The 57,671-nt window shown below is 50.0% G+C and carries 48 protein-coding genes and 1 pseudogene (1 of these 49 running past the window's edge); 35 read left to right on the top strand and 14 right to left on the bottom strand.

The annotated features are described in order from the left end of the window. The 4 genes from ACJHXA_RS18440 to ACJHXA_RS18455 form a co-directional block, all read left to right on the top strand. Positions 1 to 746, top strand: a 746-nt coding sequence (locus ACJHXA_RS18440; RefSeq protein WP_283512340.1) for a phage tail tip protein, incomplete at its 5' end; no start/stop codon positions are given. Between the two features lie 67 nt (positions 747 to 813). Then, positions 814 to 1,413 (top strand): Ail/Lom family outer membrane beta-barrel protein, encoded by a 600-nt coding sequence (locus ACJHXA_RS18445; RefSeq protein WP_001233133.1) that lies wholly within the window; start codon positions 814 to 816, stop codon positions 1,411 to 1,413. Positions 1,414 to 1,477: 64 nt separating this feature from the next. Next, positions 1,478 to 5,008 (top strand): prophage tail fiber N-terminal domain-containing protein, encoded by a 3,531-nt coding sequence (locus ACJHXA_RS18450; RefSeq protein WP_071886609.1) that lies wholly within the window; start codon positions 1,478 to 1,480, stop codon positions 5,006 to 5,008. Further along, positions 5,008 to 5,583 (top strand): tail fiber assembly protein, encoded by a 576-nt coding sequence (locus ACJHXA_RS18455; RefSeq protein ID WP_000885599.1) that lies wholly within the window; start codon positions 5,008 to 5,010, stop codon positions 5,581 to 5,583. The genes ACJHXA_RS18450 and ACJHXA_RS18455 overlap by 1 nt, the downstream gene beginning before the upstream one ends. 97 nt (positions 5,584 to 5,680) lie before the next feature. Here ACJHXA_RS18455 and ACJHXA_RS18460 read toward each other — a convergent pair whose 3' ends face one another. The 6 genes from ACJHXA_RS18460 to nifJ form a co-directional block, all read right to left on the bottom strand. Continuing rightward, positions 5,681 to 6,271: a recombinase family protein gene (locus tag ACJHXA_RS18460; RefSeq protein ID WP_000086519.1), complete on the bottom strand. Its 591-nt coding sequence runs from the start codon at positions 6,269 to 6,271 to the stop codon at positions 5,681 to 5,683. Between the two features lie 316 nt (positions 6,272 to 6,587). Beyond that, positions 6,588 to 6,821: a cold shock protein YdfK gene (gene ydfK, locus ACJHXA_RS18465; protein WP_000836772.1), complete on the bottom strand. Its 234-nt coding sequence runs from the start codon at positions 6,819 to 6,821 to the stop codon at positions 6,588 to 6,590. 68 nt (positions 6,822 to 6,889) lie between these two features. After that, complete coding sequence (locus ACJHXA_RS18470; RefSeq protein ID WP_120795384.1) at positions 6,890 to 7,003, bottom strand: YnaM/YnfT family protein; 114 nt, start codon at positions 7,001 to 7,003, stop codon at positions 6,890 to 6,892. Positions 7,004 to 7,779: 776 nt separating this feature from the next. Continuing rightward, entirely contained in the window at positions 7,780 to 8,214 is a 435-nt protein-coding gene (gene uspF / locus ACJHXA_RS18475) for a universal stress protein UspF (protein ID WP_001082294.1), read from the bottom strand. Positions 8,215 to 8,354: 140 nt separating this feature from the next. Beyond that, positions 8,355 to 9,488 carry a porin OmpN gene (gene ompN / locus ACJHXA_RS18480; protein ID WP_000837924.1) on the bottom strand — a complete coding sequence of 378 codons (1,134 nt, stop codon included), beginning with the start codon at positions 9,486 to 9,488 and terminating at the stop codon, positions 8,355 to 8,357. A 365-nt stretch (positions 9,489 to 9,853) separates the two neighbouring features. Continuing rightward, positions 9,854 to 13,378 carry a pyruvate:ferredoxin (flavodoxin) oxidoreductase gene (gene nifJ / locus ACJHXA_RS18485; RefSeq protein ID WP_000628159.1) on the bottom strand — a complete coding sequence of 1,175 codons (3,525 nt, stop codon included), beginning with the start codon at positions 13,376 to 13,378 and terminating at the stop codon, positions 9,854 to 9,856. A gap of 273 nt (positions 13,379 to 13,651) precedes the next feature. On the opposite strand from nifJ, the gene ACJHXA_RS18490 reads away from it, so the two are divergent. Next, positions 13,652 to 13,918: a DUF333 domain-containing protein gene (locus tag ACJHXA_RS18490; RefSeq protein WP_001295715.1), complete on the top strand. Its 267-nt coding sequence runs from the start codon at positions 13,652 to 13,654 to the stop codon at positions 13,916 to 13,918. Here ACJHXA_RS18490 and hslJ read toward each other — a convergent pair. After that, the gene (gene hslJ, locus ACJHXA_RS18495) at positions 13,915 to 14,337 is read right to left on the bottom strand and encodes a heat shock protein HslJ (RefSeq protein WP_001299385.1); all 423 of its coding nucleotides are present in this window, start codon (positions 14,335 to 14,337) and stop codon (positions 13,915 to 13,917) included. The genes ACJHXA_RS18490 and hslJ overlap by 4 nt on opposite strands. A gap of 110 nt (positions 14,338 to 14,447) precedes the next feature. Continuing rightward, complete coding sequence (ldhA, locus tag ACJHXA_RS18500; RefSeq protein ID WP_115761013.1) at positions 14,448 to 15,437, bottom strand: D-lactate dehydrogenase; 990 nt, start codon at positions 15,435 to 15,437, stop codon at positions 14,448 to 14,450. A 207-nt stretch (positions 15,438 to 15,644) separates the two neighbouring features. Between ldhA and ACJHXA_RS18505 the strand changes: the two genes are divergently transcribed. The 3 genes from ACJHXA_RS18505 to ACJHXA_RS18515 are packed head-to-tail and all read left to right on the top strand — an operon-like array spanning position 15,645 to position 18,800. Next, complete coding sequence (locus ACJHXA_RS18505; protein ID WP_000900909.1) at positions 15,645 to 18,284, top strand: YdbH family protein; 2,640 nt, start codon at positions 15,645 to 15,647, stop codon at positions 18,282 to 18,284. Then, positions 18,281 to 18,466: a YnbE family lipoprotein gene (locus ACJHXA_RS18510; RefSeq protein WP_000698141.1), complete on the top strand. Its 186-nt coding sequence runs from the start codon at positions 18,281 to 18,283 to the stop codon at positions 18,464 to 18,466. The genes ACJHXA_RS18505 and ACJHXA_RS18510 overlap by 4 nt, the downstream gene beginning before the upstream one ends. A 4-nt stretch (positions 18,467 to 18,470) precedes the next feature. Further along, positions 18,471 to 18,800, top strand: coding sequence for a YdbL family protein (locus ACJHXA_RS18515; protein WP_001325798.1), 330 nt, complete (start codon positions 18,471 to 18,473; stop codon positions 18,798 to 18,800). Positions 18,801 to 18,971: 171 nt separating this feature from the next. Here the strand turns inward: ACJHXA_RS18515 and feaR are convergent, their stop codons facing one another. Then, positions 18,972 to 19,877, bottom strand: a complete 906-nt coding sequence (gene feaR, locus ACJHXA_RS18520; protein ID WP_001067519.1) for a transcriptional regulator FeaR — start codon at positions 19,875 to 19,877, stop codon at positions 18,972 to 18,974. A gap of 235 nt (positions 19,878 to 20,112) precedes the next feature. Between feaR and feaB the strand changes: the two genes are divergently transcribed. After that, positions 20,113 to 21,612: a phenylacetaldehyde dehydrogenase gene (feaB, locus tag ACJHXA_RS18525; RefSeq protein ID WP_283512342.1), complete on the top strand. Its 1,500-nt coding sequence runs from the start codon at positions 20,113 to 20,115 to the stop codon at positions 21,610 to 21,612. A 57-nt stretch (positions 21,613 to 21,669) separates the two neighbouring features. Here feaB and tynA read toward each other — a convergent pair whose 3' ends face one another. Both tynA and paaZ read right to left on the bottom strand, forming a co-directional pair. Then, on the bottom strand, positions 21,670 to 23,943 hold the full coding sequence (gene tynA, locus ACJHXA_RS18530; RefSeq protein WP_283512343.1) for a primary-amine oxidase: 2,274 nt from the start codon (positions 23,941 to 23,943) through the stop codon (positions 21,670 to 21,672). A gap of 247 nt (positions 23,944 to 24,190) precedes the next feature. Then, on the bottom strand, positions 24,191 to 26,236 hold the full coding sequence (gene paaZ, locus ACJHXA_RS18535; protein ID WP_001186504.1) for a phenylacetic acid degradation bifunctional protein PaaZ: 2,046 nt from the start codon (positions 26,234 to 26,236) through the stop codon (positions 24,191 to 24,193). A gap of 284 nt (positions 26,237 to 26,520) precedes the next feature. On the opposite strand from paaZ, the gene paaA reads away from it, so the two are divergent. The 19 genes and pseudogenes from paaA to ACJHXA_RS18630 all read left to right on the top strand — a co-directional run bounded on the left by paaA (position 26,521) and on the right by ACJHXA_RS18630 (position 45,866). Beyond that, positions 26,521 to 27,450 carry a 1,2-phenylacetyl-CoA epoxidase subunit PaaA gene (gene paaA / locus ACJHXA_RS18540; protein WP_000191073.1) on the top strand — a complete coding sequence of 310 codons (930 nt, stop codon included), beginning with the start codon at positions 26,521 to 26,523 and terminating at the stop codon, positions 27,448 to 27,450. A gap of 11 nt (positions 27,451 to 27,461) precedes the next feature. Next, a complete protein-coding gene (gene paaB, locus ACJHXA_RS18545) occupies positions 27,462 to 27,749 on the top strand; it encodes a 1,2-phenylacetyl-CoA epoxidase subunit PaaB (RefSeq protein WP_000073393.1) in 288 nt (95 codons plus the stop codon). 8 nt (positions 27,750 to 27,757) lie between these two features. After that, entirely contained in the window at positions 27,758 to 28,504 is a 747-nt protein-coding gene (gene paaC, locus ACJHXA_RS18550; protein WP_001072837.1) for a 1,2-phenylacetyl-CoA epoxidase subunit PaaC, read from the top strand. Between the two features lie 14 nt (positions 28,505 to 28,518). After that, entirely contained in the window at positions 28,519 to 29,016 is a 498-nt protein-coding gene (paaD, locus tag ACJHXA_RS18555; protein ID WP_001189197.1) for a 1,2-phenylacetyl-CoA epoxidase subunit PaaD, read from the top strand. 7 nt (positions 29,017 to 29,023) lie between these two features. Beyond that, entirely contained in the window at positions 29,024 to 30,094 is a 1,071-nt protein-coding gene (paaE, locus tag ACJHXA_RS18560) for a 1,2-phenylacetyl-CoA epoxidase subunit PaaE (protein WP_000206364.1), read from the top strand. Beyond that, a complete protein-coding gene (gene paaF, locus ACJHXA_RS18565; protein ID WP_001292341.1) occupies positions 30,091 to 30,858 on the top strand; it encodes a 2,3-dehydroadipyl-CoA hydratase PaaF in 768 nt (255 codons plus the stop codon). Before paaE ends, paaF begins: the two co-directional genes overlap by 4 nt. After that, positions 30,858 to 31,646: a 2-(1,2-epoxy-1,2-dihydrophenyl)acetyl-CoA isomerase PaaG gene (gene paaG / locus ACJHXA_RS18570; protein ID WP_000969780.1), complete on the top strand. Its 789-nt coding sequence runs from the start codon at positions 30,858 to 30,860 to the stop codon at positions 31,644 to 31,646. Before paaF ends, paaG begins: the two co-directional genes overlap by 1 nt. Before the next feature lies 1 nt (position 31,647). Further along, positions 31,648 to 33,075: a 3-hydroxyacyl-CoA dehydrogenase PaaH gene (gene paaH, locus ACJHXA_RS18575; protein ID WP_000973371.1), complete on the top strand. Its 1,428-nt coding sequence runs from the start codon at positions 31,648 to 31,650 to the stop codon at positions 33,073 to 33,075. Beyond that, on the top strand, positions 33,065 to 33,487 hold the full coding sequence (gene paaI / locus ACJHXA_RS18580; protein ID WP_000018413.1) for a hydroxyphenylacetyl-CoA thioesterase PaaI: 423 nt from the start codon (positions 33,065 to 33,067) through the stop codon (positions 33,485 to 33,487). The genes paaH and paaI overlap by 11 nt, the downstream gene beginning before the upstream one ends. Beyond that, complete coding sequence (gene paaJ / locus ACJHXA_RS18585; protein WP_001206190.1) at positions 33,487 to 34,692, top strand: bifunctional 3-oxoadipyl-CoA/3-oxo-5,6-dehydrosuberyl-CoA thiolase; 1,206 nt, start codon at positions 33,487 to 33,489, stop codon at positions 34,690 to 34,692. Before paaI ends, paaJ begins: the two co-directional genes overlap by 1 nt. 26 nt (positions 34,693 to 34,718) lie before the next feature. Beyond that, complete coding sequence (paaK, locus tag ACJHXA_RS18590; protein WP_000632286.1) at positions 34,719 to 36,032, top strand: phenylacetate--CoA ligase PaaK; 1,314 nt, start codon at positions 34,719 to 34,721, stop codon at positions 36,030 to 36,032. A 100-nt stretch (positions 36,033 to 36,132) separates the two neighbouring features. Beyond that, positions 36,133 to 37,083, top strand: a complete 951-nt coding sequence (paaX, locus tag ACJHXA_RS18595; protein WP_000039886.1) for a phenylacetic acid degradation operon negative regulatory protein PaaX — start codon at positions 36,133 to 36,135, stop codon at positions 37,081 to 37,083. Beyond that, positions 37,065 to 37,655 (top strand): phenylacetic acid degradation protein PaaY, encoded by a 591-nt coding sequence (gene paaY / locus ACJHXA_RS18600; protein WP_001123454.1) that lies wholly within the window; start codon positions 37,065 to 37,067, stop codon positions 37,653 to 37,655. Before paaX ends, paaY begins: the two co-directional genes overlap by 19 nt. A 230-nt stretch (positions 37,656 to 37,885) precedes the next feature. After that, positions 37,886 to 38,746: a pyridoxine 4-dehydrogenase gene (gene pdxI, locus ACJHXA_RS18605; protein WP_000097801.1), complete on the top strand. Its 861-nt coding sequence runs from the start codon at positions 37,886 to 37,888 to the stop codon at positions 38,744 to 38,746. Between the two features lie 63 nt (positions 38,747 to 38,809). Further along, positions 38,810 to 41,115: pseudogene (locus ACJHXA_RS18610) on the top strand (DUF2773 domain-containing bactofilin). A gap of 170 nt (positions 41,116 to 41,285) precedes the next feature. Beyond that, positions 41,286 to 41,891, top strand: coding sequence for a CDP-alcohol phosphatidyltransferase family protein (locus ACJHXA_RS18615; protein ID WP_000177536.1), 606 nt, complete (start codon positions 41,286 to 41,288; stop codon positions 41,889 to 41,891). Then, positions 41,891 to 42,787 carry a phosphatidate cytidylyltransferase gene (locus ACJHXA_RS18620; RefSeq protein ID WP_000890935.1) on the top strand — a complete coding sequence of 299 codons (897 nt, stop codon included), beginning with the start codon at positions 41,891 to 41,893 and terminating at the stop codon, positions 42,785 to 42,787. Before ACJHXA_RS18615 ends, ACJHXA_RS18620 begins: the two co-directional genes overlap by 1 nt. A gap of 15 nt (positions 42,788 to 42,802) precedes the next feature. Continuing rightward, positions 42,803 to 44,560, top strand: coding sequence for a bifunctional alpha/beta hydrolase/class I SAM-dependent methyltransferase (locus ACJHXA_RS18625; RefSeq protein WP_000431860.1), 1,758 nt, complete (start codon positions 42,803 to 42,805; stop codon positions 44,558 to 44,560). Then, complete coding sequence (locus tag ACJHXA_RS18630) at positions 44,550 to 45,866, top strand: phosphatase PAP2/dual specificity phosphatase family protein (protein WP_000627376.1); 1,317 nt, start codon at positions 44,550 to 44,552, stop codon at positions 45,864 to 45,866. Before ACJHXA_RS18625 ends, ACJHXA_RS18630 begins: the two co-directional genes overlap by 11 nt. Before the next feature lie 50 nt (positions 45,867 to 45,916). Here the strand turns inward: ACJHXA_RS18630 and azoR are convergent, their stop codons facing one another. Further along, the gene (azoR, locus tag ACJHXA_RS18635) at positions 45,917 to 46,522 is read right to left on the bottom strand and encodes an FMN-dependent NADH-azoreductase (RefSeq protein ID WP_000048948.1); all 606 of its coding nucleotides are present in this window, start codon (positions 46,520 to 46,522) and stop codon (positions 45,917 to 45,919) included. Positions 46,523 to 46,722: 200 nt separating this feature from the next. On the opposite strand from azoR, the gene hrpA reads away from it, so the two are divergent. The 3 genes from hrpA (at position 46,723) to aldA (ending at position 53,331) form a co-directional block, all read left to right on the top strand. Next, positions 46,723 to 50,625, top strand: coding sequence for an ATP-dependent RNA helicase HrpA (gene hrpA, locus ACJHXA_RS18640; RefSeq protein WP_000139614.1), 3,903 nt, complete (start codon positions 46,723 to 46,725; stop codon positions 50,623 to 50,625). Between the two features lie 269 nt (positions 50,626 to 50,894). Continuing rightward, positions 50,895 to 51,695 carry a DUF218 domain-containing protein YdcF gene (ydcF, locus tag ACJHXA_RS18645; protein WP_001027931.1) on the top strand — a complete coding sequence of 267 codons (801 nt, stop codon included), beginning with the start codon at positions 50,895 to 50,897 and terminating at the stop codon, positions 51,693 to 51,695. 196 nt (positions 51,696 to 51,891) lie between these two features. Further along, positions 51,892 to 53,331, top strand: coding sequence for an aldehyde dehydrogenase (gene aldA / locus ACJHXA_RS18650; RefSeq protein ID WP_000115957.1), 1,440 nt, complete (start codon positions 51,892 to 51,894; stop codon positions 53,329 to 53,331). A gap of 41 nt (positions 53,332 to 53,372) precedes the next feature. On the opposite strand, the gene gap is transcribed toward aldA, so the two are convergent. Further along, positions 53,373 to 54,374: a type I glyceraldehyde-3-phosphate dehydrogenase gene (gene gap / locus ACJHXA_RS18655; protein ID WP_000048667.1), complete on the bottom strand. Its 1,002-nt coding sequence runs from the start codon at positions 54,372 to 54,374 to the stop codon at positions 53,373 to 53,375. Between the two features lie 188 nt (positions 54,375 to 54,562). Here gap and cybB point away from each other — a divergent pair, with 188 nt between their 5' ends. The 3 genes from cybB to yncP all read left to right on the top strand — a co-directional run bounded on the left by cybB (position 54,563) and on the right by yncP (position 55,605). Continuing rightward, positions 54,563 to 55,093, top strand: coding sequence for a cytochrome b561 (cybB, locus tag ACJHXA_RS18660; RefSeq protein ID WP_001307188.1), 531 nt, complete (start codon positions 54,563 to 54,565; stop codon positions 55,091 to 55,093). Positions 55,094 to 55,337: 244 nt separating this feature from the next. Then, the gene (locus ACJHXA_RS18665) at positions 55,338 to 55,511 is read left to right on the top strand and encodes a periplasmic protein (protein WP_000731833.1); all 174 of its coding nucleotides are present in this window, start codon (positions 55,338 to 55,340) and stop codon (positions 55,509 to 55,511) included. 25 nt (positions 55,512 to 55,536) lie between these two features. After that, positions 55,537 to 55,605, top strand: coding sequence for a hypothetical protein (gene yncP / locus ACJHXA_RS18670; protein WP_212591405.1), 69 nt, complete (start codon positions 55,537 to 55,539; stop codon positions 55,603 to 55,605). Here the strand turns inward: yncP and hokB are convergent. Continuing rightward, positions 55,583 to 55,732 carry a type I toxin-antitoxin system toxin HokB gene (gene hokB, locus ACJHXA_RS18675; protein WP_001320773.1) on the bottom strand — a complete coding sequence of 50 codons (150 nt, stop codon included), beginning with the start codon at positions 55,730 to 55,732 and terminating at the stop codon, positions 55,583 to 55,585. The two genes, yncP and hokB, sit on opposite strands and share 23 nt — an antisense overlap. Before the next feature lie 398 nt (positions 55,733 to 56,130). On the opposite strand from hokB, the gene trg reads away from it, so the two are divergent. Continuing rightward, a protein-coding gene (gene trg / locus ACJHXA_RS18680; protein ID WP_001098551.1) for a methyl-accepting chemotaxis protein Trg crosses the window boundary here: on the top strand, positions 56,131 to 57,671 show its 5' portion. The gene runs 100 nt beyond the window's last position; only the first 1,541 of its 1,641 coding nucleotides appear in the window; its start codon is at positions 56,131 to 56,133; its stop codon lies off the right edge, out of view.

Below are 57,671 nucleotides of genomic sequence, written 5' to 3' on the forward strand. Positions count from 1 at the left end.
TTGAGAACACCCCCGACGGCATGCAGAGTCAGGTGCTGCTGGCGGCAGACAGGATTGCGATGATTAATCCTGCAAATGGCAACACAAAACCGATGTTTGTTGGTCAGGGTGATCAGATATTCATGAATGAAGTGTTCCTGAAATATCTGACGGCTCCCACCATTACCAGCGGCGGTAATCCTCCTGCATTTTCCATGACACCGGACGGAAAGCTGACCGCTAAAAATGCAGATATCAGTGGCAGTGTGAATGCGAACGCCGGGACGCTCAACAACGTTACGATAAATGAGAACTGTCAGATTAAAGGGAAACTGTCAGCCAACCAGATTGAAGGCGATATTGTCAAAACAGTGGGTAAGGCTTTCCCGCGGGACTCCCGGGCACCGGAGCGGTGGCCATCAGGGACCATTACCGTCAGGATTTATGACGATCAGCCGTTTGACCGGCAGATTGTTATTCCGGCGGTGGCATTCAGCGGTGCTAAACATGAGAGAGAGCATACTGATATTTACTCCTCATGCCGCCTGATAGTGAAGAAAAATGGTGCTGAAATTTATAACCGTACCGCGCTGGATAATACGCTGATTTACAGTGGTGTTATTGATATGCCAGCTGGTCACGGCCACATGACGCTGGAGTTTTCGGTGTCAGCATGGCTGGTAAATGACTGGTATCCCACAGCAAGTATCAGCGATTTGCTGGTTGTGGTGATGAAGAAAGCCACCGCAGGCATCAGTATCAGCTGAATTTTATAACCCATATACGGGCGCCAGAAATGGCGCCTTTTTTATTGCAGAAAAGCGAGAGGTAATTATGCGTAAAGTTTGTGCAGCCATTTTGTCCGCAGCCATTTGTCTGGCCGTATCCGGTGCGCCTGTATGGGCGTCTGAACATCAGTCCACGCTGAGCGCGGGGTATCTTCATGCCCGGACGAACGTTCCCGGCAGTGATGATCTGAACGGGATTAACGTGAAATACCGTTATGAGTTTACGGACACACTGGGGATGGTGACGTCGTTCAGCTATGCAGGAGACAAGAATCGCCAGCTTACCCGTTACAGCGATACCCGCTGGCATGAAGATTCCGTGCGTAACCGCTGGTTCAGCGTGATGGCGGGGCCGTCTGTACGCGTGAATGAATGGTTCAGCGCGTATGCGATGGCAGGCGTGGCTTACAGCCGTGTGTCGACTTTTTCCGGGGATTATCTCCGCGTAACTGACAACAAGGGAAAAACGCACGACGTGCTGACCGGAAGTGATGACGCTCGCCACAGTAACACCTCTCTGGCGTGGGGAGCTGGCGTGCAGTTTAACCCGACCGAATCCGTGGCCGTTGACGTCGCTTATGAAGGCTCCGGCAGCGGTGACTGGCGTACCAACAGTTTCATCGTTGGTGTCGGTTATAAATTCTGATTAGCCAGGTAACACAGTGTTATGACAGCCCGCCGGTTCAGGCGGGCTTTTTTGTGGGGGGAATATGGCAGTACGGATTTCAGGTGTACTGAAAGATGGCGCAGGTAAGCCGATACAAAACTGCACCATTCAGCTAAAGGCCAGGCGCAACAGCACCACGGTGGTGGTGAACACAGTGGCCTCAGAAAACCCGGATGAAGCCGGGCGTTACACAATGGACGTCGAGTATGGTCAGTACAGCGTCAGTCTGTTGGTGGAGGGATTCCCGCCGTCACACGCCGGGATTATCACCGTATATGAGGACTCAAAGCCGGGCACACTGAATGATTTCCTCGGTGCAATGACGGAGGATGATGTCCGGCCAGAGGCACTGCGCCGTTTTGAACTGATGGTGGAAGAGGTGGCGCGTAACGCGTCCGCAGTGGCACAGAACACGGCAGCCGCGAAGAAGTCAGCCGGCGATGCCGGCACATCTGCCCGTGAGGCGGCAACCCATGCGACTGATGCTGCAGGCTCAGCACGCGCAGCCAGCACGTCAGCCGGACAGGCCGCTTCGTCGGCTCAGTCAGCGTCTTCCAGCGCAGGAACGGCATCAGCAAAGGCCACTGAAGCATCAAAAAGTGCTGCCGCTGCAGAGTCCTCAAAAAGCGCGGCGGCCACCAGTGCCGCTGCGGCAAAAACGTCAGAAACGAATGCGGCAGCGTCACAACAATCAGCAGCCACTTCAGCATCCACCGCGACCACGAAAGCGTCAGAAGCTGCCACCTCAGCCCGGGATGCGGCGGCCTCAAAAGAGGCAGCGAAATCATCAGAAACGAACGCATCATCAAGCGCCAGTAGTGCCGCTTCCTCGGCAACGGCGGCAGGCAATTCCGCGAAGGCGGCAAAGACGTCTGAGACAAACGCCAGGTCTTCTGAAACGGCAGCGGGACAGAGTGCCTCAGCTGCGGCAGGCTCAAAAACAGCGGCTGCGTCGTCTGCCAGTGCCGCGTCAACAAGTGCCGGGCAGGCCTCAGCCAGTGCCACCGCCGCCGGAAAATCGGCAGAAAGTGCTGCATCGTCCGCTTCAACAGCCACAACGAAGGCTGGCGAAGCCGCTGTACAGGCCAGCGCAGCAGCGAGGTCTGCTTCCGCAGCGAAGACATCCGAGACGAACGCGAAAGCGTCGGAAACCAGCGCAGAATCCTCAAAAACGGCTGCCGCATCGTCCGCCAGTTCGGCGGCGTCATCGGCATCATCTGCGTCTGCTTCAAAAGATGAGGCGACCAGACAAGCGTCCGCAGCGAAGGGCAGCGCCACGACGGCATCCACGAAGGCGACAGAGGCAGCTGGCAGTGCGACGGCGGCAGCTCAGAGCAAAAGTACGGCGGAATCCGCGGCAACGCGCGCTGAGACAGCGGCAAAACGGGCAGAGGATATTGCATCCGCCGTGGCGCTTGAGGATGCGAGCACGACGAAAAAGGGGATAGTACAGCTCAGCAGTGCGACCAATAGCACTTCCGAGTCACTGGCGGCAACGCCAAAAGCCGTTAAGGCCGCGTATGACCTGGCTAACGGGAAATACACCGCACAGGATGCAACGACAGCACAGAAAGGGATAATCCAGCTAAGCAGCGCGACCAACAGCACGTCTGAAACGCTGGCGGCAACGCCAAAGGCAGTAAAATCAGCCTATGACAATGCAGAGAAACGTCTGCAGAAAGACCAGAACGGCGCTGATATACCCGATAAGGGACGCTTCCTGAACAACATTAACGCGGTCAGTAAAACAGACTTTGCTGATAAGCGTGGTATGCGTTATGTGCGGGTTAACGCTCCTGCAGGTGCAACATCTGGAAAATATTACCCTGTTGTTGTTATGCGTTCTGCTGGCTCAGTAAGCGAACTGGCATCAAGGGTCATTATCACCACGGCAACGCGAACCGCAGGCGATCCGATGAATAACTGCGAGTTTAACGGATTTGTTATGCCTGGTGGCTGGACTGACAGGGGGCGTTATGCTTATGGAATGTTCTGGCAATATCAAAACAATGAACGAGCCATCCACTCAATAATGATGAGTAATAAGGGCGATGATTTGCGCTCTGTGTTCTATGTTGATGGCGCTGCTTTCCCTGTTTTTGCGTTTATCGAAGATGGCCTGTCAATATCCGCACCTGGTGCTGATCTCGTTGTTAATGATACGACCTATAAGTTTGGGGCAACAAATCCAGCGACTGAATGTATCGCGGCGGACGTTATCCTTGATTTTAAGAGTGGGCGTGGTTTTTATGAGTCTCATTCGTTAATCGTTAACGATAACTTGTCGTGCAAAAAACTTTTTGCCACAGACGAAATTGTAGCGCGTGGTGGTAATCAGATTCGAATGATAGGTGGGGAGTATGGGGCATTATGGCGTAATGATGGCGCTAAAACTTACCTGCTGCTTACCAATCAAGGTGATGTTTATGGTGGATGGAATACATTAAGACCGTTTGCTATTGATAACGCAACCGGCGAACTGGTTATTGGAACCAAGCTGTCTGCAAGTCTGAACGGTAACGCATTGACAGCAACAAAGCTGCAAACGCCAAGACTGGTTTCTGGGGTTGAGTTTGATGGTTCAAAAGATATTACTTTAACCGCCGCGCATGTGGCTGCTTTTGCCAGAAGGGCAACGGATACATATGCCGATGCGGATGGTGGCGTTCCCTGGAATGCCGAATCAGGCGCTTACAATGTCACCCGCTCTGGCGACAGCTATATTCTGGTTAACTTCTATACCGGAGTCGGAAGTTGCCGGACCCTGCAGATGAAGGCGCATTACAGAAATGGTGGTCTGTTCTACCGTTCTTCAAGAGACGGTTATGGTTTTGAGGAAGACTGGGCAGAAGTTTATACCTCGAAAAATCTTCCACCAGAAAGCTACCCAGTCGGCGCACCAATCCCGTGGCCATCAGATACCGTTCCGTCTGGTTATGCCCTGATGCAGGGGCAGACTTTTGACAAATCTGCTTACCCGAAACTTGCAGCCGCTTATCCGTCAGGCGTGATCCCTGATATGCGTGGCTGGACGATTAAGGGCAAGCCCGCCAGTGGTCGTGCCGTATTGTCTCAGGAACAGGACGGCATTAAATCGCACACCCACAGCGCCAGCGTATCCAGTACGGATTTGGGTACGAAAACCACATCATCGTTTGATTACGGCACTAAATCCACGAATAACACTGGTGCGCATACTCATAGTTTAAGTGGCAGCACGAATGCAGCTGGTAATCACAGCCATAGAGATGGCCGTCGATTTAACCCCAGTGTTTTTAAAGATACTTATCAATATGGTTATACAAGCTCAGGTCAAAATACCTGGGGTGTACAAGGCTCAGTAGGTATGTCTACGGGGTGGTTAGCTAATACCAGTACAGATGGTAATCATAGCCACTCACTGTCCGGCACAGCAGCATCTGCAGGTGCACACGCGCATACTGTCGGTATTGGTGCTCATACGCACTCCGTTGCGATTGGTTCACATGGACACACCATCACCGTTAACGCTGCTGGTAATGCGGAAAACACCGTCAAAAACATCGCATTTAACTATATTGTGAGGCTTGCATAATGGCATTCAGAATGAGTGAACAACCACGGACCATAAAAATTTATAATCTGCTGGCCGGAACTAATGAATTTATTGGTGAAGGTGACGCATATATTCCGCCTCATACAGGTCTGCCAGCAAACAGTACCGATATTGCACCGCCAGATATTCCGGCAGGCTTCGTGGCTGTTTTCAACAGTGATGAGGCATCGTGGCATCTCGTTGAAGATCATCGGGGAAAAACCGTCTATGACGTGGCTTCCGGCGACGCGTTATTTATTTCTGAACTCGGTCCGTTACCGGAAAATGTTACCTGGTTATCGCCGGGAGGGGAATATCAGAAGTGGAACGGCACAGCCTGGGTGAAGGATACGGAAGCAGAAAAACTGTTCCGGATCCGGGAGGCGGAAGAAACAAAAAACAACCTGATGCAGGTAGCCAGTGAGCATATTGCGCCGCTTCAGGATGCTGCAGATCTGGAAATTGCAACGGAGGAAGAAATCTCGTTGCTGGAAGCATGGAAAAAGTATCGGGTATTGCTGAACCGTGTTGATACGTCAACTGCACAGGATATTGAATGGCCAGCACTGCCGTAGGGTAAAACATATAAATTCTATAATTAGATGTATCTTTCCATTTACGGCAAGGAAGGGGGCTTGGAAGACGTAAAGCATCTCACACCGAGATTATTTTTTATATGTCAGGTGTCTGAAGTTTTGCTTTGGCTCTTAAAATGGTTTGCCGCGAGGTTTTGAATTCCCGGGCAATGGCACTTATACTTACACCTGACTTAATTCGTTCGAATACCACCTGTTTCTGTTCTTCATTTAACACAGGTGGTCGACCAAAACGTTTCCCTGCGCCGCGGGCTCTTACTATCCCGGAATGAGTGCGTTCAAGTAAAAGGTCTCGTTCAAATTCAGCGACTGCTGAAATTACTTGCATCATCATTTTTCCTGTTGGACTGGTCAGGTCAATGCCAGCCAATGCTAAGCAATGCACTCTGATACCTGTTTCGGTCAGTTGTTCCACTGTTTTCCTGATATCCATTGCATTACAACCAAGGCGATCCAGTTTTGTCACAATCAATTGATCACCACATTTCAGGCGAGCAAGCAACCGGTTAAAACCAGGACGCTCACTGGTTGCTGCTGAGCCGCTAATGTGTTCTTCGATTATTTGCTGAGGTTTGATTTTAAAACCTGCACTTTCGATTTCCCGGCGTTGATTTTCGGTGGTCTGATCCAGCGTTGATATCCGACAGTAAGCAAAAATTCGAGACATAGTGAGACTCTATACGAAATTGGTGTTCATATCATAATGCATCTCAGAAAATAATTATGATTATTTTTGTGCATATTTGTATGTACACGTTCGAAAATAAACGAATGCGTATGCAACCCCGTAATTTTGGTGAGACCCAAAATCGATTTTGTGAAAAATGGCTTTAACTCGGTTTGTTTTTCGAGTTCCGGGCGGACTCAAGGAAGAAGAATAGTGTTGCGTGTTATTTTAACCAGATTTCAAGTTGTTTGGTCGTGGAAAAGTGGAGCAAAATGTTGTTAAAGTGGAAAAATGATAAAAAAGTAAGTTTATTATATTACATTTTACCATTTAAATTTTGGTTGTCTTTAAGAACTGATATCGCTGTTTGTAATAATTCTTTGTTATCCAGCCATGATTTTTTCTTTATGTTTCCTTCAATGTAATCAAGCAATGTTCTGGTATTGATAGGTCTTCCCTGTTTTGCTACTTCCACTACAGCATTCCCTAGGATAATTCTTACTTCAGGAAGCTGCGCAGGGAACCACTTTAGGGTGTCTTTTGATTTCATGAAGATATTCCTTAAAATATTATTGATTTTCATTGCGATATTGTATGTCTGATTCAGGATATGTTGACTTATACATCGGTTTTGTCTGGGTTATTGGATATGCCAATCCCTAATTTTATTAGGGCATGACTAAAAATGCTGAATATGATAAGGAGAGATGTGATTATCAGTATGCTGTTCATATAGCCTCGAATTAGTAATTTGTTATATATGATATAGTTGACAATTTTTATCTTGGGTGTTCTTAAAGTTCGTAGATAAACATTGTCGTTTCAGGTATACAGGAATGCTAACAGGTGGCAGCAAAAATCAGGCGGTTTATGGCGCAAGCTGAAGCGGCAACTGCAAACTATCTTATGCAGAGACTCTACACAGATTGGGTTTAAAAGTATACATAGATAACAGTTTTTATCTGAAGAAGAAAAATATCAAGGTGATATAGCCTATATGCCTATGATGCGGAGGAATGAATGTGATGGGAGTGATGTATCTGAATAGTTGAAAAACCGCAGTCACGTCGTATGCAAGAACGTGCTGCGGTTGGTTTGACTTTGATTGAGACGTTTTGGAATTTTTTTTGTGGCAAAAATGGGGCAAAACGCTGCAAAAGGGGCAAAAAAGGGGCAAAAAAAGAGTGGATTATCGTAGTTTATTGTTCTCGCTGATGATGTTTAACACATTGAAAAATAAGTAAAACACTTATGAGTCAGATAGTTGTGATTTTTGCCCTTACTTGTTCAGGTTGTATTGTTCTTTCTTACTAATTTCTTGATTTTGCGACATTTAAAAGCGACTCAATTCGTTATATGGCATCAGAAGAGTATGCGTCATGCCGGAACGCCCAGCATAAGAAATCTGATATAAAAACTGTGGCGTGTATGGTACGGATTAGAGGGGAAAATGTCAGCACATTTGCGAAATGAATCAAAAAGCCCGCAGCAATGTGCGGGCGTTAGTGTCAGCGCACAACCAGCACGGAGCACTCTGCGTGACGCACTACAGCTGCGGCGTTGGAACCGAGCAGATAAGTGGTGATATCCGGTCGATGGGAAGCAATGATGATCATATGAGCGGGGATCTTCTTCGCCATTTCCAGAATGCGGTCTTTGGGCGAGCCTTCCTCAACATGGACATGCACTCTGTCGGTTGGCAGTTTAAATTTTTTAATGATCTCTTCCAGTTGCGATTTGGCTTCCGCTTTCAGGTCATCCATTGCCGGTAATTCTGCGGAATACGCTAAACCCAGAGAGGCATAGTAGGGCAGTGAAGGTATTACCGTCAGGAAATGAACCTCTGCATCATCAATCTTTGCCTCTGCCTCAACGTGGCTAATCACGCGTTGAGTTAATTCTGAATCGGAAATATCGATAGGGACAAGAATCGTTCTGTTCATAAAACCTCCTGTTTTAGTATCCGCATAAAGTGTAACGCCAGATGACACTTTTTGTGTAATGACGGAGTTCACATTTTTAATTTAGATCAAAGGAGGAAGAATAAGCAGAAAAAGCCCGCCATAACAGCGGGCAGGAGGATTTAGAACTGATAAACCAGACCTAAAGCGACAATATCATCGGTAGAGATGCCATTGGCAGCGTAGAAACTGTCATCTTCATCCAACAGGTTGATTTTATAGTCAACATAAGTGGACATGTTTTTATTGAAATAGTAAGTCGCGCCAACATCGGCGTATTTAACCAGATCTTTATCATCAACACCTGCCGGGTTGTCTGCACCACCGGCAGCGTGCAGGTCACGGCCTTTAGACATCAGGAAAGAGACTGCCGGACGCAGACCAAAATCAAACTGGTACTGTGCAGTGACTTCAAAGTTCTGGGTTTTGTTTGCAACAGCATAATCGCTGTCGCCAAACGGGGTCATATTACGCGTTTCTGAATACATGGTTGCCAGGTAAATATTGTTAGCATCGTATTTTAGCCCAGCAGTCCACGCGTCTGCTTTATCACCACCCGCCGCAGTATGGTTAACCTGATCATTGGTGCGGTCAGAAGAGGTGTATGCCGCACCAGCGCTAAAGCCCATGCCTAAATCATATGTTGTGGAAAGACCCCAGCCGTCACCGTTTTCATGGCGAACATCACGTCCGTTGTTGGTGCCTTCCTGACCATTACTGGCACCTTCGTTGTTACCTTGATACTGCACCGCGAAGTTCAGACCATTTACCAGACCGAAGAAATCAGTATTACGATAAGTCGCGACGCCATTGGCTCGACCAGTCATAAAGTTGTCTGCATTGGTATAAGAGTCACCGCCAAATTCAGGCAGCATATCGGTCCAGCCTTCGATGTCGTACATTACGCCATAATTACGTCCGTAATCGAAAGAACCGTAATCTGCAAATTTCAGCCCGGCAAATGCCAGACGGGTCCATGACTGGTTTTTTGAAGATTCAGTGTTGTTTGCCTGAATATTGTATTCCCATTGACCGTAGCCAGTGAGTTGATCGTTAATTTGGGTTTCGCCTTTAAAACCCAGACGCGCATAGCTCTGGTCGCCATCTTTCGCCGAATTATCAGAAAAATAATGCAGGCCATCAACTTTGCCATACAGATCTAATTTGTTGCCGTCTTTATTATAAACTTCGGCTGCATGTGCAGCACCTGCGGCGAGCAGGGCAGGAATTAAAAGTGCCAGTACTTTGCTTTTCATTGAATAAATCCTTTAGTTATTTTATTTGCCTTTTATCCCCATTTCGGGGAGTGAAAACATCCTAAAGGAGAAGTTCAGTTAGCCGATAAATATCATTTGTTACGCCTTAAGTAAAACCTTAATCAAATAATTCCTCTGAAATGATAATAAGTCTGGTGAATGTATCGAAGATAATACATACAAAATAAAAATTATACTTTTAATTTTCTATACGTTATTCTGCGCGGGTTATATGCCTTTATTGTCACAGATTTTATTTTCTGTTGGGCCATTGCATTGCCACTGATTTTCCAACATATAAAAAGACAAGCCCGAACAGTCGTCCGGGCTTTTTTTTAGAATTGGATAATCCTTATCCAGAGCATTTAATCGGTGTTGCTTTTTTCCGCTTTTCCGGCCATTTGTGCCAGGAAGTCATAGCGTTTTTGCAAATCAGCTGCAGCATCTTTCCATAACTGTTCTGCCACTTCTGGCTGCTGCGAATTCAGCCGACGGAAACGTTGCTCGTGAAGTAACGTTTCTTCCAGTGCTACTGACGGCGGGCGTGAATCCAGCGCCAGCGGCAGTTTGCCTTCATCGGCACGACGCGGATCGAAGCGATATAGCGGCCAGAAGCCGGTAGCTGTGAGTTGGCGCATCTGGTCGTGGCTGAGTGCCAGATCGTAACCATGCTCTTCACATGGGCTATAAGCGATGATCAGCGATGGCCCCGGATACGCTTCCGCTTCCTGAATCGCTTTCACCGTCTGGTTGAGCTGCGCGCCGAGAGAAATCTGCGCCACATAAACATGACCGTACATCATCATACTGACGCCAAGATCTTTACGCGCTTTACGTTTGCCGTGCTCGCCAAATTTAGTTACTGCACCCAGCGGTGTCGCTTTCGACGCCTGACCACCGGTGTTGGAATAGCATTGCGTATCCAGCACCAGAATGTTGACGTTTTCCGTCAAACTCAATACATGATCCAGACCGCCAAAGCCGATATCGTAAGCCCAGCCATCACCACCAATCAGCCAGATTGATTTTTCCACCAGTGCATCTGCGTCACGCAGCAGTTCATGTGCTTCGGCAACATCGTTGAGTTGCTGGCGTAAAGCTGCGACCTGTTCTCGACGAACCTCTGGCGTAGCGTCTGATTTCAACGCTGTCAGTAATTCCGCCGGGATTTTATCGGCAAATTGATCCAGCAGACGCAGCACGCGGACACGGTGTTGATCGACCGTCAGGCGGAAACCAAGGCCAAATTCGGCATTATCTTCAAACAGAGAGTTCGCCCATGCCGGCCCACGACCGTTGGCATCGGTGGTATACGGTGTAGAGGGCAGGTTACCGCCATAAATTGAAGAACAGCCGGTGGCGTTAGCGATCAACATCCGGTCGCCATAGAGCTGAGTCAGCAATTTAATATACGGCGTCTCGCCACAACCGGAGCAAGCACCTGAATATTCAAACAGCGGTGTAATCAGCTGCGATGTACGAATATCAATACGTTCCAGTTTGCTACGGTCGATTTCTGGCAGGTTGAGGAAGAAATCGTAATTGATTTTCTCTTCTTCGACATGTTCCAGGCGCGACATCATATTGATGGCTTTAATCTCTGGATTCTGACGGTCTTTCGCCGGGCAAACTTCGACGCACAGGTTACAACCGGTGCAATCTTCCGGAGCCACCTGCAAGACATATTTCTGCCCGCGCATATCACGCGATTTCACATCCAGCGAATGCAGGCTGGCAGGGGCGTTTTCCATCGCTTCAGGCGGTACCACTTTTGCGCGAATAGCTGAGTGTGGGCAAGCGGCGACGCAGTGGTTACATTGGGTACAGAGTTCCTCTTTCCAGATGGGGATCTCTTCGGCGATATTGCGTTTTTCCCAGCGAGTGGTGCCCATCGGCCAGGTGCCGTCTGGCGGCAGCGCCGAAACGGGGAGGGCATCACCAAGCCCTGCGAGCATCGCTGCGGTTACGGTTTTCACGAAATCAGGGGCGGCATCGGAAACCACTGGCGGTCGATTGGCGCTGTGCGGATTTACCGGTTGCAACGGAACTTCTTCTACGGATTCACGCGCCAGCGCCAGAGCCTGCCAGTTGCGTTCCACCAGATCCTGGCCTTTGCTACTGTAACTTTTGGCAATCGCACCCTGCAATTCTGCGAGGGCGCTATCGCCAGGCAGAATTTGCGTCAGATGGAAAAAAGCCATCTGCATGACGGTATTAATACGGGCCGCCAGGCCACATTCGCGGGCGATTTTCGCCGCGTTAATCACATAGAAGCGCGCTTTTTTCTGATTTAGCACGGCCTGAACTTCCTGCGGCAAGCGCGACCACACTTCATCTGCGCTGTACGGCGTGTTGAGCAGGAAAATGCCGCCAGGTTTTAAACGCTCAGCCATCTGATATTTATCGATAAACTGCAACTGGTGGCAGCCAACAAAATCAGCCTGGGAAATGAGATAAGCGGAACGAATCGGCTGTTCGCTCACGCGAAGGTGAGAAACCGTCAGGCCGCCCGCCTTTTTGGAGTCGTAAACAAAATAGCCCTGTGCGTACCACGGCGTGGAATTACCGATAATCTTGATATTGTTTTTGGTCGCGGAAACGCTGCCATCACTACCAAGGCCATAAAACAAGGCTTCCAGTTTCGCCGAGTTTGGCAGGGTGTTTTCCGGCAACGGCAGTGACAGATTGGTCACATCATCGTAAATACCAACCGTAAAGCGCGCTTTCGGTTTAGCCGCGTTGAGCTCGGCAAATACCGCCAGTACACAGTCCGGGCCAAATTCTTTGGATGAAAGACCATAGCGCCCACCAATGACACGGGGCAGAGTTTCGCGCTCGCCATTATTAAAGGCTTCTGCCAGTGCGGTCATTACATCCAGATAGAGCGGTTCTGCCTGGGCACCGGGTTCTTTGGTTCTGTCCAGTACCGCCACGCTGCGTACGGATCCCGGCAGAGCTTGCAGCAAGTGTTTGGCGGAGAAGGGACGGTACAGGCGAACTTTCAGCACGCCAACTTTTTCGCCACGGGTTAGCAATTCATCAACCACTTCTTCACAGGTGCCAATGGCAGAGCCCATCAGGATAATCACCCGTTCCGCTTGCGGATGCCCGTAATATTCAAACGGCTGATACTGACGACCTGTCGCGGCAGAGAAATCATTCATCGCCTGTTCAACATGGTCATAGACCGCGTCGTACCATGGGTTGGTGGCTTCGCGAGACTGGAAATAAGTGTCAGGATTGGCGGACGTACCGCGGATCACCGGATGTTCCGGGTTGAGCGCCCGGGCGCGATGAGCATCAATTTCGGCCTGCGGCATGAGATCAAGAATAGTGTCATCGGCCAGCGGGACAATTTTATTGATTTCGTGGGACGTGCGGAAACCATCAAAGAAATGAATAAATGGCACGCGGCTCTTCAGCGTTGCGATGTGCGAAATGAGAGCAAAATCTTGCGCTTCCTGGACGTTAGCCGCACACAACATCGCGCAACCCGTCTGGCGCACCGCCATAACGTCGGAATGATCGCCAAAAATAGAAAGTGCATGTGTGGCAACGGTACGTGCCGCTACATGCAGGACAAATGGCGTCAGTTCGCCTGCCAGTTTGTACAGCGTCGGGATCATCAGCAGCAAACCCTGCGATGACGTAAACGATGTTGAAAGGGCACCCGTCTGCAAAGCGCCATGCACGGTAGCGATAGCACCCGCTTCCGACTGCATTTCAACTACGCGTGGTGTGTCTCCCCAAACGTTCTTTAAGCCGTTTCCGGCCCAGGCATCAGCCTGTTCTGCCATCGTGGAACTGGGGGTAATAGGGTAGATGGCGATAACTTCACTGGTGCGAAACGCCACCGAAGCAACCGCGCCATTACCGTCAATAGTAATCATATGACACCCTTACATTGCGCAAATGAGGGGCGCACGAAATTGCTGCGCGCCCAGTAGTAATCCTTCAATTTTAGCAAATGGCTTTCTTCTGCATTTTCGCTTTTGTGTCCCCCACATCAGCGTAATGAATGTTTTGATCAAACAGAGGGCAAAAAAATAGCCATAAAAAAGTAAAAATGCGGGGCAACGCGCAGGACAGCTCTCGACGTCGCCCTCTGTGCTGCCTATTATTTATGGCGGTGTCGTTTGGCTTGAAGATCAGAGGAAGAAAAGATGCGAGCAGCGTTTTGGGTAGGGTGTGCCGCTTTATTGTTGTCGGCGTGTAGTAGTGAACCTGTTCAGCAGGCGACTGCGGCGCACGTAGCGCCAGGTTTAAAAGCGTCGATGTCCAGTAGTGGAGAAGCAAATTGTGCAATGATCGGCGGTTCGCTTTCTGTTGCCCGTCAACTGGATGGTACGGCGATTGGGATGTGTGCATTACCCAACGGCAAACGCTGTAGTGAACAGTCACTTGCCGCCGGGAGCTGTGGCAGCTATTAATTCATTAAATCCGCCAGCTTATAAGTTAATGTCTGTTTCGCGGTCGCCAGCGTTAACTGGTTCGCGGTCAGATCCACTTGTGCACCTTCTTTCAGCATTTCGCTAATGGTGTTATCGAGTTCATTAAGCTGCGGGTTAGCGCACATCATACGGGTCATTGCCAGCCCTTTGGCTGTCAGTTCACCATTAGACAGTTTGCCTTCACCGCTAAAGCGGTTACACATGCTGCCGGAAATCATCATTTTTTCACCAAAGCTGATTTCTGGCGGATTTTTATCGTTGGTCACGGGCTTACCGTTTACGCTTTCCAGCACAAAACGATGATGCTGTAACTGTTCTGGCGTTACAGCAATTTTGTCATTACTTACACATCCCGCCATCAGCAGGCTTAGCGCAACGAGCGCGGCTACTTTCTTCATTGTGGTTCTCAATTACAGTTTCTGACTCAGGGCTATTTTAAGAATAGAGGATGAAAGGTCATTGGGGATTATCTGAATCAGCTCCCCTGGAATGCAGGGGAGCGGCAAGATTAAACCAGTTCGTTCGGGCAGGTTTCGCCTTTTTCCAGATTGCTTAAGTTTTGCAGCGTAGTCTGAGAAATACTGGTCAGAGCTTCTGCTGTCAGGAATGCCTGGTGCCCGGTAAATAGCACGTTGTGGCAGGCAGACAGGCGACGGAATACGTCATCCTGAATTACGTCGTTGGATTTATCTTCAAAGAATAGATCGCGTTCGTTCTCATACACGTCCATACCCAACGAACCAATTTTCTGATTTTTCAGCGCTTCAATTGCTGCCTGAGAATCAATCAATGCACCGCGACTGGTATTGACGATCATCACGCCATTTTTCATCTGATCGAAGGCGGCTTCGTTCAACAGATGGTAGTTTTCCGGTGTCAGCGGGCAGTGCAGAGAGATAACGTCTGATTCAGAGAACAGGGTTGGCAGATCGACATACTCCACACCGAGTTCCAGCGCCGCTGCACTTGGATACGGATCGAACGCCAGCAGACGCATACCAAAACCTTTCAGAATGCGCAGCATCGCCACACCGATTTTACCGGTACCGATAACGCCTGCCGTTTTGCCATACATAGTAAAGCCGGTCAGACCTTCCAGAGAGAAGTTAGCGTCACGGGTACGCTGATACGCGCGGTGAATACGGCGGTTCAGCGTCATCATCATACCGATGGCGTGTTCAGCAACGGCCTCTGGATCATAGGCTGGAACACGGACTACTTTCAGCCCCAGTTCTTTTACCGCGTCAAGGTCGACGTTATTGAAACCGGCACAGCGCAGGGCGATATATTTAACGCCGTGCTTTTTCAGCTCTTCCAGCACCGGGCGGCTGCCGTCATCGTTTACGAAAATACATACCGCTTCGCAGCCATTGGCAGTTTTAGCGGTTTTTTCCGTCAGCAGAAAGTCAAAAAATTCCAGCTCAAAGCCAAAGGACTCGTTCACCTGTTGCAGGTACTTCTTGTCGTACTGTTTTGTGCTATAAACGGCGAGTTTCATAAGACTTTCTCCAGTGATGTTGAATCACATTTAAGCTACTAAAAATATTTTACAAAATTTCAAATATAATTGAAAGCTATGGCGATATTGAAAAATTCATCAACAACTATGCTTAGTGTAGGCGCAACCTTCAACTGAACGGTTAAACATGCCACAATACCCGTATTGAATGCTTAATTTTTCGCTAAATCAGGATATTAACTACCCATGCTGGGTAAATATAAAGCCGTTCTCGCGCTGTTATTACTGATTATTCTTGTGCCGTTGACGCTGCTGATGACGCTCGGGCTGTGGGTTCCCACGCTGGCGGGCATCTGGCTACCGCTCGGGACACGTATTGCATTAGATGAAAGCCCACGCATTACGCGTAAAGGTTTAATCATTCCCGATCTCCGTTATCTGGTGGGAGATTGTCAGCTTGCGCATATCACCAACGCCAGCCTTTCACATCCCAGCCGCTGGTTATTGAACGTCGGCATGGTAGAACTTGATTCTGCTTGTCTGGCGAAATTGCCGCAGACGGAGCAATCGCCAGCTGCTCCAAAAACCCTCGCGCAGTGGCAGTCCATGCTGCCTAACACCTGGATCAATATCGATAAACTGATTTTTTCTCCCTGGCAGGAATGGCAGGGAAAACTCTCTCTCGCATTAACCTCTGATATCCAGCAACTGCGTTATCAGGGCGAAAAAGTTAAATTTCAAGGCCAGCTGAAAGGGCAACAACTTACAGTCAGCGAACTGGATGTCGTCGCGTTTGAAAATCAGCCGCCGGTTAAACTGGTGGGGGAATTTACTATGCCGCTCGTGCCGGATGGACTTCCTGTAAGTGGGCATGCTACTGCGACGTTAAACTTGCCGCAGGAACCGTCACTGGTGGATGCAGAGCTGGACTGGCAGGAAAATAGCGGGCAATTGATTGTGCTGGCACGGGATAACGGCGATCCGTTGCTCGATTTGCCGTGGCAAATTACTCGTCAACAATTGACCGTAAGCGATGGTCGCTGGAGTTGGCCGTATGCAGGTTTTCCTTTGAGTGGCCGACTGGGTGTCAAAGTCGACAACTGGCAGGCAGGGCTTGAGAACGCTCTGATCAGCGGACGACTGAGTGTGCTGACCCAGGGGCAAGCGGGTAAAGGCAACGCGGTGCTAAATTTTGGCCCAGGAAAATTAAGCATGGATAACAGTCAGCTGCCTCTGCAGCTGACCGGTGAAGCGAAACAGGCGGACCTCATTTTATATGCCCGTTTACCTGCGCAGCTAAGTGGAAGTCTGTCTGACCCAACGCTGACCTTTGAGCCAGGCGCGTTACTTCGTTCAAAGGGAAGAGTCATCGATTCGCTGGACATCGATGAAATCCGCTGGCCTTTAGCGGGTGTAAAAGTCACCCAACGTGGTGTTGACGGACGTTTGCAGGCCATTTTGCAGGCGCATGAAAATGAACTGGGCGATTTCGTGCTGCATATGGATGGGCTGGCGAATGATTTTCTCCCTGACGCGGGCCGCTGGCAGTGGCGCTACTGGGGAAAAGGCAGTTTTACACCGATGAATGCCACCTGGGATGTCGCAGGAAAAGGTGAATGGCATGACAGCACGATTACGCTGACCGACCTCTCCACCGGTTTCGACCAGTTACAATACGGTACGATGACGGTAGAAAAGCCGCGATTAATTCTCGACAAGCCCGTCGTCTGGGTACGTGACGCACAGCATCCCTCCTTCAGCGGCGCGCTGTCACTGGACGCCGGGCAAACGCTGTTCACTGGCGGCAGTGTGTTACCGCCATCAACCTTAAAATTTAGCGTCGATGGGCGCGATCCGACGTATTTCCTCTTTAAAGGCGATTTACATGCTGGTGAGATTGGCCCGGTTCGGGTAAATGGTCGCTGGGACGGTATTCGTCTGCGCGGTAACGCCTGGTGGCCAAAACAATCACTGACTGTATTCCAGCCGCTGGTGCCACCCGACTGGAAGATGAACTTACGCGATGGTGAACTGTATGCTCAGGTTGCATTTTCTGCTGCGCCTGAACAAGGATTCCGCGCGGGAGGACACGGCGTGTTGAAAGGCGGTAGTGCCTGGATGCCAGATAATCAGGTTAACGGTGTCGATTTTGTCCTGCCTTTCCGTTTTGCCGATGGAGCCTGGCATCTGGGGACTCGCGGCCCCGTTACGTTGCGAATTGCCGAAGTGATTAATCTGGTGACAGCGAAAAATATTACGGCTGATTTGCAAGGGCGTTATCCGTGGACTGAAGAAGAACCCTTGCTGTTGACTGATGTTAGCGTCGATGTGTTAGGCGGTAACGTACTGATGAAACAATTACGTATGCCGCAACATGACCCGGCGCTGTTGCGGCTGAATAATCTCTCATCCAGCGAACTGGTTAGCGCCGTCAATCCGAAACAATTCGCCATGTCCGGGGCATTTAGTGGTGCATTGCCGTTATGGCTAAACAACGAAAAATGGATAGTGAAAGATGGTTGGCTGGCAAATAGCGGGCCAATGACCTTGCGGCTGGATAAAGACACCGCAGATGCGGTGGTGAAAGACAATATGACTGCGGGTTCAGCAATTAACTGGTTGCGCTATATGGAAATTAGCCGGTCATCGACAAAAATTAACTTAGATAATCTCGGTTTATTAACCATGCAGGCCAACATTACAGGTACCAGTCGCGTTGATGGTAAAAGCGGTACGGTAAACCTTAATTACTATCATGAAGAGAATATTTTTACGCTGTGGCGCAGTTTACGCTTTGGCGATAATCTCCAGGCATGGTTGGAGCAGAACGCACGTCTGCCGGGAAATGACTGTCCGCAAGGAAAAGAGTGTGAGGAAAAACAATGAAAATTTTACTGGCTGCGTTGACGTCATCTTTTATGCTGGCTGCCTGTACGCCGCGTATTGAAGTCGCTGCGCCCAAGGAACCGATCACTATCAATATGAACGTTAAAATTGAGCATGAGATCATCATCAAGGCAGACAAAGATGTCGAAGAGCTGCTTGAAACTCGTAGCGATCTTTTCTGAGGCGATGATGAAGAAAACATTACTTCTTTGTGCGTTTCTTGTTGGGCTGGTAAGCAGCAATGTAATGGCATTGACTCTGGATGAAGCCAGAACTCAGGGGCGGGTAGGTGAAACATTTTATGGTTATCTGGTTGCGCTGAAAACGGATGCTGAAACAGAGAAATTAGTAACCGACATTAATGCCGAACGTAAAGCGAGTTACCAACAACTGGCAAAGCAAAATAATGTGTCTGTAGATGATATCGCGAAACTCGCCGGGCAAAAGCTCGTAGCTCGGGCCAAACCGGGGGAATATGTACAAGGGATAAACGGTAAATGGGTGCGAAAATTTTAATAGCAAAACCGCAATATCGGGATAACGCTACAGGAGAAAGCGATTGATCTATTTTCCTGAAACAAGGTGAATATTCAAAAACTCCTGTCAAATTGCCTTTCGCCCTGAAAAATGCATAGTCAAATATCTGTTTTAACTAATTGGCGTTGCAGTACACACAACGCCAATTAGTTAGCGGAATTTACGTCGATACTCGCCTGGCGTCATCCCAAAGCGTTGCTTAAATACCGTTGAAAAATGACTCTGGTCAGAAAATCCCCAATGAAAGCCGATGCCTGCCAGTTTTTCATCATCTGCGGCATGGCGAATCGCATCTGCACAAAAATCGAGACGACGGTTACGAATATATTGCGCGACTACCAAACCTTTATCGGCAAACATTCGGTACAAACTACGTACTGACATACCTGTCTCTCCGGCTATCCACTCCGGGCGTAATATCTCTTCGCGAATATTATCGTCTATCAACGTAACCACTTTTTGAAACTGACGTTCACGACGAGGTTGAACAGATTCCCGCTGATGAAGTACCGGGCGCAGCAGACACACCATCGCCTGTAGCGCAGCTTCACTTTCTGTTTCAGAAAGTGCCGGATTATTCATGCTCTCCTGTAACAGGCGATGACTGAGTTGCACCATGGGTAAGTCAGCGTCCAGTCTTTCTGCGCAGACAGGTTTTTGATGGGGAAAATATTGTTCCAGCAGAGTGCGTGGCAAAAGTAATGAAATCTGTTTAGAAGACTCCTGCCAGTAAAGCGAACAGGGGCGTGAGGCATCGAGTAACGTAATATCGCCAGCGCCAATCTGCACCTGACGCTCATCCTGCTCCATTATTGCCTGACCACTAAGCTGAAAAACGGTGTAAAACCAGGCATCGTCGCTGCCTTTTACTTCCTGCCAGGTGCGGGATAAATTCACCCCGCTGGTTGTCACGGTACTCAGCTTTAGTCCTTTGGCAAAATGCGTGTCCAGTACACCCGTGTAACGCTCAGTCAGCAGGCGTCCGGTAAAATTTCCGCATACCTGATTGATTTGGGAAAGCCATTGCTGAAACTCATTATCCACTGCGGGGTTCATGGCACGTTTTCGCTCTGTGAAATGTATTTTTATTGTTGCATTTGTGTTGCAATAAACGAAGCTAATGAGCCTGACTATAGGAAATAAGTCTTGTCAGGCATAGAGACATAAGCGGTTATTGTCACGATTTGCGGAGCTTGTCACAGCTGACAAAGCGAATGTCACAGCGAAAAAAGTGACTTTTCTTGTCGCTGCGTACACTGAAATCACACTGGGTAAATAATAAGGAAAAGTGATGACAGAGCCGCATGTAGCAGTATTAAGCCAGGTCCAACAGTTTCTCGATCGTCAACACGGTCTTTATATTGATGGTCGTCCAGGCCCCGCACAAAGTGAAAAACGATTGGCGATCTTTGATCCGGCCACCGGGCAAGAAATTGCGTCTACTGCTGATGCCAACGAAGCGGATGTAGATAACACAGTCATGTCTGCCTGGCGGGCCTTTGTCTCGCGTCGCTGGGCCGGGCGATTACCCGCAGAGCGTGAACGTATTCTGCTACGTTTTGCCGATCTGGTGGAACAGCACAGTGAGGAGCTGGCGCAACTGGAAACCCTGGAGCAAGGCAAGTCAATTGCCATTTCCCGTGCTTTTGAAGTGGGCTGTACGCTGAACTGGATGCGTTATACCGCCGGGTTAACGACCAAAATCGCGGGTAAAACGCTGGACTTGTCGATTCCCTTCCCCCAGGGGGCGCGTTATCAGGCCTGGACGCGTAAAGAGCCGGTTGGCGTAGTGGCGGGAATTGTGCCATGGAACTTTCCGTTGATGATTGGTATGTGGAAGGTGATGCCAGCACTGGCAGCAGGCTGTTCAATCGTGATTAAGCCTTCGGAAACCACGCCACTGACGATGTTGCGCGTGGCGGAACTGGCCAGCGAGGCTGGTATCCCTGATGGCGTTTTTAATGTGGTCACCGGGTCAGGTGCTGTATGCGGCGCGGCCCTGACGTCACATCCTCATGTTGCGAAAATCAGTTTTACCGGTTCAACCGCGACGGGAAAAGGTATTGCCAGAACTGCTGCTGATCACTTAACGCGTGTAACGCTGGAACTGGGCGGTAAAAACCCGGCAATTGTATTAAAAGATGCTGATCCGCAATGGGTTATTGAAGGCTTGATGACCGGAAGCTTCCTGAATCAAGGGCAAGTATGCGCCGCCAGTTCGCGAATTTATATTGAAGCGCCGTTGTTTGACACGCTGGTTAGTGGATTTGAGCAGGCGGTAAAATCGTTGCAAGTGGGACCGGGGATGTCACCTGTTGCACAGATTAACCCTTTGGTTTCTCGTGCGCACTGCGACAAAGTGTGTTCATTCCTCGACGATGCGCAGGCACAGCAAGCAGAGCTGATTCGCGGGTCGAATGGACCAGCCGGAGAGGGGTATTATGTTGCGCCAACGCTGGTGGTAAATCCCGATGCTAAATTGCGCTTAACTCGTGAAGAGGTGTTTGGTCCGGTGGTAAACCTGGTGCGAGTAGCGGATGGAGAAGAGGCGTTACAACTGGCAAACGACACGGAATATGGCTTAACTGCCAGTGTCTGGACGCAAAATCTCTCCCAGGCTCTGGAATATAGCGATCGCTTACAGGCAGGGACGGTGTGGGTAAACAGCCATACCTTAATTGACGCTAACTTACCGTTTGGTGGGATGAAGCAGTCAGGAACGGGCCGTGATTTTGGCCCCGACTGGCTGGACGGTTGGTGTGAAACTAAGTCGGTGTGTGTACGGTATTAATCTGGTTCGCTCATAAGTAAAAAACGGCACCTGGTGCCGTTTTTTTGTCTGAAACAATCACTTATCTTTCTTCAGCGCCCCTAGCGTTGGCGTTTCGTCAAAGAAGTTCCATGGTTTAAGCAGAGTATGTACCCATTCGGTCGGCATAATCGGCCACTCTTCGGCGCGGGCCACATGTGTGGTGCCGGTGGTCATCCAGACAACGGCGTCGGTGTTGTCCAGCGACTCGTTATCTTTACTGTATTGTCCAAGACCGGTGTCATGAGTAGAACGGTTCGGATATTTGCCTTCCGGGAAACGCTCGCCAGGATGATAACGCGTTACCCAAAGCTGCTTGTCCATAAAGCTTAAACGATGATAGATCCACTCGTCCGGCGCGAACTGGGCACCTTTTGCTACCGGGTGAGTACCACCTGCATAAGGAATAATTTGATAGGAAACTGGATTGCCCATGCGGTTCTCTTTGTTCGGGTTACTCAACAGACGAATCGTGCCCGGATCAAACTTCTGCGCGGCATCCTGTTCATTGCCGATGTTGTACTGATTAACTTGCATGGTACTGGTGCGTGGGCCACCGGCAGTATTCGGTTTTACCACCGGGTCCATCGCCACCAGGCTGTTATTCTCGCCATCTACATCCAGATCGAGGCGGAAATTATAAATATGTTGGTGTGTAGTACCCACGATATTGTGATCGATAAGCGTGCCGTAGCGCGTGTCATCTTTCGCCGTCTCATCGTGCATGGTTTTCGCTTTAACACCTTTCACCGCTTCGATGCCCGTAGCACCGGCATCAATGCCAATAGTGCCGTTTTCATGGAAGATCCAGTCAAAAATGTAGTCATAGTTACCCACTGTACTGATCCAGCGCACCACCAACTCCCGGCGTTCGGTACTGACGTTGGGCTGGCCCATTTCCTGATGCTTATACTCCGGCCCGGCATAACGTTCAAATACCGCGATAGCACGAGGGATCTCCATCGGTACGCCAGTGTAGTCGGCGATGGTTTCATTCAGGAGCACTGCGTTAGAGGGTGCATCTTTGCCACGTGCAATTGGCGAGGTTAGCGTGCCCATACCGTAGTCACCAGAGTCCAGATACGCTTTAAAGTACCAGCCAATATCAGGATCACCGTAAGGCACAATCATGCCGCCGAGAGAACCTTCGTACATGACTTTGCGTTTGGTGCCATTGTCGTTATAAGTCACGGTGGAGATCATAGGTCCGACGCGCGAGTTCATGCTGAGGTGAAAATCCCAGTTCCGCCAGTGAATCATATCGCCAGTAATGGTGTAATTTTTACCTTCAGGCTCAATGATTTGCATAGGCTTAACTGCCGGAGCAACGCGGTCACGGCCATCAAATGGGCGTGCGGTCATTGGCACCGGAACTACCGCACCTTCTTCAATCTTAACGATTTTTTTCTGTTCTAAATCAACGACCGCCACCAGGTTTTCGATGAGATGTGCCCAGTAGTTGCCATCACCGACATCAAGATAGCTGATGACTTTGAGCAACCGGGCATCTTGTTTCAGGCCATCTTTACCATCGAAATAACCTACGGTCAGCGGCGTGGTAATCACTTTCTTCGCATCAGTAATACCGCGCTTCTTCACGGCAGCGGCAAATTCTTCACTGTTGTTAATAATGTTCTGCACACTGGCGAAATCATCCAGCAACACCATACCGTGGGCGTCTTTAATGGGTTGCCAGGAGAGCAGTTTGTTGTTTTGCAGATCCACCACCGCTTCGATGATATGTTTGCCGTCGAGCATAATGACGTCGGCTTTGCGTGGCTGGTCAACCGGTTTGTTTTCCAGCGCAAACGCCCAGACAGCTTCTTTATCTGGCGGTAGCAGGGAGATCTCAGTAAAACGGGTATTGGGTTTGAAGTCCGCGGAAGCTTTAACAATTTCAACGGCCTGTTTAATTTCGTCCGCAGTTAGCGCATTAAGTGGGTGAGGGCGCTTTTCTACCTGAAAGGTTTGATCCAGCCCGGACTGGAAAACATCGTTAATAAAGGTGTCAGAAACCCAGGCTTTATTGTCTTTCATCACTACCGGTACTTGCAGTGCCAGAGACTGACCATTAACAATTGCTGTTTGCGCACCAGGCTTCACTTTCACGTACGCGCCATCTTTAATCAGGGTAAAGATCTGGGCGTAGTCGTCCCACTGCACATCGGCACCAAATTCTTTAAGCGTTTTATCCATTGGCACCATATGCGCTTCACCACCGTGGGCAAATACCGGCGCTTGCCAGGCGAAACTTAAGGCGACTGCCAACGCCAGGGCTGTTTTACGGGCAGAATACAGAGAGGGGCTTCCCATTATTAACCTCGTCAGATGTTGTGTTCTTGTTAGCAACCGCGCTCTGTGGGCGGTTTAGTCAGGTTCACATTATCAGTACTGATGTAAAGGGGATTGCCTGCACCTGCCAGGTTGTTTGGCAGGTGTGCCAGCTTTTCATACAGTGGGTGCCCTGAAAATACAGATACACATCATGCATAACGTGACAACGTCACAAAATTTGGTGAAATAAAAGGGCAACTATTCGCCGTTGCCCTTCATTCACCGATTAATCGACAAAATCACCGTGCTGCCTGGCCACCAGCGTCAGAATTGAATACAGCGCCACCGGGGTTTGATGCTGATTGAATACCTCTACCGCCCATTCCACCACACCTGTTGGTTTTTCTTCTGCGCTACGCTGTTTTTTCAGCGTCTTGCGCTTACAGGTGAGACGCACCTGGATGGTATCGCCTGGCTTTACGGGTTCGATAAAGCGCAAGTTTTCCAGCCCATAATTAGCAATGACCGGACCGACACCGGCATCGACAAACAGACCCGCAGCCGCAGAAAGCACAAAATACCCATGCACCACACGCTCACCGAAAATAGATTCGGCAGCAGCAATCTTATCCATATGCGCATAGAAATGATCGCCGCTGAGGCAAGCAAAGTTAACAATATCGGCCTCTGTCATTGTGCGGCGGGGAGTCAACAGGCTGTCGCCTGGTTGCAGCTCCTCAAAATATTTGCGGAACGGATGAATACGATCTTCTTCGACTTTCGCACCGCGCACCCACTGTTTACTGATAGCGGCAAGCATCGTCGGACTACCCTGAACAGCGGTTCGCTGCATGTAATGTTTCACCGCTCGTAAACCACCTAATTCTTCACCGCCTCCTGCGCGACCAGGCCCACCATGTAACAGTTGTGGCAGTGGGGAGCCATGCCCGGTGGATTCTTTTGCCGATTCCTCATTGAGGATCTGAATTCGCCCATGCGTACGTGCCGCGTCGGTAATAAACTGACGCGCAATTTGCGGATCAGCCGTCACCAGCGTTCCCGCAAGGCTACCGCCGCCTGCACAAGCCAGTTGCAGAGCATGTCGCTGGTTTTGTGCTGGCATCAGCGTTGCGACAGGGCCAAAGGCTTCTGTTGCATGTACCGCCGGTGTTTCATCCGGCTGCGGACAGTACAATAAGGTTGGCGGGAAGAAGGCACCCGCAGCAGATAAATCCGCCTGACCACCGAGGCGAATCTCGCATCCTGCAGCCAGCAATATGTTCACTTTTTCCTGCACATCGGCACGCTGCTCAGCATTTACCAGTGCGCCCATTTTCACGCCTTCCTGAGCAGGATCACCGACCACGACTTTCTGTAATCGCGCAACCAGAACATCACTGACAGCATTAACCAATGCCTGCGGCACAATAATCCGCCGGATTGCCGTACATTTTTGCCCGGCTTTTGTGGTCATCTCACGCACAACTTCACGAATAAACAGCGCAAACTCCGGTTGATCCGGGGTGACATCTTCGCCCAGTACGCAGCAGTTCAGGGAATCAGCTTCCATAGTGAAGGGGATAGATTTGGCGACGATATTTGGCTGAACTCGCAGCATCTGTCCGGTCGCCGCTGACCCCGTGAAAGTCACCACATCCTGGCTGTCCAGATGATCCAAAAGGTCGCCCGCACTACCGCAGATCAGACTAATTGCGCCTTCGGGAACAAGACCACTATCGACAATTGATTTCACCATCGCCTGAGTCAGTTGGGCCGTCGCGGTAGCTGGTTTGATGATGGCTGGCATTCCGCCCAGCCACGTTGGTGCCAGCTTTTCCAGCATTCCCCAGCAGGGGAAGTTAAAGGCGTTAATATGCACTGCCACGCCTGACTTTGAGGTCAGTACATGGCGCGCGGCAAATCCACCTTCTTTCGATAAGGGGATCAATTCATCTTCCGGCCACAGCGTATCGTCAGGCAGCTCCCGGCTACCGAGGCTGGCGTAAGTAAATAACGTCCCAATGCCACCTTCAATATCAACCCAACTGTCTGCCCGCGTTGCGCCTGTTTGCGTAGAAAGAGCATAGAAGCGCTCTTTTTCACTCAGCAGATGTTTAGCGACCGCTTTAAGCATCGCCGCACGTTCGATAAAGGTCATAGCGCGAAGGGCGGGGGCACCTTTTTCAATGGCAAACTGGCGGGCAGCCGCCATATCAAGACCTTCACTGGTCACTTCCCATAACGCCTCGCCGCTAATAGCGTGGTGAATCAAACGGCTACGGCCCCGGCCAGACTGCCAGGTACCGGATAAGAAACTGGCTAACTGCTGCATCGCTACTCTCCAGATGTTTCACATTTCTGTTGCTAATAGTTAAATCGCGAATCATAAAAAGCAAGGGTTCTTTTAACGAAATGTTAACTATGCGATCTGTATAGCAACTGCGGAAAACATTAATGCACTGATAAATAATGATTTATAAAAATAGGGTGCGAAATCCGTCACAGTTCAAGCATACAAAATTTGTGATTTTAGTTAACCATTGTGTAACTTTCATAAAACAACGTGATTCGTGTTTTTAATTAATTCACGAAAACTGGAATCGTAAAGGTGATGACGTGACCCAAGAAGAACGCTTTGAGCAACGGATAGCCCAGGAAACGGCTATCGAGCCGCAGGACTGGATGCCCGATGCTTACCGAAAGACACTGATCCGCCAGATTGGGCAGCATGCGCACTCCGAGATTGTTGGTATGTTGCCTGAAGGTAACTGGATCACTCGCGCACCAACCTTGCGGCGTAAAGCCATTCTGTTGGCCAAAGTGCAGGATGAAGCCGGTCATGGTCTGTATCTCTATAGCGCCGCCGAAACACTGGGCTGCGCCAGAGAAGACATCTACCAAAAAATGCTCGACGGACGGATGAAATATTCCTCCATCTTTAATTATCCGACATTGAGTTGGGCTGATATCGGTGTTATCGGCTGGCTGGTGGATGGCGCAGCGATCGTCAATCAGGTGGCGTTATGCCGCACTTCTTATGGCCCGTATGCCAGAGCAATGGTGAAAATCTGCAAAGAAGAGAGTTTTCACCAGCGTCAGGGGTTTGAAGCCTGCATGGCACTGGCGCAGGGCAGCGAAGCTCAAAAGCAGATGTTGCAAGACGCCATTAACCGTTTCTGGTGGCCAGCCTTAATGATGTTCGGGCCAAACGATGATAACTCGCCAAACAGCGCCAGAAGTCTCGCCTGGAAAATCAAACGTTTCACCAACGACGAACTCCGCCAGCGTTTCGTGGATAACACCGTTCCACAGGTTGAAATGCTCGGTATGACCGTTCCTGACCCGGATCTGCATTTTGACACTGAAAGCGGTCACTACCGCTTTGGTGAGATCGACTGGCAGGAGTTTAACGAAGTAATTAACGGTCGCGGAATTTGTAATCAGGAGAGGCTCGACGCCAAACGTAAAGCCTGGGAAGAAGGTACCTGGGTACGGGAAGCAGCGCTGGCCCATGCACAAAAACAACTTGCCCGTAAGGTCGCATAAGGAGATTCAAAATGAGTAATGTTTACTGGCCGTTATACGAAGTTTTCGTGCGTGGCAAACAGGGCTTATCACACCGCCATGTTGGCAGTTTACATGCTGCCGATGAGCGGATGGCACTGGAAAATGCCCGTGATGCTTACACCCGTCGTAGCGAAGGATGTTCAATTTGGGTGGTGAAGGCGAGTGAAATTGTTGCCTCGCAACCGGAAGAACGCGGTGAATTTTTTGATCCGGCTGAAAGCAAGGTCTATCGCCATCCAACGTTTTACACCATCCCTGATGGCATTGAGCACATGTGAGGTCGGAAATGAATCAGTTAACGGCTTACACCTTGCGCCTGGGCGATAACTGTCTGGTGCTCTCCCAGCGGTTGGGGGAATGGTGCGGTCACGCACCGGAACTGGAAATCGATCTCGCACTGGCAAACATTGGCCTCGATTTATTAGGTCAGGCACGTAACTTCTTATCGTATGCCGCTGAATTAGCGGGAGAAGGTGATGAAGATACCCTGGCCTTCACCCGAGACGAGCGCCAGTTCAGCAACTTATTGTTGGTTGAACAACCAAACGGCAATTTTGCCGACACCATTGCACGCCAGTATTTCATCGATGCATGGCATGTGGCGCTCTTTACCCGTCTGATGGAAAGCCGTGATCCGCAACTGGCGGCGATTTCTGCCAAAGCAATTAAAGAAGCGCGTTATCACCTGCGTTTTAGTCGTGGCTGGCTGGAGCGACTGGGCAATGGTACTGACGTATCAGGGCAAAAGATGCAGCAGGCCATCAACAAGTTGTGGCGTTTTACCGCCGAACTGTTCGATGCCGACGAGATTGATATTGCACTGAGTGAAGAGGGTATTGCGGTTGATCCACGCACTTTACGCGCAGCGTGGGAAGCCGAAGTTTTTGCCGGGATCAACGAAGCCACATTGAACGTACCGCAAGAGCAGGCGTATCGCACTGGCGGTAAAAAAGGACTGCATACCGAACACCTTGGACCCATGCTGGCAGAAATGCAGTATCTCCAGCGTGTCTTGCCCGGTCAGCAATGGTAACAGAGGAGATGGGTATGCAACGTCTGGCCACCATTGCACCGCCACAGGTTCATGAGATATGGGCGCTACTCAGCCAGATCCCGGACCCGGAGATCCCGGTGCTGACCATTACCGATTTAGGCATGGTGCGTAATGTGACACAGATGGGAGAAGGATGGGTGATCGGCTTTACGCCGACTTATTCCGGTTGTCCGGCAACGGAACATTTGATTGGCGCGATACGTGAGGCAATGACAACCCACGGGTTTACCCCCGTTCAGGTTGTGCTGCAACTCGACCCGGCATGGACCACCGACTGGATGACCCCCGATGCCCGTGAGCGTCTGCGACAGTATGGCATTAGCCCGCCCGCCGGACACAGTTGCCATGCCCATTTGCCGCCAGAAGTACGTTGCCCGCGCTGCGCCAGCGTCCATACCACACTTATCAGTGAATTTGGTTCCACGGCCTGCAAAGCATTGTATCGCTGCGATAGTTGCCGCGAACCTTTCGATTATTTCAAATGTATTTGAGGATGCCATGACAACGTTTCATTCCTTAACGGTGGCAAAAGTGGAGCCGGAAACCCGTGATGCGGTGACCATTACCTTTGCGGTGCCCCAGCCTTTGCAGGAGGCGTATCGCTTTCGCCCCGGTCAACATTTGACCTTAAAAGCCAGCTTTGATGGTGAAGAATTACGCCGTTGTTACTCCATTTGCCGCAGCTATCTGCCTGGCGAAATTAGTGTGGCGGTGAAAGCCATTGAAGGCGGACGTTTCTCCCGCTATGCCCGCGAACACATCCGCCAGGGTATGACGCTGGAGGTCATGGTGCCGCAGGGGCATTTCGGCTATCAGCCACAGGCCGAACGCCAGGGCCGCTATCTGGCTATTGCAGCAGGATCAGGTATTACGCCAATGCTGGCGATTATCGCCACCACTTTACAAACCGAGCCTGAAAGTCAGTTCACCCTGATCTACGGTAACCGTACCAGCCAGAGCATGATGTTTCGCCAGGCACTGGCAGACCTGAAAGACAAATATCCTCAGCGTTTACAGTTGTTGTGCATTTTCAGTCAGGAAACCCTCGACAGCGATCTGCTTCACGGGCGTATTGACGGTGAAAAATTACAGTCACTTGGGGCCTCGCTCATTAATTTTCGTCTTTATGATGAGGCATTTATTTGTGGTCCGGCGGCGATGATGGATGAGACGGAAGCCGCCTTAAAAGCACTGGGAATGCCAGATAAAACCATTCATCTGGAGCGGTTTAATACGCCTGGCACGCGCGTCAAACGTAGCGTTAACGTGCAAAGTGACGGACAAAAAGTGACTGTACGTCAGGATGGGCGGGATCGGGAAATCGTGCTTAATGCCGACGATGAAAGCATTCTCGATGCGGCATTGCGCCAGGGGGCTGATCTGCCCTATGCCTGCAAAGGCGGCGTCTGTGCGACCTGCAAATGCAAAGTGCTGCGTGGCAAAGTGGCGATGGAAACCAATTACAGTCTGGAACCGGATGAACTGGCCGCAGGCTATGTGTTGAGTTGCCAGGCACTGCCGCTGACCAGCGATGTGGTGGTTGACTTTGACGCGAAGGGGATGGCATGAGCGAACTGATCGTCAGCCGTCAGCAACAAGTATTGTTGCTGACCCTTAACCGTCCCGCCGCACGTAATGCGCTAAATAATGCCCTTCTGACGCAACTGGTAAATGAACTGGAAGCTGCGGCTACCGATAGCAGCATTTCGGTCTGTGTGATTACCGGTAATGCACGCTTTTTTGCCGCTGGGGCCGATCTCAACGAAATGGCAGAAAAAGATCTCGCGGCCACCTTAAACGATACACGCCCGCAGCTATGGGCGCGATTGCAGGCCTTCAACAAACCTCTCATCGCAGCCGTCAACGGTTACGCGCTTGGTGCGGGTTGCGAACTGGCATTGTTGTGCGATGTGGTGGTTGCCGGAGAGAACGCGCGTTTTGGTTTGCCGGAAATCACTCTCGGCATCATGCCAGGCGCAGGAGGAACGCAACGTTTAATCCGTAGTGTCGGTAAATCGTTAGCCAGCAAAATGGTGCTGAGCGGAGAAAGTATCACCGCTCAGCAAGCACAGCAGGCCGGGCTGGTTAGCGACGTCTTCCCCAGCGATTTAACCCTCGAATACGCCTTACAGCTGGCGTCGAAAATGGCACGTCACTCGCCGCTGGCCTTACAAGCGGCAAAGCAAGCGCTGCGCCAGTCGCAGGAAGTGGCTTTGCAAGCCGGACTTGCCCAGGAGCGACAGTTATTCACCTTGCTGGCGGCAACAGAAGATCGTCATGAAGGCATCTCCGCTTTCTTGCAAAAACGCACGCCCGACTTTAAAGGACGCTAATGATGGAATTCATCCTCAGTCATGTAGAAAAGGGCGTGATGACACTAACGCTCAACCGCCCGGAACGCCTGAACAGTTTTAATGATGAGATGCACGCACAACTGGCAGAGTGCCTGAAACAGGTCGAGCGCGACGACACTATCCGTTGCCTGTTACTTACAGGTGCCGGGCGCGGATTTTGTGCTGGTCAGGATCTTAACGATCGTAACGTTGATCCCACAGGCCCCGCACCGGATTTAGGGATGTCAGTTGAACGTTTCTATAACCCACTGGTACGTCGCCTGGCAAAACTGCCAAAACCGGTGATCTGTGCAGTCAATGGCGTGGCGGCAGGGGCTGGCGCAACACTGGCACTGGGATGCGACATCGTTATTGCTGCCCGTTCAGCAAAATTCGTCATGGCGTTTAGTAAGTTAGGTTTAGTACCCGATTGCGGTGGAACCTGGTTACTGCCACGCGTTGCTGGGCGAGCGCGCGCCATGGGGCTGGCACTGCTGGGGAATCAACTGAGTGCTGAACAGGCGCACGAATGGGGGATGATCTGGCAGGTTGTTGATGATGAAACGCTGGCAGATACCGCGCAACAGCTGGCACGGCATCTGGCGACACAACCGACATTTGGTCTTGGACTTATCAAGCAAGCGATAAATAGCGCTGAAACCAATACGCTCGATACGCAACTGGATCTGGAACGTGACTATCAGCGACTTGCCGGACGGAGCGCAGATTATCGTGAAGGTGTCAGTGCGTTCCTGGCTAAACGCTCACCGCAGTTCACGGGGAAATAGCATGATGATAAATGTGCAAACTGTGGCAGTGATTGGGAGCGGCACCATGGGGGCAGGCATTGCTGAAGTTGCCGCCAGTCATGGACATCAGGTTTTACTGTATGACATTTCTGCTGAAGCGCTGACCCGCGCAATCGACGGGATACACGCGCGGCTAAATTCACGCGTGACGCGGGGAAAACTGACTGCTGAAACCTGTGAACGCACATTGAAACGCCTGATCCCGGTGACCGATATTCACGCGCTGGCAGCAGCGAATCTGGTTATTGAAGCGGCGTCTGAACGTCTGGAAGTTAAAAAAGCGCTCTTTGCACAACTGGCGGAAGTTTGCCCGCCACAAACGCTATTGACCACTAACACTTCGTCAATCTCTATAACCGCGATTGCTGCGGAGGTAAAAAATCCTGAACGTGTTGCGGGGCTGCATTTTTTTAACCCGGCACCGGTGATGAAGTTGGTGGAGGTGGTCAGTGGGCTGGCAACGGCAGCGGAAGTTGTCGAGCAGTTGTGTGAACTGACATTGAGTTGGGGTAAGCAGCCAGTGCGCTGTCATTCGACCCCCGGATTTATCGTTAACCGTGTGGCGCGTCCTTATTATTCCGAGGCCTGGCGGGCACTGGAAGAGCAGGTTGCTGCACCAGAAGTGATTGACGCTGCACTTCGCGATGGCGCTGGTTTCCCGATGGGGCCGCTGGAATTAACCGATCTGATTGGTCAGGACGTCAATTTTGCTGTCACCTGTTCGGTGTTTAACGCTTTCTGGCAGGAGCGTCGTTTTTTACCTTCGCTGGTGCAACAGGAACTGGTGATTGGTGGACGGTTGGGCAAGAAAAGTGGGCTGGGCGTGTACGACTGGCGCGCGGAACGTGAGGCAGTTGTTGGCCTGGAAGCGGTAAGCGACAGTTTTAGCCCAATGAAAGTAGAAAAGAAAAGTGACGGCGTCACGGAAATTGACGATGTTTTATTGATTGAGACACAAGGCGAGACGGCACAGGCGCTGGCAATACGACTGGCACGCCCGGTGGTAGTGGTCGACAAAATGGCGGGCAAGGTGGTGACCATTGCTGCGGCAGCGGTGAACCCGGACTCAGCGACCCGCAAGGCCATTTATTACCTGCAACAGCAGGGCAAAACAGTGCTGCAAATTGCAGATTACCCAGGAATGCTGATTTGGCGAACGGTAGCAATGATCATCAATGAAGCCCTTGATGCGCTGCAAAAAGGCGTGGCCTCTGAACAGGATATCGATACCGCCATGCGTCTTGGGGTGAATTATCCATATGGCCCGCTTGCCTGGGGAGCGCAACTTGGCTGGCAGCGAATATTAAGGCTCTTGGAAAATCTACAACATCACTATGGCGAAGAACGCTATCGCCCATGTTCATTGCTGCGCCAACGAGCGCTTCTGGAGAGCGGTTATGAGTCATAAGGCCTGGCAAAATGCCCATGCAATGTATGAGAACGATGCCTGCGCCAAAGCGCTTGGCATCGACATTATCTCAATGGATGAAGGCTTTGCTGTAGTGACCATGACCGTCACTGCACAAATGCTTAACGGTCATCAAAGTTGCCACGGCGGGCAGCTATTTTCACTGGCTGATACTGCCTTTGCCTACGCCTGCAATAGCCAGGGGCTGGCAGCCGTCGCTTCTGCCTGCACGATTGATTTTTTGCGTCCAGGCTTTGCCGGAGACACCTTAACTGCTACTGCGCAGGTACGTCATCAGGGCAAGCAAACCGGTGTTTACGACATCGAAATTGTTAACCAACAACAAAAAACGGTTGCGCTGTTTCGCGGTAAATCTCACCGCATCGGCGGCACCATTACAGGAGAAGCCTGATGCGTGAAGCCTTTATCTGTGACGGAATTCGTACGCCAATTGGCCGCTATGGTGGGGCATTATCAGGTGTTCGGGCTGACGATCTGGCTGCTATCCCTTTGCGGGAGCTGCTGGTGCGAAACCCGCGTCTCGATGCGGAGTGTATCGATGATGTGATCCTCGGCTGTGCTAATCAGGCGGGAGAAGACAACCGTAACGTAGCCCGGATGGCGACGTTACTGGCGGGGCTGCCGCAGAGTGTTTCCGGCACAACCATTAACCGCTTGTGTGGTTCCGGGCTGGACGCACTGGGGTTCGCCGCACGGGCGATTAAAGCGGGCGATGGCGATTTGCTGATCGCTGGTGGCGTGGAGTCAATGTCTCGGGCACCGTTTGTTATGGGCAAGGCAACCAGTGCATTTTCTCGTCAGGCTGAGATGTTTGATACCACTATTGGCTGGCGATTTGTGAACCCGCTCATGGCTCAACAATTTGGAACTGACAGCATGCCGGAAACGGCAGAGAATGTAGCTGAACTGTTAAAAATATCGCGAGAAGATCAAGATAGTTTTGCGCTACGCAGTCAGCAACGTACGGCAAAAGCGCAATCCTCAGGCATTCTGGCTGAGGAGATTGTTCCGGTTGTGTTGAAAAACAAGAAAGGCGTTGTAACAGAAATACAACATGATGAGCATCTGCGCCCGGAAACGACGCTGGAACAGTTACGTGGGTTAAAAGCACCATTTCGTGCCAATGGGGTGATTACCGCAGGCAATGCCTCCGGGGTGAATGACGGAGCCGCTGCGTTGATTATTGCCAGTGAACAGATGGCAGCAGCGCAAGGACTGACACCGCGGGCGCGAATCGTAGCCATGGCAACCGCCGGGGTGGAACCGCGCCTGATGGGGCTTGGTCCGGTGCCTGCAACTCGCCGGGTGCTGGAACGCGCGGGGCTGAGTATTCACGATATGGACGTGATTGAACTGAACGAAGCGTTCGCGGCCCAGGCGTTGGGTGTACTACGCGAATTGGGGCTGCCTGATGATGCCCCACATGTTAACCCCAACGGAGGCGCTATCGCCTTAGGCCATCCGTTGGGAATGAGTGGTGCCCGCCTGGCACTGGCTGCCAGCCATGAGCTGCATCGGCGTAACGGTCGTTACGCATTGTGCACCATGTGCATCGGTGTCGGTCAGGGCATCGCCATGATTCTGGAGCGTGTTTGAGCATATCAACCTGCGAGTACCCTACAATGATAACCAATACAAAGCTTGACCCGATTGAAACCGCGTCTGTTGATGAGTTACAGGCGTTGCAAACACAACGTCTGAAATGGACGCTCAAACACGCGTATGAAAATGTCCCGATGTATCGGCGCAAATTTGACGCAGCAGGCGTACATCCTGATGATTTCAGGGAACTTTCAGATCTGCGTAAATTTCCCTGTACCACCAAACAGGATCTGCGCGACAACTATCCCTTCGACACCTTTGCCGTGCCGATGGAACAAGTGGTGCGCATTCATGCTTCTTCGGGAACCACAGGTAAACCGACAGTTGTCGGCTATACGCAAAACGATATTGATAACTGGGCCAATATTGTAGCGCGTTCCTTGCGTGCGGCAGGTGGCACGCCCAAAGACAAAATTCATGTTGCCTATGGTTACGGCCTGTTTACTGGTGGGCTGGGCGCGCACTATGGTGCCGAACGTCTGGGCGCTACGGTGATCCCGATGTCTGGTGGGCAGACGGAAAAACAAGCGCAACTGATCCGCGATTTTCAACCAGATATGATCATGGTTACGCCATCTTATTGCCTTAACCTGATTGAAGAGCTGGAGCGGCAGTTGGGCGGTGATGCCAGCGGTTGCTCGCTGCGGGTTGGAGTGTTTGGTGCTGAGCCGTGGACACAGGCCATGCGTAAAGAGATTGAACGGCGTCTGGGGATCACCGCACTGGATATTTATGGCCTGTCAGAAGTGATGGGGCCGGGGGTGGCGATGGAGTGTCTGGAAACTACCGACGGCCCAACCATTTGGGAAGATCATTTCTATCCTGAAATTGTTAATCCTCATGACGGCACACCGCTTGCCGATGGTGAACATGGCGAACTGTTATTCACCACGCTGACCAAAGAAGCATTGCCGGTCATTCGTTACCGCACGCGTGATTTAACCCGACTGTTACCAGGAACGGCGCGGACTATGCGCCGCATGGATCGCATCAGCGGACGCAGCGATGACATGTTGATCATTCGCGGTGTAAATGTCTTCCCGTCACAACTGGAAGAAGAGATTGTCAAATTCGAACATTTATCGCCCCATTACCAACTGGAGGTGAACCGCCGGGGGCATCTTGATTCACTTTCTGTGAAAGTGGAGTTGAAAGAAAGCAGCCTGACATTGACGCATGAGCAGCGTTGCCAGGTGTGCCACCAGCTGCGCCATCGGATTAAGTCGATGGTGGGGATCTCTACCGATGTGATGATCGTTAACTGTGGCAGTATCCCGCGTTCAGAAGGCAAGGCGTGTCGGGTGTTTGATCTGCGCAATATTGTTGGTGCCTGACGTGTCGTCTGGCCCTGGTGAGGTAAAGCGCCAGGGCCAGAAGTCGATACGACCTGTGCTATGATTCATAAATCACAACAATAACAACAGACTGAAGCGAATGAGTAAACTTGATACTTTTATCCAACATGCTGTAAACGCTGTTCCGGTCAGTGGCACATCTTTGATCTCCTCTCTGTATGGTGATTCGCTTTCCCATCGTGGTGGTGAAATCTGGCTTGGTAGTCTGGCTGCTTTGCTGGAAGGGCTGGGATTTGGTGAGCGTTTCGTGCGCACCGCTTTGTTTCGTCTTAATAAAGAAGGCTGGCTGGATGTTTCCCGCATCGGGCGACGCAGTTTCTATAGCCTCAGTGATAAAGGCTTGCGCCTGACGCGACGGGCAGAAAGTAAAATTTATCGCGCAGAGCAACCTGCATGGGATGGTAAATGGCTCCTGTTGCTCTCGGAAGGTTTAGATAAATCAACGCTGGCTGATGTCAAAAAGCAGTTGATCTGGCAAGGTTTTGGCGCACTGGCACCCAGCCTGATGGCATCGCCGTCGCAAAAACTGGCGGATGTACAGACACTTTTGCATGAAGCGGGGGTGGCGGATAACGTGATTTGTTTTGAAGCGCAAATACCACTGGCGCTTTCTCGTGCAGCACTGCGTGCCAGAGTGGAAGAGTGCTGGCATTTAACTGAACAAAATGCCATGTACGAAACCTTTATTCAGTCATTCCGCCCGCTGGTGCCGCTGTTAAAAGAGGCAGCAGACGAGTTAACCCCGGAGCGTGCATTTCATATTCAGCTTTTACTGATCCATTTTTATCGCCGTGTCGTCCTTAAAGACCCATTGTTGCCAGAGGAGTTGCTTCCGGCGCACTGGGCAGGGCATACGGCGCGTCAGCTGTGTATCAACATTTATCAGCGCGTAGCGCCTGCTGCTTTAGCGTTCGTTAGTGAAAAAGGTGAAACCTCGGTCGGTGAACTGCCTGCGCCGGGAAGCCTGTATTTTCAACGTTTTGGCGGTTTGAATATTGAACAGGAGGCGATATGCCAATTTACCAGATAGATGGTCTGACTCCGGTTGTGCCAGAAGAGAGTTTTGTCCATCCGACAGCGGTATTGATCGGCGATGTTATTCTAGGCAAGGGCGTTTACGTTGGGCCAAATGCCAGCCTGCGTGGCGATTTTGGTCGTATCGTGGTGAAAGATGGCGCGAACATTCAGGATAATTGCGTTATGCACGGTTTTCCCGAGCAGGATACTGTCGTGGAAGAAGATGGACATATTGGTCATAGCGCTATCCTTCATGGTTGCATTATCCGCCGCAATGCATTAGTGGGAATGAACGCGGTAGTGATGGACGGCGCGGTGATTGGCGAGAACAGCATTGTTGGCGCATCCGCATTTGTGAAAGCCAAAGCAGAAATGCCTGCCAATTACCTGATTGTCGGCAGCCCGGCGAAAGCGATTCGTGAACTCAGTGAGCAGGAGCTGGCATGGAAAAAGCAGGGTACGCATGAGTATCAGGTGCTGGTGACTCGTTGTAAGCAGACGTTGCATCAAGTTGAGCCATTGCGGGAAGTTGAACCGAACAGGAAACGTCTGGTATTTGATGAGAATCTGCGACCGAAACAGTAACGTCCAGATACTGAACATTCTAATTTTTAGCATGTGATACCTAAACCGCAACGCTGATACAGGTTGCGGTTTTTTTATTGCCGGATGCGGCGCTTTACGCGTTTTGTTTTGTGTTTTTCAGGACAATAGAGCAACTCATCCAGTAATCTTGTTTACGCCCTCGCATTATTTATCTCTTTTCGTTTCTATACTGATTTTTCTTAATCCGTTTTATTACAGGGCAGGGTGCGATGAGCAGCAATACATTTACTCTCGGTACAAAATCCGTTAACCGTCTTGGTTATGGCGCGATGCAACTGGCAGGTCCTGGGGTTTTTGGTCCCCCAAGAGATCGCCACGTCGCTATAACTGTGCTGCGCGAGGCGCTGGCATTGGGCGTCAATCACATTGATACCAGCGACTTTTATGGTCCGCACGTCACCAATCAGATTATCCGCGAAGCGCTTTATCCTTACTCTGACGACCTGACAATTGTCACTAAAATTGGTGCGCGGCGTGGAGAGGACGCTTCCTGGTTGCCCGCCTTTTCTCCGGCAGAGTTGCAAAAAGCGGTGCACGATAATCTACGTAATCTCGGCCTGGACGTACTGGATGTGGTTAACCTGCGCGTTATGATGGGAGATGGTCATGGCCCAGCGGAAGGATCGATTGAGGCCAGCCTGACCGTGCTGGCAGAGATGCAACAACAAGGCCTGGTAAAACATATTGGCCTGAGCAACGTCACACCGACGCAGGTTGCAGAGGCGCGCAAGATTGCCGAAATTGTCTGTGTGCAAAACGAATACAACATCGCGCACCGTGCTGATGATGCAATGATTGATGCTTTGGCCCACGATGGCATTGCCTACGTGCCGTTCTTCCCGCTCGGGGGCTTTACACCGCTGCAATCCTCTACGCTGTCGGATGTTGCTGCGAGCCTGGGTGCAACACCCATGCAGGTGGCGCTGGCGTGGCTGTTACAACGTTCACCGAATATTTTGCTGATCCCAGGGACGTCTTCTGTTGCGCATTTACGGGAGAATATGGCTGCTGAAAAATTGCATCTTTCTGAGGAAGTGTTGTCTACGTTGGATGGTATTTCGCGAGAATAACGAATATACAAAAGGGAAAGATGCATTTCCCTTTTGTTTCTTTTTTAATGGCATGGAGTGCATATGTTTAAGCCCAGGATTTGCAGCTGGATAGGTTTACTTCCCCTGTTTATGCTGAGTCTTCCAGTACAGGCGGAACTTCGATGTGTTGCAAATGCAGTTGATATTGAACCATTTTTTTCTGCAGCTACCGCTGAAGATAAACAACAAGTTGAACAAGCTATCAACAGTAGCGTGAATCTTGTCCCCTTCGGTTTATCTGCATCGGACTGGAAAGTGCATCGTGGCGATTTAGTGGTAGAAGGTAATATAGAGAGTAATCAAAAATTGATTGTTCTTGGCAATTTGACAGTCAAAGGTAATATTTCCACTTTCTCTCTTTCTAATCCATGGGTTATTCTCGGTAACGTGACGGCAACGAATATAGTTACGGATTCACCACTGTTAATTACCGGTTCGATAAATGCAAGTGGACTGGTATTTATCGACTCATATTACGATAATCCGTCTACGATTAAGGGGGTATTAATGCGCGTGGGATATTTATCAATGACATAATTGCACCTGTTGTTGCGTCTTCGACAAATAGTGAATTCATGGTCCGTGCGAGTGACAAAAATGACACTGAAAATGTCAAAAAAGCGCTGATGATAATAAATCCTGATGCATATTATTGGGGTCTAATAAATGATGAAGATGCTCTGAAAGAAATTTTTAAGCGAAGCAATATTCGCATGGCAGGGAATGTCTGTAATCAGATGAAAAAAGAAGCGCTGTTTCGCCCTAAGCCTTCTCCTGAGTTAGTGCAGGAATTGCAAATGCTGGATGAAGGCAACGTTGCTGCATTTGAAGGACGAGATATTGCGACATTTGATCTTGCCATAATGCGAACTCTCCCAAGGCTTAAAGGAATTTCAGCTAACCTACGCAAACAACTTATTAATAGCAATGATGAACAAACGATTGAAAGTATGGCGAGATATATGCCTGACAATGAGATTCTGGAGTTGACCGATCAGCAATTGGGTTACCAGCCTGTTGTTCTGGGGTTGCTCGACCGTGAACCGCTCTCTGTCGAAATAATGACGCGAATGAGTCGTCTACCTGATGGTGTCGGTCCGTTGAATCTTGCGCTACGTGAAAATCTCCCTCTGGATATCGTAATGACTCTGGCGAAAAGAGATTGGGATATGATCATTCAGGAGCTTTATAAAGATGCGTGGTTATTGCCTGAATCCATTATTGATGGCTATATCCGCAGTGATGATTCCTCTATTCGTCAGGTCGGTGCTGGAGGACAACTCACCTACAATCAGGCAATGCAGTTGGCGAACGATTCATCAAACAATGTTGTCACAAGCTTAACGTTCAAGCTGGCAGAGATGAAACACCATGGTCAATTATTGCGGATGACGCCACAAGAGAGTGACAAAGTTGCAGCCTATTTATACCAAAAATTCGAGAATGACGATGATCTAATACGTGTGTTATTTTTAGCATTGCCAGATAACTTACAGTTTAATTTTGTTAAAAGGATGGAGAAAAAATCCCCTGCCTACTTTTGCTGTCGGGATATGCAGGTAATTCACTCTGACGCTGCTTTACAACGGTTATTGACACGTTTCAACGATCCTGAGGGGTGGAGTAATCTGGCGAAAAATCAGTATCTGAGCACGTCGATGAAACAAAAAATTTGGCAACGTGCTTTATCGCATCGGAAAAATAATCCGAAAGCAGATTCAGCTGCGTATGAAACCAGCGCTGATATGATTTTGTCTGAGCTTATCAGCCACGGTGAAGTTGATGACCAGATGCTATTAAATGCCACCGCCCTGATACGTTTGGAAGACTGGGACTTTTTAGAGAGTGCATTAGTTAGTTGGGATAATTTACCCGCTGTTGTCCTCAAGGAATTACAGCAAAATACGCCACGCAATGATATTTGGGCGAAGTTTTTTCTGAGGCAGGAAAACAGCTCCCGTGCGCAGGTTGATGAAGCATTACGCGTCTATTATGCACTCGACCCCGATGCGTTAGCACAACTGGATGTACTGGCAAAACAACCGGATCGTATATGGTGGAGTACACTGGCGAAAAGCAATCTCACATTTTTCAAGTTCGGCGCACTTAACAACCGCCACACACCGCCTGCAGTACTGGCGGCAGAAATTGATCCCGAGTGGTGGATTGTGGCGATGAATAATCCCCGTTTTCCAGTTGATGTATTAAAGGCGAGGCTGAAACGTGATCCTTTGCTGGCGTTAGAGCTTGTTAACCCTGAACTGGATTTAGTCCGCCAGCTGGCGCTTAACGGTAAGACGCGCGCAATACGGGAACAAGCGATGAGAAAACTTGATGAGTTGTATTGATCCACAACGTAATATTTCTTAACCCTTTGATTAATTGGGGATAATTATTCCTGACAGTGAGTCCCCAATACCTTGATATATTCTGAATTTTTAATGAAGCGGCGTGTTGCGATATCTCCGTCAGGGGAATTGATGCACCATAGCGCAAACCGAATTATCAAGGATTGATAATGACGCTCTACCAGATAAAACCGCTCTTTCAGTCGCTGTTAAGGCCGACGATGTTTTGGCTTTACAAGCACCACGTTACAGCGAATCACATCACTCTTGCTGCACTGGCGCTTTCTCTTCTTACCGGATTGCTGTTGGTGTTGGTGGCACAACCCATCCTCTTTTTGCTATTGCCCATCGTGCTTTTTATCCGTATGGCGCTCAATGCGCTGGATGGCATGTTGGCGCGTGAGTGCAATCAGCAAACACGTCTGGGGGCGATTTTGAATGAAACTGGCGATGTTATTTCCGATATTGCGCTCTATTTACCGTTTTTATTTTTACCGGAAAGTAACGCATTACTCGTAATACTCATGTTATTTTGCACCATATTGACTGAGTTTTGTGGTTTACTCGCGCAGACAATTAACGGTATTCGCAGTTATGCCGGTCCATTCGGCAAAAGCGATCGTGCGTTAATATTTGGGTTGTGGGGGCTGGCCGTTTCCATTTATCCACAGTGGATGCAATGGAATAATCTTTTATGGAGCATTGCTTCAATTCTGCTTCTCTGGACTGCGATTAATCGTTGTCGGAGTGTGCTTTTTATGAGTGCTGAAAGATAATGCTGGAAAAATCTCTGGCAACACTTTTCGCGTTGTTAATTTTAGCAACGCTGATAAACCGTTTTCTGCTATGGCGGTTACCGGAGAGAAAAGGGGGTGAGGTTACATTACGTATTCGTACCTGGTGGGGCATCGTCATTTGTTTTTCACTGGTGATTTCAGGTCCACGCTGGATGACGTTGACGTTTTTTGCGCTGATAAGTTTTCTGGCATTGAAAGAATATTGTACGCTTATATCCATACATTTTCCGCGGTGGTTATATTGGGTTATTCCTCTTAACTATTTGCTTATCGGTTTTAATTGCTTTGAGCTGTTTCTGTTATTTATACCTTTGTCTGGGTTTCTGATATCAGCCACCTGGCGAGTTTTTGTGGGTGAACCCTCCGGTTTTCTGCATACCGTGAGCGCTATTTTTTGGGGCTGGATAATGACCGTTTTCGCCTTGAGTCATGCCGCCTGGTTATTAATGTTTCCATCCATGAATATCCAGGGCGGGGCGTTACTGGTGTTATTTCTTTTGGCATTAACCGAGTCAAACGATATTGCACAGTATTTATGGGGAAAATCCTGCGGCAGAAGAAAAGTGGTCCCCAAAGTCAGCCCGGGAAAAACGCTGGAGGGTCTGGTGGGGGGCGTCATCACCACCATGATTGCGTCACTGATTATTGGACCGTTGCTGACACCGCTAAATACATTACAGGCATTATTAGCGGGTTTGTTAATTGGTATTAGTGGTTTTTGCGGCGATGTCGTGATGTCAGCCATCAAACGAGATATTGGTGTTAAAGATAGTGGAAAACTATTACCAGGACATGGCGGACTCCTTGACAGGATTGACTCATTAATTTTCACCGCTCCGGTATTTTTTTATTTTATTCGCTACAGCTGTTACTGAAGGAAAATAGAGAAAATGGAAAATTCACGCATCCCTGGGGAACATTTTTTTACCACCAGTGATAATACAGCGTTGTTTTATCGGCACTGGCCCGCTTTACAGCCCGGGGCGAAAAAGGTCATCGTCTTATTTCATCGGGGTCATGAACATTCTGGTCGTCTACAACATCTCGTTGATGAACTGGCGATGCCAGATACTGCTTTTTATGCATGGGATGCCCGGGGGCATGGAAAAACTTCGGGGCCGCGTGGTTATAGCCCATCTCTTGCGCGTTCAGTGCAGGATGTCGATGAATTTGTCCGTTTTGCTGCCAGCGACAGCCAGGTTGGACTGGAAGAGGTGGTTGTGATCGCGCAAAGCGTCGGCGCAGTGCTGGTTGCCACATGGGTTCATGATTATGCGCCTGCAATTCGCGGGCTGGTGCTGGCTTCTCCGGCCTTTAAGGTTAAATTGTATGTGCCGCTGGCACGTCCTGCGCTGGCGTTATGGCATCGTCTGCGTGGTCTGTTTTTTATTAATTCCTATGTGAAAGGACGCTATTTGACCCACGATCGGCAACGGGTGGCGAGTTTCAATAATGATCCGCTGATCACACGGGCGATTGCCGTCAATATCTTGCTCGATCTCTATAAAACGTCTGAACGTATTGTTAGCGATGCGGCGGCGATTACGCTCCCCACGCAACTTCTGATATCAGGCGATGACTATGTGGTGCATCGCCAACCGCAGATCGATTTTTATCAGCGTTTACGTAGCCCTCTCAAAGAGCTGCATCTGCTGCCAGGCTTTTATCACGACACGTTGGGTGAAGAGAACAGGGCGCTGGCATTTGAAAAAATGCAAAGCTTTATTAGTCATTTATATGCTAACAAATCGCAAAAATTTGATTATCAGCATGAAGACTGCACAGGACCATCAGCGGATCGATGGCGGCTACTTTCTGGTGGACCCGTGCCATTATCGCCGGTTGATTTGGCGTATCGCTTTATGCGTATGGCGATGAAATTGTTCGGGGCGCACTCTGCGGGCCTGCATCTCGGAATGAGCACCGGCTTTGATTCAGGCAGTTCGCTGGATTATGTCTATCAAAATCAACCACAAGGTAGTAACGCATTCGGGCGTTTAGTCGACAAAATCTACCTGAACAGTGTTGGCTGGCGCGGTATTCGCCAGCGCAAAACCCATTTACAAATGCTGATTAAACAAGCCGTTGCCGATCTCCACGCCAAAGGTTTAGCCATCCGCGTGGTTGACATTGCCGCAGGGCATGGGCGCTATGTACTGGATGCGCTGGAGAATGAACCTGCCGTATGCGATATTTTGTTACGTGATTACAGTGAGTTAAATGTTGCACAGGGGCAAGAGATGATTGCCCAACGGGGAATGTCTGGGCAGGTGCGTTTTGAACAGGGCGATGCGTTTAACCCGGAGGAACTCAGCGCGTTAACTCCGCGGCCTACGCTGGCGATTGTCTCTGGCCTGTATGAGCTTTTTCCCGAAAATGAGCAGGTAAAAAACTCCCTCGCAGGTCTTGCCAATGCCATCGAACCGGGTGGCATTCTCATCTACACCGGGCAGCCGTGGCACCCACAACTGGAGCTGATTGCCGGGGTGTTAACCAGTCATAAAGATGGTAAACCGTGGGTGATGCGCGTGCGTTCGCAAGGGGAGATGGATTCACTCGTGCGTGATGCCGGATTTGATAAATGCACACAACGGATTGATGAGTGGGGTATTTTTACGGTTTCGATGGCGGTGCGTCGTGATAACTGAACGTCGGAACGTATTGCTACAAGGCGCTGGCTGGTTATTGTTGCTGGCCCCGTTTTTCTTCTTCACCTATGGATCTCTTAATCAGTTCACCGCGGTTCAGGACCTTAACAGCCATGATATCCCCAGTCAGGTATTCGGTTGGGAAACGGCGATCCCTTTTCTTCCCTGGACTATTGTTCCTTACTGGAGTCTGGATCTTTTATATGGATTTTCGCTGTTCGTTTGTAGCACGACATTCGAACAGCGCCGACTTGTCCACCGGCTTATTCTGGCAACGGTAATGGCCTGCTGCGGTTTTTTGCTCTATCCGCTGAAGTTTAGTTTTATCCGTCCTGAAGTGAGTGGGGTGACGGGATGGCTATTTTCGCAACTTGAACTGTTTGATCTGCCTTATAACCAGTCTCCTTCGCTGCATATTATTCTCTGCTGGCTACTTTGGCGTCACTTTCGTCAGCATCTGGCTGAGAGGTGGCGTAAAGTCTGTGGCGGATGGTTTTTACTCATCGCTATTTCTACTCTGACGACCTGGCAGCATCATTTTATTGATGTCATCACAGGGCTGGCGGTAGGTATGTTGATTGACTGGATGGTGCCCGTCGATCGTCGTTGGAATTATCAGAAACCTGATCAACGTCGAATCAAAATAGCACTGCCATATGTCGTAGGCGCGGGCTCGTGCATTGTGTTGATGGAGCTAATGGTGATGATTCAGTTATGGTGGTCAGTCTGGTTATGTTGGCCAGTATTATCGCTACTCATTATTGGCCGTGGGTACGGTGGGCTTGGCGCGATAACAACAGGGAAAGATAGTCAGGGGAAACTCCCGCCCGCCGTTTACTGGCTGACATTGCCCTGCCGCATCGGGATGTGGCTGTCTATGCGTTGGTTTTGTCGTCGCCTGGAGCCGGTGAGCAAAATGACTGCTGGTGTTTATTTAGGGGCGTTTCCACGACATATTCCGGCACAGAATGCGGTTCTGGACGTCACCTTTGAATTCCCTCGCGGACGAGCGACAAAAGATCGACTCTATTTCTGTGTACCGATGCTGGATCTGGTGGTTCCGGAAGAGGGGGAGCTCCGACAGGCCGTGGCGATGCTGGAAACATTACGCGAAGAGCAAGGCAGCGTTCTGGTCCATTGCGCGTTGGGATTATCGCGCAGTGCGCTGGTAGTGGCGGCATGGTTGTTATGTTACGGACACTGTAAAACCGTTGATGAAGCGATTAGTTATATTCGAGCCAGACGTTCGCATATTGTGCTTAAGGAAGATCACAAAGCGATGCTGAAATTATGGGAAAACAGGTAAGTGGATTGAGATGTGGACTGAACTACAGTCCACATCAAGATCGTGTCCGGTTATGCAGCAACAATGCTGTCGATGGCCGCTTTCGCGTCAGACTGCGCTTTCGCTGCCATTTCCGGACCGTATGCGATCCCTTCGGCGAAGACAAATTTCACATCGGTAATGCCGATAAAGCCGAGGAACGTGGACAGATACGGCGTCACCAGGTCCGTTGGTCCATCTTTGTGGATCCCACCGCGGCTGGTAATAACGATGGCTTTTTTACCCGTTACCAGACCTTCCGGACCGTTCTCGGTATAGCGGAAAGTAACGCCTGCGCGTGCAACCAGGTCAAAATAGTTTTTCAACTGAGTTGAGATGTTGAAGTTATACATCGGTGCCGCAATAACGATAACGTCGTGGGCTTTCAGCTCGGCAATCAGCTCATCGGAAAGCGCCAGAGCTTCCTGCTGACGCGGAGTCAGCGGCGCATCGCTCGGACGCAGTGCACCAACCAGTTCGCCATCCAGTACCGGAATCGGATTTGCAGCCAGGTCGCGAACGGTGATTTCATCAGCGGAGTGCTTTTCGCGCCATTGTTCAACAAAATAATCGGACAACTGATTAGACTGAGAGTACCCTGCCAGGATGCTGGATTTAAGAACTAATACCTTGCTCATGGTGTTTCCTTATAGATGTTTGAATGGGCGATGCCCCGTTGCTTGCTGACACTTTATTCACAATCCTGCCACAGAGATAGCGCAATAAATCGAAGCCTATGTTCGAATTTATTGAACAACGCATAGAAAGCCGCGATGTGGTACTCTATATCTATCATTTAAAAGAAAATTAATCAGGCAGACTACTGCCCACTAACGTTATGACAGAACAACAAAAATTGACCTTTACGGCCTTGCAGCAGCGGCTGGATTCGCTGATGCCGCGCGACAGACTGCGTTTTTCTCGGCGTCTGCACGGTGTTAAGAAGGTTAAAAATCCTGATGCACAACAGGCCATTTTCCAGGAGATGGCGAAAGAGATTGACCAGGCGGCAGGGAAAGTCCTGCTGCGTGAAGCGGCACGACCGGAAATTACTTATCCTGACAATTTACCGGTTAGTCAGAAAAAACAGGACATTCTCGAAGCGATTCGTGATCACCAGGTGGTGATCGTCGCCGGGGAAACGGGTTCTGGTAAAACGACTCAGTTACCGAAAATCTGTATGGAGCTGGGGCGCGGGGTTAAAGGGCTGATCGGCCATACCCAGCCGCGTCGCCTGGCGGCAAGAACGGTGGCGAACCGTATTGCGGAAGAGCTGAAAACGGAGCCGGGCGGTTGCATCGGTTACAAAGTGCGTTTCAGCGATCACGTTAGTGATAACACGATGGTCAAGCTGATGACCGACGGTATCCTGCTGGCGGAGATCCAGCAAGACCGCCTGCTGATGCAGTACGACACCATCATTATTGACGAAGCACACGAACGCAGCCTGAATATCGATTTTCTGCTCGGCTATTTGAAAGAGTTGCTGCCGCGGCGTCCTGACCTAAAAATCATTATCACTTCCGCGACTATCGACCCGGAACGCTTTTCGCGCCACTTTAATAATGCGCCGATTATCGAAGTCTCCGGTCGGACCTATCCGGTGGAAGTGCGCTATCGACCGATTGTTGAAGAAGCCGACGACACCGAGCGCGATCAGTTGCAGGCGATTTTTGACGCCGTAGACGAACTGAGTCAGGAAAGCCCTGGCGACATTCTGATCTTTATGAGTGGTGAGCGGGAAATTCGCGATACCGCCGATGCGCTGAACAAGCTAAATCTGCGTCATACCGAAATCTTGCCGCTTTATGCGCGGCTTTCGAACAGCGAACAGAACCGCGTGTTCCAGTCGCACAGCGGACGGCGCATTGTGCTGGCGACCAACGTCGCGGAAACCTCGCTGACCGTACCGGGGATTAAATACGTTATCGACCCCGGTACAGCACGTATCAGCCGCTACAGCTATCGCACCAAAGTGCAGCGTTTGCCGATTGAACCCATTTCGCAGGCGTCTGCCAATCAGCGTAAAGGCCGCTGTGGGCGTGTGTCCGAAGGGATCTGTATTCGTCTCTATTCCGAAGACGATTTCCTTTCGCGCCCGGAGTTTACCGATCCGGAGATTCTGCGTACCAACCTGGCCTCGGTTATTTTGCAGATGACCGCGCTGGGGCTGGGCGATATCGCTGCGTTCCCGTTTGTCGAAGCACCGGATAAACGCAATATCCAGGATGGCGTGCGTCTGCTCGAAGAACTGGGCGCGATCACCACGGATGAACAGGCCAGCGCCTATAAACTGACGCCGCTCGGTCGCCAGCTCTCGCAGTTGCCTGTCGATCCACGTCTGGCGCGTATGGTGCTGGAAGCGCAAAAACATGGCTGCGTGCGTGAGGCGATGATTATCACGTCCGCGCTTTCCATTCAGGATCCGCGCGAGCGTCCGATGGATAAACAGCAGGCATCGGACGAAAAACATCGTCGCTTCCACGACAAAGAGTCTGACTTCCTCGCGTTTGTGAATCTGTGGAATTATCTTGGCGAGCAGCAAAAGGCGCTTTCTTCCAACGCCTTCCGTCGCCTGTGTCGTACCGATTATCTCAACTATCTGCGCGTGCGCGAATGGCAGGATATCTACACCCAGTTGCGCCAGGTGGTGAAAGAACTTGGCATTCCGGTTAACAGCGAACCGGCGGAGTATCGCGAAATTCACATTGCGTTGCTGACGGGTTTACTTTCCCATATCGGCATGAAAGATGCCGATAAACAAGAATATACCGGCGCACGTAACGCGCGTTTCTCCATCTTTCCCGGTTCTGGTTTATTCAAAAAACCGCCGAAATGGGTAATGGTGGCGGAACTGGTAGAAACCAGCCGCCTGTGGGGGCGCATTGCTGCGCGTATCGACCCGGAATGGGTGGAGCCTGTCGCTCAGCATTTGATTAAACGCACCTACAGCGAACCTCACTGGGAACGGGCGCAGGGCGCGGTGATGGCAACGGAAAAAGTCACTGTTTATGGTTTGCCGATTGTTGCCGCGCGCAAGGTCAACTACAGCCAGATCGATCCGGCGTTATGCCGTGAACTCTTTATTCGCCATGCGCTGGTGGAAGGTGACTGGCAGACGCGTCACGCATTCTTCCGTGAAAACCTGAAACTGCGGGCCGAAGTGGAAGAGCTGGAACACAAATCACGTCGCCGCGATATTCTGGTTGATGACGAAACGTTGTTTGAGTTCTACGACCAGCGCATCAGCCACGATGTGATCTCTGCACGCCACTTCGACAGCTGGTGGAAAAAAGTCAGCCGCGAAACCCCTGATTTGCTCAACTTTGAAAAAAGCATGTTGATCAAAGAGGGCGCAGAAAAAATCAGCAAGCTGGATTACCCGAACTTCTGGCATCAGGGCAATCTCAAGCTGCGTTTGAGCTATCAGTTTGAGCCCGGCGCGGATGCTGACGGTGTGACCGTACATATTCCGCTGCCGTTACTTAACCAGGTTGAGGAAAGCGGGTTTGAATGGCAGATCCCCGGTCTGCGCCGCGAACTGGTGATTGCTCTGATTAAATCGTTGCCGAAACCGGTACGCCGTAATTTTGTACCCGCACCAAACTACGCCGAAGCGTTTTTAGGCCGCGTCACACCGCTGGAGTTACCGTTGCTCGACAGCCTTGAGCGCGAGTTACGGCGGATGACCGGTGTTACCGTTGACCGCGAAGACTGGCACTGGGATCAGGTGCCCGATCACCTGAAAATCACCTTCCGCGTGGTGGACGACAAAAATAAGAAGCTAAAAGAAGGGCGCTCATTACAGGATCTGAAAGATGCGCTGAAAGGCAAAGTGCAGGAAACGCTGTCCGCGGTGGCGGATGACGGTATCGAGCAGAGCGGGCTGCATATCTGGAGCTTTGGGCAACTGCCGGAAAGCTACGAACAGAAGCGCGGCAACTATAAAGTGAAGGCGTGGCCGGCGCTGGTGGATGAACGTGACAGTGTGGCGATCAAACTGTTTGATAACCCGCTGGAGCAAAAACAGGCAATGTGGAACGGTCTTCGCCGTCTACTGCTGCTAAATATTCCCTCGCCGATCAAGTATTTACATGAGAAGTTACCAAACAAAGCCAAGCTTGGACTGTACTTTAACCCGTATGGCAAAGTGCTGGAGCTGATCGACGACTGTATCTCCTGCGGTGTGGATCAACTGATCGACGCCAATGGTGGCCCGGTCTGGACGGAAGAAGGCTTTGCTGCGCTGCATGAGAAAGTGCGTGCCGAACTGAACGACACGGTGGTAGATATTGCGAAGCAGGTCGAGCAAATTCTTACGGCAGTGTTCAATATCAACAAACGTCTGAAAGGGCGGGTGGATATGACCATGGCACTGGGGCTTTCTGACATTAAAGCGCAGATGGGCGGGTTGGTATATCGCGGATTTGTCACTGGTAACGGCTTCAAACGGCTGGGCGACACGCTGCGATATTTGCAGGCGATTGAAAAACGGCTGGAAAAACTGGCGGTTGATCCACATCGCGACCGTGCTCAGATGCTGAAAGTCGAAAACGTCCAGCAGGCGTGGCAGCAATGGATCAACAAACTGCCGCCTGCACGTCGTGAGGATGAAGACGTGAAAGAGATCCGTTGGATGATAGAAGAGTTGCGCGTTAGTTACTTCGCTCAACAACTTGGTACGCCTTATCCGATTTCAGATAAGCGTATTTTGCAGGCGATGGAGCAGATTAGCGGTTAACCCTGCTATTTGCCTGATAAAGAAAAAACCCGGTAAGCATTTAGCGCCGGGTTTTTTATTAATTCTAAAACGGTAAGGGTAAAAATTCAGGAATTCAGAAAAATACAATTCTCTGCTGCAAGATGAATAATGTTTATCTACAGCATTTCCTTAAAAGATATGTCAGGCTTGCGGAGTGGCGGTTAAGGACATACGACTTCCTCCTTTCAGAGTGCTCCGCTTCTCACTATTATCTCACGCGTATCTTAAGGGAACGATAAGGAGGAACCATGAACATTACCCCGTTTCCGACGCTTTCGCCGGCAACTATAGATGCCATAAATGTTATCGGACAGTGGCTGGCGCAGGATGATTTCTCCGGTGAGGTGCCGTATCAGGCCGATTGCGTGATCCTTGCAGGCAATGCGGTTATGCCGACTATCGACGCGGCATGTAAGATTGCTCGCGATCAGCAAATTCCTTTACTGATTAGTGGTGGTATCGGTCACTCGACAACTTTTTTGTATAGCGCCATCGCACAGCATCCGCACTACAACACTATCCGCACCACTGGCAGAGCAGAAGCGACCATCCTGGCGGATATCGCTCATCAGTTCTGGCACATTCCGCATGAAAAAATCTGGATTGAAGACCAGTCAACAAACTGCGGTGAAAACGCACGCTTTAGCATCGCGCTATTGAAACAGGCCGTAGAACGAGTTCATACGGCTATCGTTGTTCAGGACCCCACCATGCAGCGGCGCACGATGGCGACGTTCCGCCGTATGACTGGGGACAATCCCGATGCACCACGCTGGTTAAGTTATCCCGGATTCGTTCCTCAGTTAGGAAATAACGCAGACAGTGTAATCTTTATTAATCAGTTACAAGGATTATGGCCGGTTGAGCGTTATCTCTCACTACTCACTGGCGAGCTGCCGCGTTTACGCGATGATAGCGATGGCTACGGTCCCCGCGGGCGAGATTTTATCGTTCACGTTGATTTTCCGGCAGAAGTCATCCATGCATGGCAAACGCTGAAACATGATGCGGTGCTCATCGAGGCGATGGAAAGTCGCTCGTTACGTTAAAAATTGCCCGTTTGTGAACCACTTGTTTGCAAACGGGCATGACTCCTGACTTTTATTTCTGCCTTTTATTCCTTTTACACTTGTTTTTATGAAGCCCTTCACAGAATTGTCCTTTCACGATGCCGTCTCTCTGATGATTGATGTTAATTAACAATGCATTCACAGAAAACAAACATATAAATCACAGGAGTCGCCCATGTCAGTACCCGTTCAACATCCTATGTATATCGATGGACAGTTTGTTACCTGGCGTGGAGACGCATGGATTGATGTGGTAAACCCTGCTACAGAGGCTGTCATTTCCCGCATACCCGATGGTCAGGCCGAGGATGCCCGTAAGGCAATCGATGCAGCAGAACGTGCACAACCAGAATGGGAAGCGTTGCCTGCTATTGAACGCGCCAGTTGGTTGCGCAAAATCTCCGCCGGGATCCGCGAACGCGCCAGTGAAATCAGTGCGCTGATTGTTGAAGAAGGGGGCAAGATCCAGCAGCTGGCTGAAGTCGAAGTGGCTTTTACTGCCGACTATATCGATTACATGGCGGAGTGGGCACGGCGTTACGAGGGCGAGATTATTCAAAGCGATCGTCCAGGAGAAAATATTCTTTTGTTTAAACGTGCGCTTGGTGTGACTACCGGCATTCTGCCGTGGAACTTCCCGTTCTTCCTCATTGCCCGCAAAATGGCTCCCGCTCTTTTGACCGGTAATACCATCGTCATTAAACCTAGTGAATTTACGCCAACCAATGCGATTGCATTCGCCAAAATCGTCGATGAAATAGGCCTTCCGCGCGGCGTGTTTAACCTTGTACTGGGGCGTGGTGAAACCGTTGGGCAAGAACTGGCGGGTAACCCAAAGGTCGCAATGGTCAGTATGACAGGCAGCGTCTCTGCAGGTGAGAAGATCATGGCGACTGCGGCGAAAAACATCACCAAAGTGTGTCTGGAATTGGGGGGTAAAGCACCAGCTATCGTAATGGACGATGCCGATCTTGAACTGGCAGTCAAAGCCATCGTTGATTCACGCGTCATTAATAGTGGGCAAGTGTGTAACTGTGCAGAACGTATTTATGTACAGAAAGGCATTTATGATCAGTTCGTCAATCGGCTGGGTGAAGCGATGCAGGCGGTTCAATTTGGTAACCCCGCTGAACGCAACGACATTGCGATGGGGCCGTTGATTAACGCCGCGGCGCTGGAAAGGGTTGAGCAAAAAGTGGCGCGCGCAGTAGAAGAAGGGGCGAGAGTGGCGTTGGGTGGCAAAGCGGTAGAGGGGAAAGGATATTATTATCCGCCGACATTGCTGCTGGATGTTCGCCAGGAAATGTCGATTATGCATGAGGAAACCTTTGGCCCGGTTCTGCCGGTGGTCGCATTTGACACGCTGGAAGAGGCTATCTCAATGGCTAATGACAGTGATTACGGCCTGACCTCATCAATCTATACCCAAAATCTGAACGTCGCGATGAAAGCCATTAAAGGGCTGAAGTTTGGTGAAACTTACATCAACCGTGAAAACTTCGAAGCTATGCAAGGCTTCCACGCCGGATGGCGTAAATCCGGTATTGGCGGCGCAGATGGTAAACATGGCCTGCATGAATATCTGCAGACCCAGGTGGTTTATTTACAGTCGTAATGAGTAAAAGAGGCGGAGGTTTTTTCCTCCGCCTGTGCGCGTCAGAGTTTAGCGAATTTTTCGAGGGTGCGAATAAGCTGCGTGACGAAGCCATATTCGTTATCGTACCAGGCGACCGTTTTCACCAGTTGTAAATCGCCCACGGCGGTAATTTCCGTTTGCGTGGCATCAAACACCGAACCGAAATGGCTGCCAATGATATCGGAAGAGACTATTTCTTCATCGGTATAACCAAATGACTCGTTATTGGTGGTTGCTTGTTTAAGTGCGTTATTCACCTCTTCGGCAGTCACTTTTTTTCCGAGAATCGATACCAGTTCAGTGACCGAACCTGTTTTCACCGGCACGCGTTGCGCATGACCTTTCAGTTTGCCGCTCAGTTCCGGGATCACCAGACCAATGGCTTTTGCCGCCCCCGTAGTGTGGGGAATGATATTTTCTGCCGCTGCGCGTGAAGCACGTAAATCTTTACCACGTGGGCCATCCACCAGTGACTGGGTGCCAGTATAGGCATGAATGGTCGTCATCGTGCCGACTTCTATCCCGAAACTGTCATGCAAGGCTTTGGCCATCGGCGCAAGACAGTTAGTTGTGCATGACGCCACGGAAACAATGGTGTCGTTGCCATCCAGAGTGTCGTCATTGACGTTATAAACGATAGTTTTCATTTCACCGGCAGGGGCGGAAATCAACACCTTCTTCGCACCAGCATCAAGATGCGCCTGCGATTTCTCGGCGGAGGTATAAAAGCCAGTACATTCGACAATGATTTCTGCACCTTTCGCTTTCCACGGAATATTTTTAGCCTCTTTTTCGGCGTAAACCGCGATACTTTTCCCATCAACGATAAGTGAATCTTCCGTAAAATCAACGCTCCAGGGGAATGGTCCGTAGTTTGAATCATGTTTCAGCAGGTAGGCGAGAATTTTTGGGGAAGTGAGATCATTAATAGCGACAACGTCTATGTTGCTTTTGACTTCAAGTAATCGACGCAACACCAGTCGACCGATACGACCAAAACCGTTAATACCAACTTTACTCATGGTTTTCTCCTGTCAGGAACATTCGGATGAAAATTGATCCTTTCCAGGCTTAGACCAGGATTGTGGGATGGGCAATCTCCATTCTTACAGTGAAACGTAACGTACTGAAAACGGGTGAACAATATTTAATGAAATTTTGAGAAAAGCCCGTTATGTTAACGGAAAATTATGTTAAAGCAGGAAATGTTATGGAAAATAAATACTCAAGGTTACAAATCAGCATTCACTGGCTGGTCTTTTTGCTGGTTATCGCAGCGTATTGCGCAATGGAGTTTCGTGGTTTCTTCCCACGTAGCGATCGGCCACTCATCAACATGGTTCATGTTTCCTGTGGTATCTCAATTCTCGTGCTGATGGTGGTTCGTCTTTTGTTAAGACTGAAATACCCAACCCCGCCGATTATACCTAAGCCAAAACCGATGATGACGGGACTGGCGCATTTGGGACATTTGGTGATTTATCTCCTGTTTATTGCGCTGCCAGTGATTGGTTTGGTGATGATGTATAACCGGGGCAACCCGTGGTTTGCGTTTGGTTTGACGATGCCTTACGCTTCAGAGGCCAATTTCGAACGGGTTGATAGCTTAAAGTCGTGGCATGAGACGCTGGCGAATCTGGGATATTTTGTGATCGGGTTGCACGCTGCGGCTGCACTGGCACACCACTATTTCTGGAAGGACAACACACTTCTACGCATGATGCCGCGTAAACGTTCCTGAAGGATATTTCAAGAAAACGCCTGTACTAAAACCGACCCGTGGTACAGGCGAAGAATACGGGTCTACATCGGAAGCGCCTATTATATTTATTTGTATGACAAATAAAACCATAATCCTTGCCCATACGTCCATCTGGCTTATTTTTAATCAATTCACCCGATCTTTGATCTCATCAACGGTATCAAAATAAACCAGCGTATAACGTTCAAATCGAACATAAGATTCGATAAACCATGGAGGTTATATGAAAAAACTGGCACTTATTTTGTTTATGGGAACGCTTGTTTCCTTTTATGCCGATGCCGGGCGCAAACCCTGTTCTGGTTCGAAAGGGGGGATCTCACACTGTACGGCAGGCGGCAAATTTGTCTGTAATGATGGTTCTATTAGTGCCTCGAAAAAAACATGCACTAACTGAAGTGTAAAAGGGGTGCCATGAGAAAATGAATCTGCTAGTCAGATGCGCGGGGAAAATCCCCGCGCTTGCCCTTACCTGGACGTGCAGGCCATGAGCGCAGCAACCTCCTTATCACCGTCCCGGAACCGCAGTTCGTAGAGCGTTTGTCGGGTCAGGAGTGTGAATGTCAGAATCGTAATGCAGATAATGAGCAGACACACCACCAGAGGGTTGTGCTTCATAGCCTTTCTCCTTGCCGGATGGCGGGTAAGAGGCTAAGATCTGAATTGCTAGGTTCATTCGTTGGCCTCGGTTGATAGAAATATCGGTCGGGGCCTTCGTCTTTCTGATTCCCGGTTAGCCTGAAAACAGAAAGTCTCAGGCACCCGCAGGCATCCTATGAGGTTTCCTTAGGGACGAAAATAATCACTTCACGAAATTGCGTGCTGTTTTCCAGAATTTTTCGTCATTCGGGTTAGCCAGTTTAGCCATTCGTTACTCTCTTCATTCCAATAGCATTAATTTTCTCTGCAATAATTGTTGTAAAAATGTGACGCAAAGAGGTTTTTGGTCATAAGTAATTACCGTCAAGTGCCGATGACTTTCTATCAGGAGTAAACCTGGACGAGAGACAACGGTAATGAATACAACTCCCTCACAGCGATTAGGTTTTTTGCATCACATCAGACTGGTTCCGTTATTTGCCTGCATTCTTGGCGGTATCTTAGTTCTATTCGCATTAAGTTCTGCTCTGGCTGGCTATTTCCTCTGGCAGGCCGATCGCGATCAGCGTGATGTTACTGCGGAGATTGAGATTCGGACCGGGTTAGCGAACAGTTCAGATTTTTTGCGTTCAGCCCGGATCAATATGATTCAGGCCGGGGCTGCGAGTCGTATTGCGGAAATGGAAGCAATGAAGCGAAATATTGCGCAAGCCGAATCGGAGATTAAACAGTCGCAGCAAGGTTATCGTGCTTATCAGAATCGGCCGGTGAAAACACCTGCTGATGAAGCCCTCGACACTGAATTAAATCAACGCTTTCAGGCTTATATCACGGGTATGCAACCTATGTTGAAATATGCCAAAAATGGCATGTTTGAAGCGATTATTAATCATGAAAGTGAGCAGATCCGACCGCTGGATAATGCTTATACCGATATTTTGAACAAAGCCGTTAAGATACGTAGCACCAGAGCCAACCAACTGGCGGAACTGGCCCATCAGCGCACCCGCCTGGGTGGGATGTTCATGATTGGCGCGTTTGTGCTTGCCCTGGTCATGACGCTGATAACATTTATGGTGATACGTCGGATCGTCATTCGTCCACTGCAACATGCCGCACAACGGATTGAAAAAATCGCTAGTGGCGATCTGACGATGAACGATGAACCGGCGGGTCGTAATGAAATCGGTCGCTTAAATCGTCATTTACAGCAAATGCAGCATTCACTGGGGATGACAGTAGGGACTGTTCGACAGGGTGCGGAAGAGATTTATCGTGGCACCAGCGAAATTTCAGCTGGCAATGCGGACCTGTCATCTCGCACCGAAGAACAAGCGGCGGCTATCGAACAAACTGCCGCTAGCATGGAGCAACTCACTGCGACGGTGAAACAGAATGCGGATAACGCGCATCATGCCAGCAAACTGGCGCAAGAGGCTTCTATTAAAGCCAGCGATGGCGGGCAGACGGTTTCCGGTGTAGTAAAAACGATGGGCGCTATCTCTACAAGTTCGAAGAAAATTTCCGAGATCACCGCCGTCATCAACAGTATTGCTTTCCAGACGAATATTCTGGCACTGAATGCTGCCGTTGAAGCCGCGCGAGCGGGTGAGCAAGGCCGTGGATTTGCCGTTGTCGCCAGCGAAGTACGGACACTCGCAAGCCGCAGCGCCCAAGCGGCGAAAGAGATTGAAGGCTTGATCAGTGAATCAGTCAGGTTAATTGACCTGGGGTCGGATGAGGTGGCAACGGCAGGGAAAACCATGAGCACTATTGTTGATGCCGTCGCGAGTGTCACACATATCATGCAGGAAATCGCCGCCGCCTCGGATGAACAAAGTAGAGGCATAACGCAGGTTAGCCAGGCGATTTCTGAAATGGATAAGGTGACGCAACAGAATGCTTCTCTGGTAGAAGAGGCCTCAGCGGCGGCGGTGTCCCTTGAAGAACAGGCGGC

Origin of the sequence: Escherichia sp. WS33 (genome assembly GCF_046486385.1) — a bacterium.
GTDB lineage: Bacteria > Pseudomonadota > Gammaproteobacteria > Enterobacterales > Enterobacteriaceae > ECMA0423.

Bases quoted from the DNA above. Each gene is read 5' to 3' on its own strand.
- ompN (WP_000837924.1), bottom strand. From the start codon at position 9,488: ATGAAAAGCAAAGTACTGGCACTTTTAATTCCTGCCCTGCTCGCCGCA.
- paaI (WP_000018413.1), top strand. From the start codon at position 33,065: ATGAGTCATAAGGCCTGGCAAAATGCCCATGCAATGTATGAGAACGAT.
- ACJHXA_RS18445 (WP_001233133.1), top strand. From the start codon at position 814: ATGCGTAAAGTTTGTGCAGCCATTTTGTCCGCAGCCATTTGTCTGGCC.
- hslJ (WP_001299385.1), bottom strand. From the start codon at position 14,337: ATGAAGAAAGTAGCCGCGCTCGTTGCGCTAAGCCTGCTGATGGCGGGA.
- paaY (WP_001123454.1), top strand. From the start codon at position 37,065: ATGCCAATTTACCAGATAGATGGTCTGACTCCGGTTGTGCCAGAAGAG.
- gap (WP_000048667.1), bottom strand. From the start codon at position 54,374: ATGAGTAAAGTTGGTATTAACGGTTTTGGTCGTATCGGTCGACTGGTG.
- ACJHXA_RS18615 (WP_000177536.1), top strand. From the start codon at position 41,286: ATGACGCTCTACCAGATAAAACCGCTCTTTCAGTCGCTGTTAAGGCCG.
- ACJHXA_RS18625 (WP_000431860.1), top strand. From the start codon at position 42,803: ATGGAAAATTCACGCATCCCTGGGGAACATTTTTTTACCACCAGTGAT.
- ACJHXA_RS18510 (WP_000698141.1), top strand. From the start codon at position 18,281: ATGAAAATTTTACTGGCTGCGTTGACGTCATCTTTTATGCTGGCTGCC.
- hokB (WP_001320773.1), bottom strand. From the start codon at position 55,732: ATGAAGCACAACCCTCTGGTGGTGTGTCTGCTCATTATCTGCATTACG.
- pdxI (WP_000097801.1), top strand. From the start codon at position 37,886: ATGAGCAGCAATACATTTACTCTCGGTACAAAATCCGTTAACCGTCTT.
- aldA (WP_000115957.1), top strand. From the start codon at position 51,892: ATGTCAGTACCCGTTCAACATCCTATGTATATCGATGGACAGTTTGTT.
- uspF (WP_001082294.1), bottom strand. From the start codon at position 8,214: ATGAACAGAACGATTCTTGTCCCTATCGATATTTCCGATTCAGAATTA.
- ACJHXA_RS18515 (WP_001325798.1), top strand. From the start codon at position 18,471: ATGATGAAGAAAACATTACTTCTTTGTGCGTTTCTTGTTGGGCTGGTA.
- cybB (WP_001307188.1), top strand. From the start codon at position 54,563: ATGGAAAATAAATACTCAAGGTTACAAATCAGCATTCACTGGCTGGTC.
- ACJHXA_RS18460 (WP_000086519.1), bottom strand. From the start codon at position 6,271: ATGTCTCGAATTTTTGCTTACTGTCGGATATCAACGCTGGATCAGACC.
- nifJ (WP_000628159.1), bottom strand. From the start codon at position 13,378: ATGATTACTATTGACGGTAATGGCGCGGTTGCTTCGGTGGCGTTTCGC.
- ACJHXA_RS18490 (WP_001295715.1), top strand. From the start codon at position 13,652: ATGCGAGCAGCGTTTTGGGTAGGGTGTGCCGCTTTATTGTTGTCGGCG.
- ACJHXA_RS18455 (WP_000885599.1), top strand. From the start codon at position 5,008: ATGGCATTCAGAATGAGTGAACAACCACGGACCATAAAAATTTATAAT.
- ydfK (WP_000836772.1), bottom strand. From the start codon at position 6,821: ATGAAATCAAAAGACACCCTAAAGTGGTTCCCTGCGCAGCTTCCTGAA.
- ACJHXA_RS18665 (WP_000731833.1), top strand. From the start codon at position 55,338: ATGAAAAAACTGGCACTTATTTTGTTTATGGGAACGCTTGTTTCCTTT.
- ldhA (WP_115761013.1), bottom strand. From the start codon at position 15,437: ATGAAACTCGCCGTTTATAGCACAAAACAGTACGACAAGAAGTACCTG.
- paaX (WP_000039886.1), top strand. From the start codon at position 36,133: ATGAGTAAACTTGATACTTTTATCCAACATGCTGTAAACGCTGTTCCG.
- paaD (WP_001189197.1), top strand. From the start codon at position 28,519: ATGCAACGTCTGGCCACCATTGCACCGCCACAGGTTCATGAGATATGG.
- ACJHXA_RS18470 (WP_120795384.1), bottom strand. From the start codon at position 7,003: ATGAACAGCATACTGATAATCACATCTCTCCTTATCATATTCAGCATT.
- paaK (WP_000632286.1), top strand. From the start codon at position 34,719: ATGATAACCAATACAAAGCTTGACCCGATTGAAACCGCGTCTGTTGAT.
- tynA (WP_283512343.1), bottom strand. From the start codon at position 23,943: ATGGGAAGCCCCTCTCTGTATTCTGCCCGTAAAACAGCCCTGGCGTTG.
- paaJ (WP_001206190.1), top strand. From the start codon at position 33,487: ATGCGTGAAGCCTTTATCTGTGACGGAATTCGTACGCCAATTGGCCGC.
- paaB (WP_000073393.1), top strand. From the start codon at position 27,462: ATGAGTAATGTTTACTGGCCGTTATACGAAGTTTTCGTGCGTGGCAAA.
- azoR (WP_000048948.1), bottom strand. From the start codon at position 46,522: ATGAGCAAGGTATTAGTTCTTAAATCCAGCATCCTGGCAGGGTACTCT.
- feaR (WP_001067519.1), bottom strand. From the start codon at position 19,877: ATGAACCCCGCAGTGGATAATGAGTTTCAGCAATGGCTTTCCCAAATC.
- paaZ (WP_001186504.1), bottom strand. From the start codon at position 26,236: ATGCAGCAGTTAGCCAGTTTCTTATCCGGTACCTGGCAGTCTGGCCGG.
- ydcF (WP_001027931.1), top strand. From the start codon at position 50,895: ATGAACATTACCCCGTTTCCGACGCTTTCGCCGGCAACTATAGATGCC.
- ACJHXA_RS18505 (WP_000900909.1), top strand. From the start codon at position 15,645: ATGCTGGGTAAATATAAAGCCGTTCTCGCGCTGTTATTACTGATTATT.
- paaC (WP_001072837.1), top strand. From the start codon at position 27,758: ATGAATCAGTTAACGGCTTACACCTTGCGCCTGGGCGATAACTGTCTG.
- paaE (WP_000206364.1), top strand. From the start codon at position 29,024: ATGACAACGTTTCATTCCTTAACGGTGGCAAAAGTGGAGCCGGAAACC.
- hrpA (WP_000139614.1), top strand. From the start codon at position 46,723: ATGACAGAACAACAAAAATTGACCTTTACGGCCTTGCAGCAGCGGCTG.
- feaB (WP_283512342.1), top strand. From the start codon at position 20,113: ATGACAGAGCCGCATGTAGCAGTATTAAGCCAGGTCCAACAGTTTCTC.
- paaF (WP_001292341.1), top strand. From the start codon at position 30,091: ATGAGCGAACTGATCGTCAGCCGTCAGCAACAAGTATTGTTGCTGACC.
- ACJHXA_RS18620 (WP_000890935.1), top strand. From the start codon at position 41,891: ATGCTGGAAAAATCTCTGGCAACACTTTTCGCGTTGTTAATTTTAGCA.
- ACJHXA_RS18450 (WP_071886609.1), top strand. From the start codon at position 1,478: ATGGCAGTACGGATTTCAGGTGTACTGAAAGATGGCGCAGGTAAGCCG.
- paaH (WP_000973371.1), top strand. From the start codon at position 31,648: ATGATGATAAATGTGCAAACTGTGGCAGTGATTGGGAGCGGCACCATG.
- paaG (WP_000969780.1), top strand. From the start codon at position 30,858: ATGATGGAATTCATCCTCAGTCATGTAGAAAAGGGCGTGATGACACTA.